Source organism: Gilliamella sp. B2911, assembly GCF_026536965.1.
GTDB classification, from domain to species: Bacteria; Pseudomonadota; Gammaproteobacteria; order Enterobacterales; family Orbaceae; genus Gilliamella; species Gilliamella apicola_E.
Genome location: NZ_JAFNNA010000001.1, coordinates 230,686 through 288,356, shown reverse-complemented (window position 1 = coordinate 288,356; position 57,671 = coordinate 230,686). Strand labels below are relative to the sequence as shown.

The 57,671-nt window shown below is 35.8% G+C and carries 45 protein-coding genes (1 of these 45 running past the window's edge); 22 read left to right on the top strand and 23 right to left on the bottom strand.

Annotated features, from left to right (window positions below):
- Positions 1-88: 88 nt before the first annotated feature.
- Complete coding sequence (locus J3U27_RS01225) at positions 89-916, top strand: SDR family NAD(P)-dependent oxidoreductase (RefSeq protein WP_267376621.1); 828 nt, start codon at positions 89-91, stop codon at positions 914-916.
- A gap of 190 nt (positions 917-1,106) precedes the next feature.
- Here J3U27_RS01225 and J3U27_RS01220 read toward each other — a convergent pair whose 3' ends face one another.
- From J3U27_RS01220 to metG, 4 genes are all read right to left on the bottom strand, one after another.
- Positions 1,107-2,504, bottom strand: a complete 1,398-nt coding sequence (locus tag J3U27_RS01220; protein WP_267376618.1) for a hypothetical protein — start codon at positions 2,502-2,504, stop codon at positions 1,107-1,109.
- A 685-nt stretch (positions 2,505-3,189) separates the two neighbouring features.
- Positions 3,190-4,512: a hypothetical protein gene (locus tag J3U27_RS01215; RefSeq protein ID WP_267376615.1), complete on the bottom strand. Its 1,323-nt coding sequence runs from the start codon at positions 4,510-4,512 to the stop codon at positions 3,190-3,192.
- Positions 4,513-5,312: 800 nt separating this feature from the next.
- Positions 5,313-6,680 carry a hypothetical protein gene (locus tag J3U27_RS01210; protein WP_267376612.1) on the bottom strand — a complete coding sequence of 456 codons (1,368 nt, stop codon included), beginning with the start codon at positions 6,678-6,680 and terminating at the stop codon, positions 5,313-5,315.
- A gap of 935 nt (positions 6,681-7,615) precedes the next feature.
- Positions 7,616-9,637, bottom strand: coding sequence for a methionine--tRNA ligase (gene metG, locus J3U27_RS01205; protein WP_267342410.1), 2,022 nt, complete (start codon positions 9,635-9,637; stop codon positions 7,616-7,618).
- Positions 9,638-9,881: 244 nt separating this feature from the next.
- On the opposite strand from metG, the gene apbC reads away from it, so the two are divergent.
- Positions 9,882-10,949 (top strand): iron-sulfur cluster carrier protein ApbC, encoded by a 1,068-nt coding sequence (apbC, locus tag J3U27_RS01200; RefSeq protein WP_220225078.1) that lies wholly within the window; start codon positions 9,882-9,884, stop codon positions 10,947-10,949.
- 63 nt (positions 10,950-11,012) lie between these two features.
- Here apbC and J3U27_RS01195 read toward each other — a convergent pair whose 3' ends face one another.
- A complete protein-coding gene (locus J3U27_RS01195) occupies positions 11,013-11,366 on the bottom strand; it encodes a DMT family protein (protein WP_065734248.1) in 354 nt (117 codons plus the stop codon).
- Positions 11,367-11,536: 170 nt separating this feature from the next.
- Here J3U27_RS01195 and J3U27_RS01190 point away from each other — a divergent pair, with 170 nt between their 5' ends.
- On the top strand, positions 11,537-12,700 hold the full coding sequence (locus tag J3U27_RS01190; RefSeq protein WP_267336748.1) for a sugar transporter: 1,164 nt from the start codon (positions 11,537-11,539) through the stop codon (positions 12,698-12,700).
- Between the two features lie 21 nt (positions 12,701-12,721).
- Here J3U27_RS01190 and J3U27_RS01185 read toward each other — a convergent pair whose 3' ends face one another.
- The gene (locus J3U27_RS01185; RefSeq protein WP_065734246.1) at positions 12,722-14,620 is read right to left on the bottom strand and encodes an ABC transporter ATP-binding protein; all 1,899 of its coding nucleotides are present in this window, start codon (positions 14,618-14,620) and stop codon (positions 12,722-12,724) included.
- A 183-nt stretch (positions 14,621-14,803) separates the two neighbouring features.
- Here J3U27_RS01185 and J3U27_RS01180 point away from each other — a divergent pair, with 183 nt between their 5' ends.
- Complete coding sequence (locus tag J3U27_RS01180; RefSeq protein ID WP_267338228.1) at positions 14,804-16,960, top strand: hypothetical protein; 2,157 nt, start codon at positions 14,804-14,806, stop codon at positions 16,958-16,960.
- Positions 16,961-17,001: 41 nt separating this feature from the next.
- Here J3U27_RS01180 and glyA read toward each other — a convergent pair whose 3' ends face one another.
- The gene (glyA, locus tag J3U27_RS01175; protein WP_065562266.1) at positions 17,002-18,258 is read right to left on the bottom strand and encodes a serine hydroxymethyltransferase; all 1,257 of its coding nucleotides are present in this window, start codon (positions 18,256-18,258) and stop codon (positions 17,002-17,004) included.
- Positions 18,259-18,549: 291 nt separating this feature from the next.
- Between glyA and J3U27_RS01170 the strand changes: the two genes are divergently transcribed.
- Positions 18,550-18,957: a DUF1218 domain-containing protein gene (locus J3U27_RS01170; protein ID WP_065734244.1), complete on the top strand. Its 408-nt coding sequence runs from the start codon at positions 18,550-18,552 to the stop codon at positions 18,955-18,957.
- 232 nt (positions 18,958-19,189) lie between these two features.
- Complete coding sequence (locus J3U27_RS01165; RefSeq protein ID WP_065562268.1) at positions 19,190-20,116, top strand: TIGR01212 family radical SAM protein; 927 nt, start codon at positions 19,190-19,192, stop codon at positions 20,114-20,116.
- A gap of 192 nt (positions 20,117-20,308) precedes the next feature.
- Here J3U27_RS01165 and J3U27_RS01160 read toward each other — a convergent pair whose 3' ends face one another.
- The gene (locus tag J3U27_RS01160; RefSeq protein WP_416380525.1) at positions 20,309-21,238 is read right to left on the bottom strand and encodes a DMT family transporter; all 930 of its coding nucleotides are present in this window, start codon (positions 21,236-21,238) and stop codon (positions 20,309-20,311) included.
- A 392-nt stretch (positions 21,239-21,630) separates the two neighbouring features.
- Here J3U27_RS01160 and J3U27_RS01155 point away from each other — a divergent pair, with 392 nt between their 5' ends.
- Genes J3U27_RS01155 through J3U27_RS01145 form a run of 3 tightly spaced genes read left to right on the top strand, consistent with a single transcriptional unit; the run spans position 21,631 to position 25,189 of the window.
- On the top strand, positions 21,631-22,752 hold the full coding sequence (locus tag J3U27_RS01155; protein WP_267342415.1) for a glycosyltransferase family 4 protein: 1,122 nt from the start codon (positions 21,631-21,633) through the stop codon (positions 22,750-22,752).
- Complete coding sequence (gene rfaP / locus J3U27_RS01150; RefSeq protein WP_065734242.1) at positions 22,745-23,548, top strand: lipopolysaccharide core heptose(I) kinase RfaP; 804 nt, start codon at positions 22,745-22,747, stop codon at positions 23,546-23,548. Before J3U27_RS01155 ends, rfaP begins: the two co-directional genes overlap by 8 nt.
- A gap of 15 nt (positions 23,549-23,563) precedes the next feature.
- Entirely contained in the window at positions 23,564-25,189 is a 1,626-nt protein-coding gene (locus J3U27_RS01145; RefSeq protein ID WP_267336743.1) for a DUF2813 domain-containing protein, read from the top strand.
- Between the two features lie 61 nt (positions 25,190-25,250).
- On the opposite strand, the gene ettA is transcribed toward J3U27_RS01145, so the two are convergent.
- Positions 25,251-26,918, bottom strand: coding sequence for an energy-dependent translational throttle protein EttA (ettA, locus tag J3U27_RS01140; RefSeq protein WP_065734240.1), 1,668 nt, complete (start codon positions 26,916-26,918; stop codon positions 25,251-25,253).
- 225 nt (positions 26,919-27,143) lie between these two features.
- On the opposite strand from ettA, the gene J3U27_RS01135 reads away from it, so the two are divergent.
- Positions 27,144-27,995, top strand: a complete 852-nt coding sequence (locus J3U27_RS01135) for a YcxB family protein (protein ID WP_065734239.1) — start codon at positions 27,144-27,146, stop codon at positions 27,993-27,995.
- A gap of 53 nt (positions 27,996-28,048) precedes the next feature.
- Here the strand turns inward: J3U27_RS01135 and nfsB are convergent, their stop codons facing one another.
- Positions 28,049-28,693 (bottom strand): oxygen-insensitive NAD(P)H nitroreductase, encoded by a 645-nt coding sequence (gene nfsB, locus J3U27_RS01130; RefSeq protein ID WP_267376606.1) that lies wholly within the window; start codon positions 28,691-28,693, stop codon positions 28,049-28,051.
- A 456-nt stretch (positions 28,694-29,149) separates the two neighbouring features.
- On the opposite strand from nfsB, the gene J3U27_RS01125 reads away from it, so the two are divergent.
- The 7 genes from J3U27_RS01125 (at position 29,150) to leuD (ending at position 37,565) form a co-directional block, all read left to right on the top strand.
- Positions 29,150-30,232, top strand: a complete 1,083-nt coding sequence (locus J3U27_RS01125) for a Gfo/Idh/MocA family protein (protein WP_065734238.1) — start codon at positions 29,150-29,152, stop codon at positions 30,230-30,232.
- Positions 30,233-30,242: 10 nt separating this feature from the next.
- Positions 30,243-31,130 carry a sugar phosphate isomerase/epimerase family protein gene (locus J3U27_RS01120; RefSeq protein WP_065734237.1) on the top strand — a complete coding sequence of 296 codons (888 nt, stop codon included), beginning with the start codon at positions 30,243-30,245 and terminating at the stop codon, positions 31,128-31,130.
- 16 nt (positions 31,131-31,146) lie between these two features.
- A complete protein-coding gene (locus tag J3U27_RS01115; RefSeq protein WP_065734236.1) occupies positions 31,147-32,454 on the top strand; it encodes an MFS transporter in 1,308 nt (435 codons plus the stop codon).
- Positions 32,455-32,788: 334 nt separating this feature from the next.
- A complete protein-coding gene (leuA, locus tag J3U27_RS01110) occupies positions 32,789-34,336 on the top strand; it encodes a 2-isopropylmalate synthase (RefSeq protein ID WP_065734235.1) in 1,548 nt (515 codons plus the stop codon).
- 61 nt (positions 34,337-34,397) lie between these two features.
- Positions 34,398-35,477, top strand: a complete 1,080-nt coding sequence (gene leuB / locus J3U27_RS01105; RefSeq protein ID WP_267342423.1) for a 3-isopropylmalate dehydrogenase — start codon at positions 34,398-34,400, stop codon at positions 35,475-35,477.
- 64 nt (positions 35,478-35,541) lie between these two features.
- Positions 35,542-36,951 carry a 3-isopropylmalate dehydratase large subunit gene (leuC, locus tag J3U27_RS01100; protein WP_267376603.1) on the top strand — a complete coding sequence of 470 codons (1,410 nt, stop codon included), beginning with the start codon at positions 35,542-35,544 and terminating at the stop codon, positions 36,949-36,951.
- A gap of 11 nt (positions 36,952-36,962) precedes the next feature.
- On the top strand, positions 36,963-37,565 hold the full coding sequence (leuD, locus tag J3U27_RS01095; RefSeq protein WP_267376600.1) for a 3-isopropylmalate dehydratase small subunit: 603 nt from the start codon (positions 36,963-36,965) through the stop codon (positions 37,563-37,565).
- A gap of 215 nt (positions 37,566-37,780) precedes the next feature.
- On the opposite strand, the gene J3U27_RS01090 is transcribed toward leuD, so the two are convergent.
- The 10 genes from J3U27_RS01090 to manD all read right to left on the bottom strand — a co-directional run bounded on the left by J3U27_RS01090 (position 37,781) and on the right by manD (position 47,486).
- Positions 37,781-39,196 (bottom strand): RNA polymerase factor sigma-54, encoded by a 1,416-nt coding sequence (locus tag J3U27_RS01090; RefSeq protein ID WP_416380524.1) that lies wholly within the window; start codon positions 39,194-39,196, stop codon positions 37,781-37,783.
- A gap of 6 nt (positions 39,197-39,202) precedes the next feature.
- Positions 39,203-39,928 (bottom strand): LPS export ABC transporter ATP-binding protein, encoded by a 726-nt coding sequence (gene lptB, locus J3U27_RS01085; protein WP_065562280.1) that lies wholly within the window; start codon positions 39,926-39,928, stop codon positions 39,203-39,205.
- A gap of 1 nt (position 39,929) precedes the next feature.
- A complete protein-coding gene (lptA, locus tag J3U27_RS01080) occupies positions 39,930-40,484 on the bottom strand; it encodes a lipopolysaccharide transport periplasmic protein LptA (protein WP_267330076.1) in 555 nt (184 codons plus the stop codon).
- Between the two features lie 3 nt (positions 40,485-40,487).
- Positions 40,488-41,054, bottom strand: a complete 567-nt coding sequence (gene lptC, locus J3U27_RS01075; RefSeq protein WP_065562282.1) for an LPS export ABC transporter periplasmic protein LptC — start codon at positions 41,052-41,054, stop codon at positions 40,488-40,490.
- A gap of 101 nt (positions 41,055-41,155) precedes the next feature.
- Positions 41,156-41,434 (bottom strand): acylphosphatase, encoded by a 279-nt coding sequence (gene yccX, locus J3U27_RS01070; protein WP_267338221.1) that lies wholly within the window; start codon positions 41,432-41,434, stop codon positions 41,156-41,158.
- A gap of 79 nt (positions 41,435-41,513) precedes the next feature.
- Positions 41,514-42,197, bottom strand: coding sequence for a GntR family transcriptional regulator (locus tag J3U27_RS01065; RefSeq protein ID WP_065734229.1), 684 nt, complete (start codon positions 42,195-42,197; stop codon positions 41,514-41,516).
- Between the two features lie 138 nt (positions 42,198-42,335).
- On the bottom strand, positions 42,336-43,817 hold the full coding sequence (locus J3U27_RS01060; RefSeq protein WP_267376597.1) for a mannitol dehydrogenase family protein: 1,482 nt from the start codon (positions 43,815-43,817) through the stop codon (positions 42,336-42,338).
- A gap of 12 nt (positions 43,818-43,829) precedes the next feature.
- Positions 43,830-45,182, bottom strand: coding sequence for an MFS transporter (locus J3U27_RS01055; protein WP_065734227.1), 1,353 nt, complete (start codon positions 45,180-45,182; stop codon positions 43,830-43,832).
- Positions 45,183-45,239: 57 nt separating this feature from the next.
- Positions 45,240-46,256, bottom strand: a complete 1,017-nt coding sequence (locus J3U27_RS01050; protein WP_267338218.1) for a Zn-dependent oxidoreductase — start codon at positions 46,254-46,256, stop codon at positions 45,240-45,242.
- Positions 46,257-46,271: 15 nt separating this feature from the next.
- Complete coding sequence (manD, locus tag J3U27_RS01045; RefSeq protein WP_065734225.1) at positions 46,272-47,486, bottom strand: D-mannonate dehydratase ManD; 1,215 nt, start codon at positions 47,484-47,486, stop codon at positions 46,272-46,274.
- Between the two features lie 434 nt (positions 47,487-47,920).
- Here manD and J3U27_RS01040 point away from each other — a divergent pair, with 434 nt between their 5' ends.
- Both J3U27_RS01040 and pabB read left to right on the top strand, forming a co-directional pair.
- Complete coding sequence (locus tag J3U27_RS01040; protein ID WP_267338217.1) at positions 47,921-48,487, top strand: anthranilate synthase component II; 567 nt, start codon at positions 47,921-47,923, stop codon at positions 48,485-48,487.
- Between the two features lie 2 nt (positions 48,488-48,489).
- Complete coding sequence (pabB, locus tag J3U27_RS01035) at positions 48,490-50,223, top strand: aminodeoxychorismate synthase component I (protein WP_267376594.1); 1,734 nt, start codon at positions 48,490-48,492, stop codon at positions 50,221-50,223.
- Between the two features lie 61 nt (positions 50,224-50,284).
- Here pabB and J3U27_RS01030 read toward each other — a convergent pair whose 3' ends face one another.
- From J3U27_RS01030 to J3U27_RS01020, 3 genes are read right to left on the bottom strand one after another with little or no spacing between them, the layout of a single operon-like run.
- Positions 50,285-50,863, bottom strand: a complete 579-nt coding sequence (locus J3U27_RS01030) for a PqiC family protein (protein WP_220225102.1) — start codon at positions 50,861-50,863, stop codon at positions 50,285-50,287.
- On the bottom strand, positions 50,863-52,500 hold the full coding sequence (gene pqiB / locus J3U27_RS01025; RefSeq protein WP_065734221.1) for an intermembrane transport protein PqiB: 1,638 nt from the start codon (positions 52,498-52,500) through the stop codon (positions 50,863-50,865). Before pqiB ends, J3U27_RS01030 begins: the two co-directional genes overlap by 1 nt.
- 15 nt (positions 52,501-52,515) lie before the next feature.
- Positions 52,516-53,754, bottom strand: coding sequence for a PqiA/YebS family transporter subunit (locus tag J3U27_RS01020; RefSeq protein ID WP_065734220.1), 1,239 nt, complete (start codon positions 53,752-53,754; stop codon positions 52,516-52,518).
- A gap of 419 nt (positions 53,755-54,173) precedes the next feature.
- On the opposite strand from J3U27_RS01020, the gene recA reads away from it, so the two are divergent.
- The 3 genes from recA to alaS form a co-directional block, all read left to right on the top strand.
- On the top strand, positions 54,174-55,220 hold the full coding sequence (recA, locus tag J3U27_RS01015) for a recombinase RecA (protein ID WP_065562294.1): 1,047 nt from the start codon (positions 54,174-54,176) through the stop codon (positions 55,218-55,220).
- Entirely contained in the window at positions 55,220-55,720 is a 501-nt protein-coding gene (locus J3U27_RS01010) for a regulatory protein RecX (RefSeq protein ID WP_267330067.1), read from the top strand. The genes recA and J3U27_RS01010 overlap by 1 nt, the downstream gene beginning before the upstream one ends.
- A gap of 196 nt (positions 55,721-55,916) precedes the next feature.
- Positions 55,917-57,671 carry the 5' portion of an alanine--tRNA ligase gene (alaS, locus tag J3U27_RS01005; protein WP_220225106.1) on the top strand. It continues 879 nt past the right edge of the window, so only the first 1,755 of its 2,634 coding nucleotides appear in the window; its start codon is at positions 55,917-55,919; its stop codon lies beyond the right edge, outside the window.

The window sequence follows — 57,671 nt, the reverse complement described above, 5'->3', positions numbered from 1 at the left end:
CGAACTTTAATGTTCGCTAAACAATTTTAATGCGAGCGACTAAAATTGATTAATTGGAACATAGATACGGATATAAAAAGGATACGAAATGGAAATTGAAATAGAAATGGATATCGAAACAGAAACAGAAACTATTAACGCTGAAAAAAGATATACAGTCATCACCGGAGCTAGCTCAGGCATAGGTTACGCAACAGCAATCGCTTTTGCAAAAAGAAACAAAGACCTTATTATAATAGCAAGAAGAATAGAAAATTTAGAATCATTAAAAAACCAAATAGAAACAATCAACCCCGACATAGAAGTCATTATTAAAGTTTGTGATCTCACCGATATACAATCCATCTACACATTATTTAATGAACTAAGAAATTACTTTATCGAAACGTGGATCAACAATGCTGGTTTTGGACATTATGGTAGTGTAAGTACACAAGAGTTAACTAAAATTGAGTCAATGCTCCACCTAAACATAGAAGCATTAACCATCCTATCAACCCTTTATGTACGTAAATACCATAATCACACCAACACACAACTGATTAACATCTCATCACGAGGTGGTTATACCATTGTACCTAACGCGGTAACCTATTGTGCCACCAAATTTTACGTCAGCTCCTTTACAGAAGGGCTTGCTCAAGAACTAATACAGACTAACGCAAAACTAAGAGCCAAAGTACTCGCCCCAGCAGCAACGCAAACTGAATTTGGCAAAAAAGCCAACAATGTCAGTGAATATAATTATGACAAAAGTTTTGCCAAATATCATTCTGCCGACCAAATGGCTGAATTCTTACTAGCGCTCTATGACAGTGATAAAACCGTTGGGGAAGTTGATACTAAAGATTTCTCATTCCAACTAAAAGACAGCCATTTTCCATATTCAGGCAACCCAGCAGAAAATCAAAAATAAAAAGTTGAATATGGAAGGAACAATAAAAGGATTTTGGGGTTCAAAAACCCCGTTCCTCAACTTTTTTTACCGTATCATTTTAATAAATCCGCCCCAATTGAGGCGGATAGCTTAAACTTCGACACCACAAAATCGCTTTTTAATTGCCTGTACATCAACGATTCCCTAACCGAAGAAAAACAACTAAAAGCTAATCTGTCACACACATGCCAAATGGTGGAAGATTAGGATCATTCCAAAATATATTGCCATAATGCGAATTCACTACAAACTGACCACTAGCATGGCGATCACTAGTCCAATACCAAGCACCTCTAAAGCTACCTCCAGAGTGTTGGTACAAATAGCCCCACTCAGTAAAAAAACCGGCACCAATACTACGCTGATAAAAATTACTCGGTGACGCAGGTGTTGCACCAACTGAACCTTGACAGTGAGAACCGGAATTAGTCCCTCGACAAGAAGCATTAGTTAAATCTTTAACCGCAGGCAGACGATAACCTATATCATCACACCAAGCTATTTGATTACTTAGAATCTTATTCACGTGCCCACGGTTAACGAACCATTGCTTTAACACAAAACCATACTTAACAACATCATTACCTTCACTATCCCGCCCGACTAACTCAAAAGTCTGAGGTAAAGCTGGTCTAGGCACACTTCCCGGATTATCTGAACTCCATTGAGACGATGTTGCAACGGGACCAGATAATGTAACACGGACACTTGTAGGTGATGAATCTGTCATCGTAGCAGTGATACCGCTATGAGAAACAGGAGCCCAAAACAATGCTTGATTACTACCACCAATATCTAAATCAAAATACAAACCATCAGCCCCGGTTGTCGGAAAATTCAAATTATAAGATGATGGTGTAGCTGATTGAGTAAGAAACCCTTTATCAGGGTCCCAAATCAAAGCTGAACCACGGAAGTCGTGAGATTTACCATCTTCATTAAGATTACCAACGTGCAAGTTAGGCTTAGCAAAACAAATAACCGGCGATGCCTTAGGATTGACAAAGTAAGTCACATCACTTGCATTAAAATGACTACTGCGAGGAAGACCATAACGTGTCATTAATGTACCTTCAGTACTGGTTAATTTAATCTGATAAGGCGCATTACACATCGTTAACACAGTTTCACGTGATACCGATTGATTGTCCCTATCAACGATAGACAAACTTAAACTACCAGTCGCAGAAATATCACCATCGCCATCATCATCCCCCCAAAAATTATAAGGTGAACCGATAAGTGTACTCAGCGAGGCTGAATTAGTATCAACTGGCAGCATCATACCAATATCAGTAAAACTTTGACCAACTGCGGGTAACTCGATTGGCGTAATTGATGAAATGTTCGTTGAAGGCGTGTATTGAATACCATTAGATAACGTGATCCCAAGCAAACCATCAGTATTAACTGCACGGGTTTGCCCCCCGTCGAACGTCAAATACGGAACACTACCATAAATAACATTACTAGTTTTCGATGTTAATGCATGACTAAAAAAAGGGATAGACAGTAAAAGAACCAGAAAGATCTGCCGAAATAAATTGGATCGATAAAAAGATCCCACGAAGATCCGTAAAAGTCTAATGAACCTCGTGAAATAATGAATTTTAGAGAAAAATAAAAGTTGGAAGCTTAACTTTGACGAATTTAAATTATAGGTTGGCCAAGTTGCCTGTTGCCTGTTGCCTGTTGAAAATTATAATACATAGCCGACAATCCTGTCAAGTAAATTTATGATTTATTTAAGATTTTACGTTTTTTTAACGGAATTTCATTCATTTGTATAAAATGACACAAGAAGTATAATGACTAGAAAAATATGATGCAATCTTGTTTTAAATTTTAATTGCTAACTTTCGTAAAGACGATCACTAAAAGATCTAAAATGAATTGACTGACTATTGTTTTCATTAAAATTCTCATCTTTACAAAGCCTAAAAAAATCACAATTATTAACCTTAAAAAAATTCAATATTAGAATTTAAAAATTAGCGTTTTTAATAATTTTACAGAACAAGACGTTACCCTCAAAAACCCCGCTCCTCAACTTTTTTTGAGATAAAAACCGCAAAAATAAACCCGCCGAGGCGGGTAATTCAAACGTCGCTAAGCCGCAAAATCGCTTTTTATGGCTAAACGACGTTGACTCCTTGAGTCAGCTTACTTTTAATCACTTAATACTTTTTTTTATCACTCCCACCCCCGCTCTAAGGATTAAGGATTAAGGATTAAGGACGAAGGAATAAGAACTAAGGATAGGCGCAAAGCCCATAGCGGTAGGTGTAGTCGTAGTGCCAATTCACGTAACCGTTGATTGTGGTCACGATAAACTGGTAACTACCAGTCGGGTCACTAGTCCAGTACCAATAGTTGTAGAAGCCAACGCCTGAATAATCAGCCATTTTGCCCCACTCCGTGAAAAAACCTGAACCTATATGACGCATAAAATGATTACCCGGCGAGGAAGGGGTGGCGCTAGGTACGACTACATCTGTACGAACAGCGTTAGTTAAATCCCTTATGCGAGGCATCCGATAACCAATACTATTACACCAAGATAAGACAGGAGAATAATTGTTATCAGACACATTACCACGGTTGACGAACCACTGCTTCAAAGTAAAACCATATTTGACGACAGTATTACCTTGACTGTCACGACCGACCAACTCGAAGGTCTGAGGCAAAGATGGAGTGGAAATACGACCAGGAGTGGATGAACTATGCTGGGATGTGGTAGCGTAAGGACCAGTTAAAGTAACCCGTACGCTTGTAGCAGTAGAATTAGACATTGTGACTGTGATACCACCCTGAGAAACAGAAGACCAAGACAATGGCTGACTTACACCACTAATGAGTAAATCAAAGTACAATCCATTAGCACCAGTAGTAGGAAAGTTTTGACCGTAAGATGATAGGCCAGTTGACTGAGGGATAAAACCATTAGCAGGGTCCCACATTGAAGCTGGGCCAGCATAATTACCTGTACCGTAAGTCAAATTAGGCCTTGCAAAACAAACCACAGGCCCAGCCTTAGGATTGACGTAATAAGTCTCACTACGGGCACTGAAAGTACTACGATTAGGAACGCCATAACGAGTCGATAATGTACCGTCAGTACTGGATAACTTAACCTTATAAGGTGCAGAATCAGTACATGTCGTTAACACTGTATAACGTGATACAGGTCGATTGTTTTTATCGACGATAGATAAACTTAAAGAACCTGTAGCTGTAACGCCAGAATCACCATCATCATCCCCCCAATAATTATTAGGAGGACCGATAAGAGAACTCAAAGCGACTGAATTAGTATCAGTAGGAACGAACATACGAATATCAGCAAAACTCTGACCCACAACCGGCAAAGAGATTGGTGCTGAAGAAGATGAAGTATTGGTTGAAGGCGTGTACCTAGTTCCGTCAGATAAAGTAATCCCAAGCAGACCGTTAACATCAACCGCACGTGTACGACCACCGTCGAAAGTCAAATACGGTACACTACCCTGTATCGCATTCCTAGTTGTCTGTGATGTCAATGCATGACTGGAAAAAGGAAGGAAAAGAACCACGGAAAAAACAATCTGCCGGGATAATTTGGAAAAGCCGAAGGATCGAAAACAGGATCTGAAAGAGGATCCGAAAAACGATCGGAAAAAAGATCGAGAAGAGGAGCGCGGAAGCGATCGCGCGAAAACTCGCAGAATTTCACTTAATTGCGTGGAAAAATAAGTTTTATTGAAAAATTTAAACTGGGTGCTGGACTTAGATGAATTTAAAAGATAGGTTGGCCAGGTTGCCTGTTGCCTGTTGCCTGTTGAAAATTATAATGCATATGTGACAATCCTGTCAAGTAATTTTTTGATTAATTTACAATTTTATACTTTTCTGTTAAATTTTAGCCTATTAGCTAAAACCGTGTAAAAAGTATAGTGATTGGAAAAACACGATGCAACACTTTTTTTCACTCACTTTCATTAACTTTTGTAAATTGGATCTAAAAAGGATCTAAATTGTAATTGATTAACCATTGTTTTAACTAAAGATGTCACCATTACAAATCTTTAAAAATATAATTAAAGATCCTCGAAAATTTTATTTTAGTACTTTGAATTAGAAATTTAGTAAGTTGATCATTTAAAACTTTTTAAGTGAAATTTAAAACCCCAAAAACCCCACTCCTCAACTTTTTTTGCGATAAAATCGCCTCAAAAATAAACCCGCCTAAGCGGGTAATTCAAACGTCCCTTAGCCACAAAATCGCGTTTTATGGCTAAACGACATTGACTCGAAGCTTACTTTTAATGACTTAATACTATTTTTCCTCATCCCCAACCCTCGGCACTAAAGATTAAGGACGAAGAAATAAAAACTAAGGATAGGCGCAAAGTGTGTAGGCTTCGAAGAAGTTGAGTGAGTGCCAACTTATATTACCGTAGTCTGAGTGCACGATAAAATGAGAAAAAGTAGAAAACACGTCACTAGTAAAGTACCAAAAGTTGCTGAAGCCACCGCCTGAGTAATGGGCCATGATGCCCCACTCACTGAAAAAACCAGCATCAATAATACGCTGGTAATAATTACCAGATGAGTGAGGGTAGGCCCCCTCTGGATAACGCCAACAGTTAGTAGTATCGGTGGAAGGACAATATGCATTGGTTAAATCCTTTACGCGAGGCACTCGATAACCAATACTATTACACCAAGATGAGTAATAAGGAGAATAGCCCTTCTTAAAACTACGGCTCACGAACCACTGCTTCAAAGTAAAACCATATTTAACAACTGGAGTACCATTATTATCACGACCGACCAACTCGAAAGTCTGAGGTAAAGATGGAGTGGAAACACGACCAGGACTGGATGAATTAATCTGGGATTCGGTAGCGTAAGGACCCGTTAAAGTAACGCGTACGCTTGTAGCATTAGAACGAGACATTGTGACGGTGATACCACCTTGAGAAACAGAAGACCAAGACAATGGCTGACTACTACCACTAATATCTAAATCAAAGTACAATCCATTAGCACCAGTTGTAGGAAAGTTTCTACCGTAAGAGGATGGGTCTGTTGACCGAGTGAGAAAACCCTTAGCAGGGTCCCATGTCCAAGAGGAGCCAGCAAAATCCCAAGATGGGTGAGAACTATCATGACCACGCTTACCATACCTTAAGTTAGGCCTAGCAAAACAAACCACCGGCGAAGCCTTAGGATTGACGTAATAAGTCTCACTACTGGTACCGAAAGTACTACGATTAGGAAATCCGTAACGAGTAGATAATGCACCGTCAGTACTAGATAACTTAATCCTATAAGGTGCCTTACAAATTGTTAGCACGGAATTACGTGATACTGACTGATTGTTTTTATCGACGATAGATAAACTTAAACGACCAGTAGCAGTAACGCCAAAATCACCATCATCATCTCCCCAATAATTATTAGGAGGACCGATAAGAGAACTCAAAGCGACTGAATTAGTATCAGTAGGAACGAACATACCAATATCAGCAAAACTCTGACCCGCAACCGGCAAGACGATTGGTCTTGAAGAAGATGAAGGATTGGTAGAAGGCGTGTAATTAGTTCCGTCAGATAAAGTAATCCCAAGCAAACCGTTAGCATCAACCGCACGTGTACGACCACCGTCGAAAGTCAGATAAGGTGCACTACCCTGTATCGCATTCCTAGTTGTCTGTGATGTCAATGCAAGACTCGAAAAAGGAAGGAAAAAGGCCACGAAAAAAACAATCAGCCGGGATAATTGGGAAAAGGATCGGAAAGAGGAGCGCGGAAGCGATCGCGCGAAAATTCGCAGAATTTCACTTAATTGCGTGGAAAAATAAGTTTTATTGAAAAATTTAAACTGGGTGTTGGACTTAGATGAATTTAAAAGATAGGTTGGCCAGGTTGCCTGTTGCCTGTTGCCTGTTGAAAATTATAATGCATTTTAGACTACCCTGTCAAGTAATTTTTTGATTTATTTACAATTTTATACTTTTCTATCAAATTTTAGCCTTGTAGCTAAAACCGTATAAAAAGTATAGTGATTGGAAAAACACGATGCAACACTTTTTTTCGCTCACTTAGGTTAACTTTTGTAAATAGAATCTAAAAAGGATCTAAATTATAATTGATTAACTGTTGTTTTAATTGTATATATTATCATTACAAATCTTTAAATAAATGATTGAAGATCCCCGAAATTTTATTTTAGGGCTTTGAATTAGAAATTTAGTAAGTTTGATCATTTAAAACTTTTTAAGTGAAATTTAAAACTTCAAAAACCCCGTTCCTCAACTTTTTTTTGATGCAAAAAACGGCTACTAAAAAACGACATAGTTTGAAGCGGAATTATTTATTTAAGACAACATGGCAAAGCAGAATTTAAAACCTCAAAAACCCCGCTCCTCAACTTTTTTTGATGGAAAAAACGGCTACTAAAAAACGCCACAGTTTGAAGCGGAATTATTTATTTGAGACAAAATGGCAAAGCAAAATTTTGAACCCCAAAAACCCCGCTCCTCAACTTTTTTTGATATAAAACACGACAAAAGCCCTTTCACGTTGTGAGTTGGGTTGTTTATGGCTAGGAGCCAATTTTATAATGCAAATATTATCCTAAATACATCTTAACAAGTATTTAACTTGTTAAGATGCCAATAATTTAGAGGATTACGAAATTCGCATACCCGGTTTTGCCCCGCTATCTGGTGATAATAGGTAAACACCTTCACTATCATCTTTACCGCTTGCACAAAGTACCATGCCTTCTGAGATACCAAAGCGCATTTTACGCGGCGCTAAGTTAGCGATCATTATGGTTAGTTTACCAACTAAAACCGCAGGATCAGGATAGAACTGTTTGATACCGGAAAATACGTTGCGAGTTTCATCACCAATATCCAGTGTTAACTGCAATAATTTATCCGACCCTTCAACCACCGTGGCATTTTTAATTAACGCAACACGCATATCAACTTTGGCAAAGTCATCAAAATTGATAGTATCAGCAATAGGTTCTGCCACTTTTTCTTTGGCAGGTGTTGCTAAAGCAGTTTTGGTTTCTTCAATCATAGCAGTAATTTTATCCATATCTATACGGTTAAACAGGGCTTTAAATTGGTTGATCGTGTGCCCAGTTAATGGTTTATCAATCGTGTCCCAGGTTAATTGGCTGTTTAAAAACGCCTCACTACGCTCCGCTAATGACGGCACGACTGGTTTTAAATAGGTCATTAAAATGCGGAATAGATGAATACCCATAGAACAAATATCTTGTAATGCTTGATCTTGTCCTTCTTGTTTAGCCACCACCCATGGCGCTTTTTCATCGATATAACGATTTGCTTCATCAGCCAATGCCATAATTTCACGAATCGCTTTACCGGATTCACGTTGTTCAAAATAATCAGCGATGACTTTTGATTTTTCAACAAATAAAGCATAAAGTTCCGGCTCTGCAAGATTGTCGGATAATTTACCGCCAAAGCGTTTACTGATAAAACCAGCCGAACGGGAAGCAATATTCACCACTTTGTTAACTAAATCACTATTCACCCGTTGCACAAAATCTTCTAAATTTAAATCGATATCATCGATATGTGGCGAGAGTTTGGCTGCATAATAGTAACGCAAACAGTCAGGATCTAAATGTTTTAAATAGGTACTTGCTTGAATAAAGGTACCACGTGATTTTGACATCTTCGCCCCGTCGACAGTGACATAGCCATGCACAAAAATATTAGAAGGTTTTCGATGCTCGCTACCGTCTAACATTGCCGGCCAAAACAGGCTATGGAAGTAGACAATATCTTTACCGATAAAATGGTAAAGTTCAGTGGTTGAGTCTTTATTCCAAAACTGATCAAAGATCGGTTTATTGTGTTTATTACAGTAATTGAGGAATGACCCCATATAACCGATTGGCGCATCTAACCAAACATAAAAATATTTGCCCGGTGCATCGGGAATTTCAAAACCAAAATATGGCGCATCACGACTGATATCCCATGGTTGTAGGCCTGCTTCAAACCACTCTTGCATTTTGTTAGCCACCTGATCTTGCAATGTTCCTGATCGGATCCACGCTTGTAACATATCGGAAAACGCTGGCAAGTCAAAAAAGAAGTGCTCTGAATCTTTCATGATCGGCGTTGCACCCGATACCACTGATTGCGGATTAATTAAATCAATCGGATTATAAGTTGCACCACAAACTTCACAGTTATCGCCATATTGGTCTGGTGATTTACAGCGAGGGCAAGTCCCTTTAACAAAACGATCCGGTAAAAACATCTTTTTTTCGGGATCGAATAGTTGTGATATTACTTTGGTTTTAATATAGCCATTAGCCTTTAATCGTTTGTAGATCTTTTCCGATATTTCCCGATTTTCAGGGCTATGGGTTGAGTGGTAATTATCGTAACTAATATTGAAACCGGCAAAATCACGTTGATGCTCAATTTTAACTTCATCTATCATTTGTTCTGGGGTGATGCCTAATTGCTGTGCTTTAAGCATAATTGGCGTACCATGAGCATCATCAGCGCAAATAAAATAGATCTCATTGCCACGCATACGTTGATAGCGTACCCATACATCTGCTTGAATATGTTCGAGCATATGACCTAAGTGAATTGCACCATTTGCATAGGGAAGCGCACAAGTTACCAATATTTTGCGTTGAGTTGTCATATTGAATTAATACCTTTTATTACATAATGGCGGAAATAGTACATCAATCGTGGGATTATCGCCAGATTTATGCCATAATTTGATAAAAATTCTTTATATACTTTGAGCGATATTGTGCAGGGAATGGTTATCATTCTATCAGAAAGAGTGATCACTCTTATCAAGTTAAAACAATATCGATAATCATATCTATTTGAAGCAATATGAGTATAAAACTTGTTGATAACAGTTAAGGCTAATAACCATGGAAGCAAAAAAAATTCTAGAGAATTTTACTCATCCCACTTTATCCAAAAATTTGATTGAGCTTGGCGCAATTACTCAATGTGAACAGGCTAACCAAGAACTGCTAATTAGCTTAGTGATGCCTTTTGCTTGGCAAACTGGCTTTGAAGACCTGAAAACAACCGTGACACCTCAGTTACTTAAGTTGGATGGGGTTGAAAAGGTTAATTGGAAGATTAACTATAATATTGCGACGTTAAAGCGGGCGAATAATAATCATCCTATCAATAATGTTAAAAATATTATTGCGGTAAGTTCGGGCAAAGGTGGAGTTGGTAAATCATCAACCGCGGTTAATTTAGCTTTAGCATTACAAAAGCAAGGGGCTAAAGTGGGGATTTTAGATGCGGATATTTATGGTCCTTCTATTCCTACCATGCTCGGCACCGAAAAAGAGCAACCAGTAACACCGGATAATAAACATATGTCACCAATTATGGCCTATGGTCTTGCGAGTAATTCTATTGGTTATTTGGTTGAGCCTGATAATGCTATGGTGTGGCGTGGACCAATGGCAAGTAAAGCATTGTGTCAGATTTTGGAAGATACGCTTTGGCCTGAACTTGATTATTTAATTATGGATATGCCACCTGGGACAGGAGATATTCAATTAACTCTAGCCCAAAATATCCCGGTTACTGCTGCTGTGATTGTGACGACGCCACAAGATATTGCTTTAATTGATGCCCAAAAAGGGATTGTGATGTTTAATAAGGTTAACATCCCTACCCTTGGTATTATCGAAAATATGAGTTATCACATCTGTGAAAATTGTGGGCATCACGAAGCGATTTTTGGTGAGGAGGGGGCTAAGCATTTGGCTGAAAAATATCATACGAAATTACTGGGTCAGATTCCTCTTCACCGTTTATTACGTCAAGATTTAGATTCCGGCAAGCCGACGGTTATTAGTCATCCTGATAGTGAGTTTACCCAGCTATATTGTCATATTGCCGCACAAGTTGCTAGTCAACTTTATTGGCAAGGTGAAACCATTTTACCGGATATTTCATTTAAGGCGTTATAGTCGAAATGATATTGGTTGTTAGGCGTTAACAACCAATATCATCATGCGTGCTGTAGATTGGTTTTATGCTAAAATTTTATCTTTAAACATAAAAAAAACTGCACCAAGTAGACATAGCCCCGCCCAGATGTAATCAGTTTTGAATGGTTCTTTTAATATGTAAATTGAAAACGGAATAAATACAGATAGGCTAATCACTTCTTGAATAATTTTCAATTGCCCCGCACTGGCGACTTGAAAGCCGATACGGTTTGCAGGTACTTGTAGCAAATACTCAAATAATGCTATCCCCCAACTAACCAATACAGCCACAATCCAAGCTTGATTATGCAAAAAGCGTAAATGCCCATACCAAGCAAAAGTCATAAAAATATTACTACAGGTTAATAGACAAACTGTGATAAGAATTTGATTCATGATAGTTAATCGAAGAATGATTTAGGTGGTAATATTATAATTCATTAAAGCAGTACTGTGGTTAAATGATTTAATTTGATCTTATTATTTATTTGCTTTCTCTGTTTAATCGTAAAACATATTCAGCTATAATCACACTATTAAATATCAATCCCTTCTTAAAACTAATCATGAGAAAAGTTAACCACCGGTCTCGAATCTGGTCATCGATCTTTTGCCTTGCTTTTGCTGCATTTATATTTAATACAACAGAATTTGTACCGGTTGGGTTGCTACCCAATATTGCCGAAAGTTTTTCGATGGATGTTGCTCATGCTGGGTTGTTATTAACGATTTATGCTTGGGCTGTATCGTTGTTGTCTTTGCCGTTAACGGTTTTAACGTCTAGGATGGATCGCCGAAAACTTTTGATTTTTCTGTTTTGTTTGTTTATTGGTAGCCATATCCTTGCTGGCTTTGCTTGGAGTTTTTACAGTTTAATGGTTGCGAGGATTGGTATTGCCTGCGCTCATGCTGTGTTTTGGGCTATTACGACGCCTTTAGCGGTTCGGTTAGCGCCAAATGGTAAAAAAGCTAAAGCCATGGGCTTTATTGTGGTTGGTACTTCAATGGCAACTGTTTTAGGTATTCCAATTGGAACCATGATTGGGCAACTGGTTGGCTGGCGTGTAACTTTTTTATGCATCGGTTTTATTGCTTTTTGTGTCATGTTATCGCTGCTCTACTTGTTACCTTCTGTACCAAGTTTGAACAAGATTTTAGTCAAAGATATTCCTAAAGTTCTTAAACGCCCTGTATTGCTAAATATTTATTTGTTAACGGCAATTATGATTACTGGTCATTTTACGGCTTATACTTATATTACGCCGTTTATGATTAATGTTGGCGGTTTTGATGAGCACGTGATAGTTAACTTGTTATTAGCCGTTGGTTTTTCAGGGATGATTGGTAGCGTTATTTTTGCTAGGTATGCTGATGCTCACCCTGTTGCGATATTTGTTGTTCCTGCACTACTATTAATAATCTGTCTATTATCGCTTTATGTTTGTTCGTTCAGCCTTATTACCGCAATATTACAAGGGATGGTCTGGGGGCTTTCGATTACCGTTATTAGTATGGTGATGCAAAGTAAAGTGATTGATGCAGCACCTGATGCTGCCGATATTGCAACTTCGGTTTATTCCGGTATTTATAATATCGGTATTGGTGGAGGCGCTTTTGTGGGTAGCCAAGTATTAGTTTATTTGTCTACCCATTACATTGGCTTTGTCGGTGCTATTTTTGTGATTTTGACACTTATACTTTTCTGCTTTATTTCAAGAAAGACTTGGTAAATTAGCGCTCATAGTGAGCGCTTATTGTGTTAATGCTTCTAATTGTTCCCAACGTTCGAACACGGCTTCAAGTTCCGCTTCTTTATCGGCTAAAGATTGTAATATTGGGCTGGTGACTTCATGCGGTTGATTGAAAAAGTCACTATGGCCAATTTGTGCTTGTAAATCAGCAATCGCTGTTTCAAGTTCTTCAATTTTATTGGGTAACTGTGCCAATTCTCGTTGTTCGTTATAGCTTAATTTTACCTTCTTTTTTTCCGTTTTTGCTGGGTCATTTTTAACCGATTCATGACTTTTGCTATTAGTAACTTGTGCACTCATTGATTGTGCTTGCTGTTGTAATGCGTCAGTGTAACCACCAGCATATATTCCAATTCGCCCTTGATCTTCAAAAAACCAACATTGAGTCACCACGTTATCAACAAATTGTCTGTCGTGGCTAACGAGTAAAACCGTTCCTTGATAATCATTAACCAGTTCTTCTAATAACTCTAACGTTTCAATATCGAGATCATTGGTTGGTTCGTCAAGTACTAATAAGTTACTTGGTTTCAAAAAGAGTTTTGCGAGTAATAGACGGTTGCGCTCTCCACCAGATAGTGCTCGTACTGGGGTTCTAGCGCGTTTTGGCGGAAAGAGGAAATCTTGTAAATAGCCAAGCACATGTCTTAAACGACCATTTACCATCACTTCTTGCTTACCTTCTGCAAGGTTATCCATCACAGTTTTTTCGGGATCAAGTTCTAGTCGATACTGGTCAAAGTAAGCAACTTCGAGTTTGGTTCCACAGTGCACACTTCCTGATGTTGGTGCTAGGCTGCCTAACATTAGTTTTAATAATGTCGTTTTACCAATACCGTTCGGTCCAATTAAAGCGATCTTATCGCCTCGTAATACTTGCACGGAAAAGTCATTAACCAGTCGTTTATCTTCAATTTGATAAGTGACATTTTCCAGCTCGAATACAATTTTTCCTGAACGTAATGCTTCTTCGATTTGCATTTTAGCGCTACCCATAACTTGGCGACGCTGTGAGTATTCTTGCCTCATGGCTTTTAGTGCTCGAACGCGTCCTTCATTACGTGTTCGACGGGCCTTGATTCCTTGGCGGATCCAGACTTCTTCTTGTGCTAATTTTTTATCAAATTCCGCATTTTGCAGCTCTTCGACGCGTAATGCCTCTTCTTTACCAAGCAAATAACTATCATAATTGCCACCCCAAGAGGCGACTTTACCGCGATCCAAATCGATAATCCGAGTCGCCATCTGCCGAATAAAAGATCGGTCATGCGATATAAACACAATGCTACCATTAAAGCTTTTTAAGAACTCTTCGAGCCATTTAATGGTTTCGATATCTAAATGGTTGGTTGGCTCGTCTAGTAATAGAACTGAAGGTTGGCAAACGAGTGCTTTTGCCAACGCCGCTTTACGTAGCCAACCACCTGATAATGATGATAATAAGGCGTCGCCATCTAACGATAGTGAAGAAATAACATTACGAATACGATTATCCAGTTGCCAACCGTTCTGGTGATCAAGCTGTTCTTGCATTTTAGCTAACTTAGATAGATTACTTTCACTTGGATCCGTTTCAACCAAATGTGATAATGCATAATAATCTTTCAATAATTGAGCTTGCTCTTTTAATCCTTCAGCTACAAAGTCAAAAACATTACCTTGAATATCTCGAGGCGGATCTTGTTGTAATCGAGAGACAACAACGTTACTTTCATAAACGATCTGCCCCTCATCCAATGGGATTTCTTTGTTAAGTACTTTTAGCAGTGTTGATTTACCTGCACCGTTACGACCAACAAGACAGACTCGTTCATTGATTTCAATCGACATATCAATATGGTCAAGTAGTGGTGCATCACTAAATGACAGATAAGCATTGGTAAGATTTATTAATGACATATTTTTTATTTGGATATTAAATAATAAGGCGTTATTCTATCATAAAGTTGCAATTGGCAATCAATTATCAAAGATATATTACAGCTCTTAAATATGAGCATTCCTTTTCTCTTCTAAAAATAAATACTGCTATACTTATTAATAAATTGAATAAATTAATAATATTTCAGTATGGAGGTGATTATGAGTCATACTTGGACATTTCAGCGTGTTGGTGGTTTAGATCAAGTCGTTTTAAAAAATGCCAATGACATTATCAATTTGCCCAATTTAGATCCAAAATTATGGGTTGCACTAAGTTGCCCGACTACCGGTTTAGATTTTGATCAAAGAACATTAGAGTTATTAGATTCTGATAAAGATGGACGCATCCGTATTCCTGATATTTTAGATGCGATTAGTTGGGTAAAAGATAAAATCGTCTCTTTCGATACTATTATTCAATCATCCGAAACTTTGTCGTTATCACAAATTGATGATTCAACCGAGCAAGGTAAAAAATTATTAGTTACAGCGCATAGTATTTTGGCCAATTTAAATAAAAGCCAAGCCGATTATTTGACTCAAGATGATGTCCAACAATCACTAAAAATTAATGCCAGCAAGCTCTACAATGGTGATTTGATTTTTCCACCTTCTGCTGAGTTATCGCCTGAAATGCAAAGCTTTATCCAAACAGCCATTAAGACTACTGGCGGGCAAAAAGATATGAGTGGGCAAGATGGGATAAATCTGGAAATAGCCCAAACCTTTGTTAAAAATCTAAAAAGTTGGCAAGCGTGGCAAACTAATATCAGCAATACCCAAACACCTTTTGGGGAAAATCGCTCAGAAATATGGAAATTAGTTCAAGAGCTCAAACCCAAAATTGATGATTATTTTCTTCGTGTTGAATTAGCTCAATATGCGCCTCAAGCACAAACGGCATTAAATGTTGATGAGAAATATATTGTCCCTTCTCAAAATGGATTACTTTCAGATGAAGCACTTTCTGAACTGCCTTTATCAAAGATTGATACTAATAATTCATTGGATCTCGTTAATGGGCTTAATCCACTTTGGAAAAGTAAAATCACTCGATTTAGGGCTTTAGTGGCTTCTCACTTATCCGATCCAAATCATTTAACACAACAAGAGTGGCAAAATATTCAAACTAGTCTTGATGCCTACGCGACATTAATTAGTTCTAAACCCGATATAGAGCAGTTAAGTGTTGCAACTAAACCAACGGCGAGTATTGAGGATATTCCTGCCGATCAGATCACTCATTTTATCAATGATAATTTATTAGATGAATTTGAGAAAATGGTCGAACAAGATAATAAAACGCCTATTTCAGCTTCGGATGTTTTTGTGTTAGAAAAGTTAGTACTTTTTCAAAAACATCTTTATCGTTTATTGATTAACTTTGCTTCATTTGCCGAGTTCTTCTCACTTGACCATTATGCCGCTTTTCAATTAGGCAAGCTTTATATTGATGGTCGCTGTGCTACGCTTTGTGTTGCCGTTGAAAACATCGCTAAACATTCAACAATGGCAAATTATTCAGAGCTATGTTTGCTGTATTGTGAATGTACAAGGCTAGGTCAAAAACAGACGATTGTCGCTGCCATAACCGCCGGACAAGGTGATTTATTAATGGAAGGCCGTAATGGGGTGTTTATTGATAATGCTGGTAATGATTGGGATGCTAATGTGGTCAAAATGATTAGTAAGCCAATTAGTATTCAACAAGCAATTTGGGCACCTTATCAACGTATTGGTCGATTAATCACGGAACAGATTAATAAATGGGCAAGCAATAAAGACGCAGATATTGAAAAGACCAGTACCCAAGCTGTGCAAAATCCAGAAAATAAATTTGATATTGGTAAGAGTGTTGGCATATTTGCTGCGATTGGCTTAGCAATAGGCGCGATTGGTACTGCACTTGCTACTATTTTTCAGGCTATTTTTTCTCTTTCCTGGTGGCAATTTCCATTGGTGATTTTAGGTTTATTCTTAATTATATCTGGGCCATCAGTCATTTTAGCTTGGTTAAAATTAAGAAGAAGAACACTAGGTCCATTGCTCGAAGCTTCAGGTTGGGCAATCAATGGGCAAGTAAAAATCAATTTACTCCTTGGTGGGCTACTGACCAGTAAGGCCGAATTACCAGCCAATGCTAAACGAAACTTAAGTGATCCTTTAAGAAAACGTAATAAAAAAGCACGGATAATATTTTGGTCAGCTATCTTAGTTGGTGTATTACTTGTTGGCAGTGCAGTATGGTTTAAAGATGATATTGCCAATTATGTTAAGCAGCAACAACAAATGACTCAAAAAACAACTCAAAACTAATATTTTATAATAATTTCGCCGACATAACGTCGGCGAGAATATTAATGTTGATAAACAGGTAATCGATGACAAATTGCCAAAACTTTTTGTTTAACTGCTTGAATCGCTTGTTCATCATCAATGTTATCTAATACATCACAAATCCAGTTGGCTAATTCACGAGATTCTTCTTCTTTAAAACCTCGACGAGTTATGGCTGGTGTACCAATTCGAACGCCAGATGTCACAAATGGACTTTGTGGATCATTAGGTACGCTATTTTTATTGACGGTGATATTAGCACTACCTAAAGCGGCATCAGCCTCTTTACCGGTTATCTTTTTATCAACCAAATCAATTAAGAATAAATGATTTTTTGTTTCGCCAGACACGACTTTGTAGCCACGTTTGATAATTACATCAACCATCGCCTGAGCATTTTTAACAACTTGTTTTTGATATTCTTGATATGCTGGTTCCATCGCCTCTTTTAATGCAACTGCTTTGGCAGCAATGACATGCATTAATGGACCACCCTGTGCGCCAGGGAATACAGCTGAATTTAATTTTTTATAAAGTTCTTCACTGCCACCTTTGGCCAAAATAAGTCCACCACGAGGTCCGCCAAGCGTTTTGTGCGTTGTGGTTGTCACTACATGCGCAAATGGGACAGGATTTGGATAAACCCCTGCTGCGACTAAGCCGGCCACGTGTGCCATATCCACAAATAAGAAAGCGCCTACACTATCAGCAATCTCACGCATACGCTTCCAATCAACCACGCCTGAGTAAGCTGAAAAACCACCGATGATCATTTTTGGTTTTGACTCTAAGGCCGTTTTCGCCAATTGGTCATAATCAATATGTCCAGTTTCGTCAACGCCATAAGCAACCACATTATAGAGTTTACCGGAAAAACTAACTGGTGAACCATGAGTTAAATGACCACCTTGCGACAAATTCATACCTAACACAGTATCGCCCGGTTTTAACAATGCCATATAAACAGCAAAATTCGCTTGTGATCCTGAATGTGGTTGTACATTGGCATAATCTGCACCAAATAACGCTTTGGCTCGTTCAATCGCTAATTGCTCAACAATATCAACATATTCACAACCGCCATAATAACGCTTACCTGGGTAGCCTTCAGCATATTTGTTAGTTAATTGAGTACCCTGTGCCTGCATCACTCTTGGACTGGTATAGTTTTCGGAGGCAATTAATTCGAGATGATCTTCTTGACGTTGCTCTTCACCCTTAATGGCGTCCCATAATTCCTTATCATAATCGGCAATAGTCATTTCTTTACTAAACATATTGACTCCTTGTTTTTGGATTACATTGACTTTTTGACTTAATTATTGTTTTCAAGTATGGAAAACAGCATAACGAATATCCTTACTTAATCAGCCAACGATTTCAATCCTTTTTTTGAATTATAAAAAATATTTATAGTAAAGCAGAAGATCGCAATTATTGTTTTTTAGCCAGTTAATAAAAAATCAAACGACTTGTAAAAGTATCAGGACTAGACAAAAAAACGCTTTTTTTTTAATTAAATTTTTTGAATAATATTGGAAATTTGTCTTACTGAGTCTATTAACGCTATGAAAACGATTTGCCGCATAATAAGTTTTATTATTTGTATTTTATTCAGTCAGATAGCTACTGCCTCTTTCCAAAATCTCTGTTTGCTAACCGGGACATTATTAGAAGATCCACAACACGGTATTTTTTCTATTGGCGAAGGCGAACAGGAACATGAAAAAAGTGTATTTGATATCAAGGTGTTAATTACAAAATCGGAAAAGAGGGGGCGCGCAGATCATGGTTGTTTTTTACCCAATGATAAACCTTACGAGTTAGAAGTAGGATTAGAAAAAGCCTTTCAATTACGCAATTATAAAAAAGGTGATCAGGTCGAATTAATACAATATGAAAGAGATATCCAAGATTGGAAAGATGATAGTAAGGTAGAAACTGAAACATCTTATTTTCTAGGTACAGAAAAATAAAAAGATTAGATTACTCGTATAATTTTCTCAGTATTAAGCTTTGAAAATATTGAGATTCTAAAAATCATCAATAAACCTTTTACGGCATAATATGTTACACCACAGTGTTCGTTTCAAAGCATCTTAAAGAAAAGCCGACTAAAGTTACGTCAATTGTATATAAAAATTTATCATCGGTTGAATTTAACTCATTCGCTTCGTAAAATAGGCAAAATTTTATTTTTGGCTGATTATGCAACTTCATTTAGTGGTCAATACGTTTGGTGCTGACCTGCAACGCCGTTATGGCGAAAAAATCTATAAACTCACCTTACATGGCGGTTTTAGCTGTCCTAATCGGGACGGAACTATCGGTGTAGGCGGTTGCACCTTTTGTAATGTCGCATCGATTATCGATGAGTCGATTCAAGTCAAAACCATTTCACAGCAACTTGCCCAACAGGCGCATCAGATGAAAAAATCTAAGCGCTATCTTGCTTATTTTCAGGCTTATACCAGTACTTATGCCGAAGTCGAAATACTCAAAAATATGTATGAAGAAGCACTTAATAATGCCGATATTGTTGGACTTTGTGTTGGTACTCGCCCTGATTGTGTGCCGGATGAAGCGCTCGATTTACTTGCCAGTTATCATGCTAAAGGCTTTGAAGTTTGGCTGGAGCTTGGCTTACAAACCGCTCATGATAAAACCTTACACAGTATTAATCGTGGACATACGTTCGATGTTTATCATCAAACCGTTCAAAAGGCGCGTAGACTTGGTATAAAAGTTTGTACTCACTTAATTATTGGTCTACCTAAAGAAACTAAGCAAGATAATTTAATTACGCTAGATTGTGTTTTAAATAGCGGTGTTGATGGTTTAAAACTACATCCACTACATATTGTAGAAGGTAGTATTATGGCTAAAGCATGGCGTGCAGGTCGGCTTGATGTATTGTCCTTAGAGCAGTATGTCGATATTGCTGGTGATATTATTCGGCAAACGCCGGCCAATATTTTATACCACCGTATCTCCGCCAATGCCCGCAAACCCACCCTACTTGCCCCTGATTGGTGCGAAAACCATTGGCAATCGATGAATGCGGTTGATAATAATTTACGCCAATTTGGTGCGCAAGGTAGTGCAATTAATGACACTTATCGCTTTGAGTTATAATATTGCTATAGCTTAACTTTGCTATCAATCATTTAGTTGCAACTTGCTATAATTTTAATTATCTAAAAAGTGTAGATAAAACAGGATTCAATCATAGTTGATAAGGATTGACTTTGATAAGTGTTAAAACCATTCAAAGTCAATCGATGTCTGAATCAAAAAATCAAGTTAACCTTTTGTTGAAGTAACGATTTATTGATTGTCTCTATTTTTGTCGCTCTTTATCCACTTTTTAAAAACATTGACAGGTAATTTTGTTATAGCAAACCCACACAACATAATGATTGTACAAATGATGAAGTTAGTTGAAATGATTTTATGCTCATAAATCGATGAAATAAAAATAGCAACGACCGGGAAAATAATAAAAATAAATGACAATACTACCGGGCTCATTCGTTTTAATAAAAAGAAATAAGCAATAAAGCCAAATACGGATGCAAAAATACCGAGATAAATTAATGCTAACCAGCTATTTAACGAGATAGTTTGAAAATTATTTTCTTCAAAAGTAAAACTTAACAAACAAAGTGCGATGCCCGCAACGCCTATCGGTAGGGTATTGAAGGTAAATACATTTATACCTTCGCCAGCTTTTTTGGAGTAAACATATAAAAAACCATGCATCAATGCCGCTAATAGTATGGATATTACGCCCCAAAAATCGCTATAGGAAAGAATAAAACCTTCAGAGATTAAAATGTACATCAAACATAAAAATCCCACTGTAATACCTATTACCTGATTTATATATATTTTATCTTTTAAGATTATCTTAGCGAAAATAATTGAAAAAATCGGCATGGTGCTAAATAACAATGAGGTTAAACCTGACGATACATATTGTTCACCAAAACTAATTAAATAATAAGGAATGGTAAAATAAAATAACGTTAATAGTAGAAAAAAATGGAATGATTTTCGAGGAAACAATATTGGTGATTTAGCAATAATTGTAATTAATACTAAAAAAGGAAATGCGATAACAAAGCGCAGACCAGCAGCTAACAGTGGGTTAACAGTTTCAACAGCAATTTTTATTCCAATCCATGTCGTTCCCCATGTGAAGCACACAACGAGAAAGAGAAATAAAATATTTGTTATTAAAAAAAATGTCCTTATTCATACTGATCTTCTCTTATCCATTAATAAAAACTAAGTTTGCTAATATAATATAAAATATAGGTTTTTGTAAGCTTATAAAAAATATTGTTAGATTCTCTTCAGAAAAATAGTTTTAGCTATGAATTTACTTTGATATAAAGTGCTTTGAACATGTCTAAAACAATCATTTATTTTTTAGTTCTTTTAATATTGTTAATAAGAAATGAAAAGATAATTATTTGCGATTCTAACCGTTAAAATCGCTTTTAGATTCTATTTAGTTTTTACTATTTCACTCTTAAATACTGGAATTTATAAATAGTCTTAACAATCCTTGTAGGCAAAATCAAGCTTTGCGCATCAATCAAGAGTGAGTATATAATATTCCTTTCTGACTTGAGGCAATCTAGATGCAACTAGCTTTTTGTATTTATAAATATTTCCCTTTTGGCGGGTTACAACGTGATTTCTTGCAAATTGCTACCGCTTGCCAAGCTCGTGGACATCAGATCCGTGTTTATGTATTGGACTGGCAAGGTGATAAACCAGCTGGGATTGATATTATTATCGTGCCCCAAAAAGGATTCTCTAACCATAGCCGCAATCAAGCCTATTACCATTGGGTGAAAGCTCACTTACAAGCTAACCCGGTAAACTGTGTGGTGGGTTTTAATAAAATGCCTGATTTGGATGTCTATTTTGCTGGAGATACTTGTTTTGCTGAAAAAGCCGCTCATAAAGGCTTTCTTTATAGATTATCGAAACGTTGCAAGCACTATTTAGCATTTGAAAAATCGGTATTTTCACCTAGTTCACAAACTAAAATCATGGTGCTAACTAAGCAACAAATTCAAGATTTTAAGAATCACTATCATACCCAAGATGAGCGATTTTTTTTATTACCGCCAGGGATTGCTTTAGATCGAAAATATTGTGCTGATAGCCCCAAAAAACGTGAACAATTTCGACAAGCTAATCAAATTAGCTTAGATGATTTTGTAATTGTGCAAATTGGGTCAGATTTTAAACGTAAGGGAGTTGACCGTTCTTTGAGAGCTATTGCAGCTTTACCCGATGCGCTTAGGCAGAAAGTTAGCTATCTGGTCGTAGGACAGGATAATCCTGAACCTTATCAGAAGTTAGCCGATGACTTAGGCATTAGTAAACAAGTGCGTTTTTTCTCCGGTCGTAATGATATTCCTGATTTTCTATTTTCAGCCGATCTCTTGTTGCATCCGGCAAGGCAAGAAGCCGCAGGCATGGTATTGATTGAAGCTTTAGCGGCTGGGGTACCGGTGATTGTGTCGGGTATTTCTGGGTATGCTTATCATATCAGCCAAGCTAATGCCGGCATTGTGCTGCCAGAACCTTATGATCAAAGCACATTGAATCAAGCGTTAGAACGGTCTATTAGTGATAAGGAGCAATGGGGTAATTGGCATAATCATGCGATTGCTTATGGTGATAGTGAAGATTTATATCATCTAGCACAACGCGCAGCAGACATTATTTTAGGATGTCGTTATGAATGAAATCAAACTAAAATCACCCTTTAAAGAGTTATGGTTAGGTAAAGATCCATTCACTGAAGTTGAATTAATTTCAGGTAAAGTTTATCGTGCGGTTAAACAAAGAAAAACCCTTAATTTTGAGTTGGATGGTGAATCTTATTTTATTAAAATTCATCGTGGCAGCACGGTTAAAGAGATTGTAAAAAACCTTATTTCTTTACGTTTGCCAGTTCTAGATGCTAAACAAGAGTGGGATGCAATTCATCGTTTAGAGCAAGTTGGTGTTAATACGATGGATGGGCGCGCTTTTGGGCGCAAGGGATTAAATCCGCTTACTCGGCATTCGTTTATTATTACTAAAGATCTTAATCCAACCATTAGTTTAGAGGATTTTACTCGACCATGGTTAGACAATCCACCTAGCTATCATTTAAAACGTTCGTTAACTATTTATTTAGCTAATATGACCGCTAAAATGCACGGCGCGGGTGTGAATCACCGTGATTGTTATTTGTGTCATTTTTTGTTGGATTTACCGTTATATGAAAATAGTGAAGAAATAAAACTTTCTGTAATTGATCTTCATCGAGCACAAACACGTGATAAAGTCCCGACGCGTTGGCGTGATAAAGATTTAATTGGACTTTACTTTTCATCAATTAATATTGGGCTAACTCAGCGAGATATTTGGCGTTTTTTAAGAAGCTATTTTAATAAACCCATTAAAGCCATTGTACGTGATGAGCATAAGTTAATTGATAGTGCTAAGCGTAAAGCTGAGCGCATTGCGAAACGAACTGAAAAGTACCAACTTTAACCATAAGGATATGTCATGTTTATTGAACAAATTGATATCAAAGGGTTTAGAGGAATTAAGCAACTTTCGTTAAAACTTAACGCTAAATCCAGCGTTTTAATTGGTGAAAATCAATGGGGGAAATCAAGTTTACTTAGTGCGTTAAAGTTGCTAACTCTAGATAATAAGTTTTATCAGTTTGTCGATTCAGATTTCTATTATGATAATGATAATGATGGTAATCATATCTCAATAAATGTTGTCTATTGTGAATCCTATCCAAATCAATTAAATGAACAAGCTTATCAACCTTTGCAAGCCGTTAGCTATAGCTCGCAGTTAGATAATTTATATCGAATTACTTACCAAATGAGTGCTCAAAAAAGTGGTGATAGTATTATCACTGAGCATCATTTGTTAAATGAGCACGGACAGTTGTTAAAATTAGATGATTCTAAGTTATTAATTGCTATTTTAATTAATTTGAATCCAGTGATGCCGCTTAAAAATTCGATTAATGCTAAAGATTTACCTGTTACTAATCAACCTTTATCACAACACTTTATTGACCAGCTTTCCGAACAGTTAAAAGCCCACTCAGAGCAATTGAGCCAAGCTGAACTTAATCGAGGATTACAAGCTGCTCGTTCATTATTAGAATACTATTTTGTTGATTATCAACAACGTTCTAATTATAAAAAAATGGCGCAAAAAAATAGTCCAAAAATAGAAGATTGGAATTCTCTTGAGCGCATCAATAATATTTTGGATGATTTGGATAATGATTATTTACGTACTGCCCTTTTAGGTATATTTGGTTCTATTGTTAATGCTAAGGGTGATAATCCACTATCACACAGTTCAGTGCCTATTTTAATTTTGGAAGAGCCAGAAAGTCAGCTACACCCAATTATTTTATCGGTTGGCTTTCGATTATTAAAAAATTTACCCGCTCAAAAAATTATTACCTCCAATTCAAGTGATTTGGTGTCGTTATTTCCTTTGGAGAGTATTTATCGATTAATCCGACTTCCAGATCAAATTGTCACTAAGTACATTTCACCTCATTCATTGAGTGTTGCCGATAGTCGACGCATTTTGTTCCATGTCCTTTATCGACGCCCTACAGCCCTATTTGCCCGTTGTTGGTTACTGGTTGAGGGTGAAACTGAAGTGTGGTTATTAAGAGAGCTCGCAGAACAAAGTGGTTATCACTTAAGTTCGGAAGGAATTCAATTGTTAGAATTTGCGCAATGTGGTTTAAAACCATTAATCCATTACGCAAATAAAATGGGCATTCGTTGGTACGTGATTACTGATGGCGATATGGCTGGAAAAAAATATGCCGAAACCGTGCAATCACAATGTGCTCCAGGTGAAAATCTAAACGATTATATTACTGTATTACCCGCGCGTGATATTGAAAACTTTTTATTCAAACATGGCTTTAGTCATGTTTATAAATTAGCTGCTTATAATACGGTTGCTCATATTGATATGTCGGTACCCAAGATTATTCAAAAAGCGATCCACAAAAGTTCAAAACCAGACTTGGCTATTGCGGTGTGTGATGATGCTAAAGCTCGAGGCATTACAGCAATTCCAAGATTGTTAACCGATACTTTTGCTAAGTTGGTTAAGACATCTAAATCCTTGCTTTAAATTTTTATTGATTAGAGATTGATAAATCCGCCGATAACTTTCGGCGGAATAATTTATGAAGTTATTTTGTAATTCGTTTATATTTGGCTCGTTTAGGTTCAAGTGCCTCCGCGCCTAAAGTCCGTTTTTTCCACTCTTCATATTCGGTAAAGTTACCTTCAAAGAACTCAACATGCCCTTCGTCTTGGTAATCGAGAATATGAGTTGCAATGCGGTCTAAGAACCAACGGTCATGCGAAATGACTAATGCACAGCCCGGAAACTCTAATAACGCATTTTCAAGCGCTCGCAGTGTTTCAACATCAAGGTCATTGGTTGGCTCATCGAGTAATAGTACATTACCACCAACTTGAAGTAATTTAGCTAAATGCACCCGACCACGTTCACCACCAGACAATTCACCAACTCGTTTTTGTTGATCCACACCTTTAAAATTAAAGCGACCAACATAAGCACGGCTTGGGATTTCGAAGTTACCAATACGCATGATATCTTGCCCATTTGAAATTTCATCCCAAACAGTCTTATTATCATCCATACTGTCACGGAATTGATCGACAGAGGCAAGTTGTACGGTATCACCTAATGTGATAGTTCCTGAATCTGGTTGTTCTTTACCTGATAGCATTCTAAATAGCGTCGATTTACCCGCTCCATTTGGACCAATGATCCCAACTATCGCCCCTTTAGGAATACTAAAAGAAAGATTATCGATTAATACTCGATCGCCATATGATTTAGTTAAATTAGCGACTTCAATGACTTTATCACCTAAACGTTGCCCAGGCGGAATAAAGAGTTCGTTAGTTTCATTACGTTTTTGGTAATCATTGTTATTTAATTCTTCAAAACGCGCTAAACGAGCCTTGCTTTTTGCTTGGCGACCTTTTGGATTTTGACGCACCCATTCAAGCTCTTTTTCAATCGATTTACGGCGAGCTGATTCGGTTGCCGCTTCTTGCGCTAATCGCTGATCTTTCTGTTCAAGCCAAGATGAATAATTACCTTCCCATGGAATACCTTCACCACGGTCTAGCTCTAAAATCCAACCAGCAACATTGTCTAAGAAATAACGGTCATGGGTTACGGCGACCACCGTGCCTTCATAGTCATGTAAAAAGCGTTCTAACCATGCGACAGATTCAGCATCTAAATGGTTAGTCGGTTCGTCAATTAATAACATGTCTGGTTTTTCCAGCAATAACTGACAAATCGCCACTCGACGGCGTTCACCACCTGATAAATTTTCGATTTTTGCATCCCAATCAGGCAAGCGTAGCGCATCGGCAGCTCGTTCTAATTGATTATCCAGATTATGCGCATCTTGCGATTGTATAATGGCTTCAAGTTCGGCTTGTTCTTTGGCTAATTTGTCAAAATCAGCATCTGGATCAGCATAAGCCGCATAAACTTCATCTAAACGAGCCAATGCTTTTTTGGCATCACCAACGGCTTGTTCAATTGCTTCACGTACAGTTTGTTTAGGATCAAGTTTAGGTTCTTGCGGTAAATAACCTATTTTTATGTCCGGCTGTGGACGAGCTTCACCTTCAATTTCGGTATCCACTCCAGCCATAATTCGTAGTAATGTCGATTTACCTGCCCCATTTAAGCCAAGAACACCAATTTTGGCACCGGGGAAAAAACTTAATGAGATATCTTTTAAAATATAACGTTTAGGAGGAACAATCTTCCCAACACGATTCATGGTATAAACATATTGCGCCATAAAACATCATCCGTTTGTTAAATTAATCATAGCCAAGTTAATTTTACTTGCTATAAAAGTCATGCCGTATATTGTAACGATTCTGTCAATGGGGTCTAGGGTTATTTGTCGAATTGATTAGATTTATTCACTGTCGGTTTTGTTTTTTAAATACAATTTACTCAGTTTTATATATAATCAATTAAATTGACAGTATTAGTGATAAAGACCATTTTAGGAGCAAGGATGAGTAATATCACCGTTAATTGCCACATTGATCGACAATATTTAGTCGATACTTATTACGCACTGCTAGATTGTTTAGATAATGATTTTGCAGAACAATTAGATGATTCGATTGCTGATAATATGCGTAATTTTACCTTCACCTTCGATAATGAAAAAATAGTACAGCTAAATAGAGATAAAAACGAAGTCAGTACTTTCTATTACTCTGATTTGTATCAAATAAAAGAAACCACAACTGGATTATTTTTTTTTAGTAATAAGATTATTTTTGAATTTGTTCGTTATGATCTTTTTCAACCGGATGAGTTACTGCTGCTAAAAGATTATCTGGCTCCTTATTTAAACAAAAACCAACAACCCGAAATAGCAACGGTAAATTATCAATTTGACTATCAAAAAGTATATGCTTTTATTTGTTATCAATTTCGAAATTCAAGAAAAAGGATGTTTATTTTATCTACTATCCTTTTATTTTTGAGTTTGTTGCTATTTCCAAAAAATCCTACTTTATCAGTACTAATTTTCATACTGCCTATTTTATTACTTACCTTATTTTTGGCTAATTTTAAAAAACAATCAAAAAAGCAGGTTTTAACATTGAATGAACGCTTTGGCAGTATGACCTGTATTTTTTATGATGATCATCTAACATTCAATTACAAAAAAACAGTTGGATCTTTTAATATTAACTATGCTGAATTTCATAAAATAGATAAAACTTCAAAAGGTTATGTGTTTTTCATACAAGAGAGTTCGGGGTATTACTTTTTTTATAACGAGTTTAGTTTAGAACAACAACAAGCGCTGGAAGAGAAACTGAAACACTATAAAAATTATTCAGTGAAATAAAAACATACCTTTTTTACTCATCCCACCTAATACGAGGTGGGATGTTAATCAGATTATAAAAAGGTGAAGATTTGATCTTTCGGCAAACGTGATTTTGGACGATGCGCATTACCATCATCTTGAGCACGATAACCTAACGTTGCAACCACAACGCTTTTCAATCCTTTGCTTTTAAGATCTAAAATTTCATCCATTTTAGCAGAATCGTAACCCTCTATTGCGGTAGAATCAACACCAATTGCCGCAGCAGCAAAAAGCAATTGCCCTAATGCAATATAGGCTTGTTTACCTTCCCAGCACTGTTGTGATTCAGGTGTTTTGCTATTTAAATTTACAAAATAACGTCGTCCCTGATCTTGAGACGCCTTTAATTCCGCCGAAGGCAAACGGCCGTCTTTCTCTTCTTGATTAAGGAGATTAACTAAATGGGCTTCATCCAACGGAGTTTTAATACAAAAAACAATAGTATGTGATGAGCCGGTGACACGTGGTTGATTAAAATCAGCTATTGCCGGCAAAATTTTATTTTTGGCCGCTTCATTATCAATAACATAAAAATGCCACGGTTGAGAGTTGACCGATGACGGACTGTTTCTTAAAACAGTTAATAACTGCTCAATCTTATCTTGGGGAATCTTTTTCGTTTTGTCATAATGTTTGGTGGTATAACGTTTTTGTGAAATTTCGACAATATTCATAATGGCTCCAATAATTGATAATTAATTCTGAAATAGCGTTACTTGTGTAAAACTATTTTTTAGAGCAAAAAATGATACATAAATAATGAACATTCTTATTTTTGAAATGATTATTTTGAATCTATTGAAAAGTACTTATCAGGCACCTTATCGCTTATGCCCTTAAACTCCTACCATTTTGCATACTATTAAACTATTTTTCAATTTATTTCTTGGCGTTCATGTTTGATGAACCATTAATAATCAGTGATGGATATAGAAATTGATTTACTTTCAAAAAAATATAATCCTTTGGTTATGCCGAGTTAATCCTTAATTTGATAAATAGAAAATAATTTTTCCAAAAATGTGACCGGTATCAAATAATTTATTATTCGATTAATCTTATAATTGAAAAAAATTGATTCATTTTTTTTGAATCAATAAGTTACCAGTAACATTGGAGGATTTTGTTGAATGGAAAATTTAAAAACAGCTATTGTTGGTTGTGGAAAAGTAGGACATTTTCACGCAAAAGCATTAATGAATTTAAAACAATCTAATTTTATTGCTGTTTGTGATCAGAACTTATCACGAGCTCAAGAATTTGCTAAACAGTATGGTGTTAAAGCCTATGATAATGTTGAGCAAATGATTTTAAATGAAGGGATTGAGATGTTGAGTATTTGTACTCCTCACCCTATCCATGCATCGGTCGCCATAACTGCAACAAGTTTAGGATGCCATATTCTTGTCGAAAAACCTTTAGCATCAAATTTGGCCGATTCTCATGCAATATTATCTGCTGCCAAAAACGGAAAAGCTAAAGTCGGAACCGTATGTCAACGTCGTTTTTATAGACCATGTTTAAGAATAAAAAAAGCAATTGATGAAGGAAAAATCGGAAAACCAATCATCGGAACAGTAACAATGTTAGGTTGGCGTGATAAAGCTTACTACGAAAGTGATCCTTGGAGAGGAACATGGAAAGGTGAAGGTGGAGGCGTTTTAGTCAATCAAGCTCCTCATCAACTGGATTTACTTTTATGGTACATGGGTGAAGTAGAAGAAGTTTATGGATTATGGAGTAACTTAAATCATCCTTATATCGAAGTCGAAGATACAGCCGTTGCAATTATTAAATTCAAAAATGGTGGTATAGGTAATGTGTTAGTAAGTAATTCTCAAAATCCTGCGCTATATGGAAAAGTACATATCCATGGTGAAAATGGAGCTTCTATTGGCGTACAAACTGATGGAGGTGCAATGTTTATTGCTGGTGTATCTTCAATTACTGAGCCCCCATATAATGATTTATGGACAATTCAAGGTGAGGAAGATCTGTTACAAACATGGAAAAAAGAAGATTGTGATTTTTTTAATAGTGTTGATTCCATGTACTATTATCATCAACTTCAAATTGAAGATTTTCTCAATTCAATAATAAACGATACACCTCCTTTAATTGATGGGCTTGCTGGTTTAAAAACTGTTGAGTTGATTGAAGCAATTTATCGAAGTACACAAAGCAATAAAGTTGTGAAGTTTCCTTTAGATTAGGAGTGCTATCGTGAAAATTGGATACAATCAATCAAATGCAATGAAGTGCTCTAGTGTAGATAAAGATTTAGTCTTGTGTGAAAAAAATGGCTTTGATTTTATCGAACTAAGGTTAGATATGCTTCATGAATATCTAAAAGATCATGATATAAATGAATTAAAGCAATTTTTTGAAAAAAATAACTTAAAACCTCATGCATTAAATGCACTTTATACATTTTCAACATTATTTGATGGTTCTCAAAGCCAACAGGAGCAAGATTTAGTAGCAGAATTTATCTGGGGATGCGAAATAGCGCAAATAATTGGATCTGAATATTTTATTATTGTTCCCCCTTTACAAAGAAATCCCGATGGCGGGCCATTTATTGGTTCATGGGAAGATAATTATAAAAATTCAGTACGAATCCTATCCCACTTATCAAATTTAGCTAAGCCCTATGGCATTAAACTTTGCTTTGAATTGGTTGGTTTTAATCGCAGCTCTGTTAGAACTGTTGAACAAGCCTGGCAAATAGTAAAAGCAGTAGATAAAGATAATGTTGGGTTAGTTATTGATTCTTTTAATCTTTATCTATACAACCGTTTGAACGACTTTTCAATAATAAAACAAATTCCTGTTAATAAAATTTTTGCTGTGCATATAAATAATGGTGACGACGCACCTGAAGAACAGTTATCTCAAGCATTACGTCGTTTTTGCGATAAAGGAGTACTCGATTTAAATAATTTTCTAATCACATTAAAAGATATGGGATACACAGGAATGGTTTCGATTGAAACATTTCGGCCTGAATATTGGGAAAAGACGCCTGAATGGATAATCTCCCAAGCATATCAAACAACTCATAAAATCATGAGTGATTGTAACTGTTTAACTAATGGACGTTATGTATAACTAACAAGGAAATAACATGAAAGCAACAAAATCTCGATATTTTGTATTGGTGTTACTTTTTATTGTAACAGCAATCAATTATATGGATAGAGCAAATTTATCTGTAGCCGGCACAAGTATTCAAGCTGATTTTTCATTAACTCCAACACAACTTGGTCTTCTTTTTTCAATGTTTACTTGGGCATATGTTTTAAGTCAAATACCAGTTGGCTATATACTTGATCGCATTGGAGTACGAAAATTATACGGATGTGCAATTGTTTTATGGAGTATATTCACTCTACTTATGGGAATTGCTTCAAATCATTTATTTACCACAGCAACAGCATCATTCATTTTTTTACTGTTATGCAGAGCGTTAATAGGTGTAGCTGAAGCACCATCTTTTCCAGCTAATACTAAAATAATATCAACTTGGTTTCCTACCCAAGAAAGAGCTAGTGCTACTGCACTTTATGCTTGTGCGCAATACATTGGCCTTGCGGGATTGACACCAATTTTAGCTTTCGTTGTGGCTAATTATGGTTGGGAAATGTCATTTTACGTTTGTGGTATTGTAGGTATCATCTTCGGTATTTATTGGTTAATCCGTTATCGTGATCCTCTAGATAGTAAAAATACTAATCAACTTGAAATTGATTATATAAAACAAGGAGGTGGTCTAGGACAAGCCCAAAAACGCCAAGAAAAAGTTGAATGGAAAGAAATTAGTTATGTGTTAAAGCAACGTAATTTTTTAGGCTTATGTATCGCTCAATTTGCCTTAAATTCAACCCTTTATTTCTTTCTTACTTGGTTTATTGTTTACCTAGAAAAAGGGTTACATTTATCTATATCTAAAGCTGGTATTGGGGCAATGTTCCCTTATATTATGGCGATGGTTGGATTATTATGCAGTGGATTTGTAAGTGATGCATTAATGAAAAAAGGCAAAAGTAGAACTTTTTCACGAAAATTACCATCAATTTTAGGGTTAGGTTTTGCTGGGGTTATGTGTTTAGCTAACTTTTTTGAAGATTATCCAGCTATTGCCATTGGTTTATTATCATTTGCTTTTTTTGCAAATGCTTTTGCAAATATCGGTTGGGTTTTACTAAGTGATATTGTACCAGCAAAAGTAATGGGTACAGTTGGAGGATTTTTCAATATTGCTGGTAACTGTGCGGGTATAATTACTCCAATTATCATGGGGTTAATTCTCGAATACACTAATAGTTTTGCTTATGCAATGTGTTATATCTCTGCTGTTTCTTTAATTGGGGCTCTTGCACACATTTTCATTATTAAAAAATTAGAAACAATAGAAATTCCTGAAGGAATCTAACGATAATTTAATTTTATTATGGTGATATTTGTTGCTGATATTTATTGTAATGAGTAATTAATATTCAAATAATCATTGACACAACAATGATCATTTGATAAAAATATCACCAATATTTTATAAATAATATAACAATTGAGAAGTTAATGATTAAATTTACTAGCCTCCTACTCAGCCTCCTCCTCGCATCAGTTTGCGCGGATAGCTTGTGTGTGGAGTAAAAGTGATTTAATACTTAACTCGATAGATTAACAAGAACCCGCGCTAAAGTGCGGGTTTTTTGTTTTCTTAACTTGAAATACCGAGATAGCACCAAAATATAAAGGAAATAACAATGAGCGATCAGATTATTATTTTTGACACAACATTACGTGATGGTGAGCAAGCGTTACAAGCAAGTTTAAGTGTTAAAGAAAAATTACAAATAGCTTTAGCATTAGAAAGAATGCGGGTTGATGTGATGGAAGTTGGTTTTCCTATCTCATCGCCTGGTGATTTTGAATCAGTACAAACTATCGCTAAAACCATTAAGAATAGTCGTGTATGTGCGTTGTCTCGTTGTATTGACAAAGATATTGATGTTGCAGCTGAAGCGCTAAAAGTAGCCGATCAATTTCGTATTCATACCTTTATGGCGACATCAACCTTACATGTTAAAGATAAATTAAAAATGACATTTGAAGATGTCGTTGAACGAGCGGTGCACTGTGTTAAACGTGCACGTAATTATACAGATGATGTGGAGTTTTCTTGTGAAGATGCAGGCCGTACCCCAATTGATAACTTATGTCGGATTGTTGAAGCAGCAATTCAAGCAGGGGCAACAACGATCAATATTCCGGATACTGTCGGTTATACTGTCCCTTATCAATTTGGTGGCATTATTCGTACCTTATTTGAACGTGTCCCGAACATTGATAAAGCGATTATCTCTGTTCATTGTCATGATGACTTGGGCATGTCGGTGGCTAACTCGATTAGCGCGATTCAGGAAGGTGCTCGGCAGATTGAAGGCGCGATGAATGGTTTAGGTGAACGAGCCGGTAATACTGCTTTAGAAGAAGTGATTATGGCGATCAAAGTTCGTCAAAATATCTTAAACGTTCACACTAATATCAATCATCAAGAAATCTACCGTACCAGCCAAATTGTAAGCCAAATTACTAATACACCAATACCGTCTAACAAGGCGGTTATTGGTAGCAATGCTTTTGCCCACTCTTCAGGAATACATCAAGATGGTGTATTAAAAAACCGCGAAACTTATGAAATCATGACACCAGAGTCGATCGGTTTAAATCAAATCCAATTAAATTTAACTTCACGCTCTGGTCGAGCAGCTGTTAAACATCGCCTAGAAGAATTGGGTTACCACGATAACGATTATAATTTAGATCAAGTTTATGAAGCTTTTTTAGAGCTTGCTGATAAAAAAGGCCAAGTTTTTGATTATGATTTAGAAGCTTTGATATTTATTAATCAACTTAAAGATGATCAAGAGCATTATGTTTTAGATTATTTTAATGTTCAATCAGGCTCTACTGTCGTTTCAACTGCGTCAGTAAGTTTGATTATTGGCGATCAAAAATATTCAGATGCGGCAACAGGTAATGGTCCAGTTGATGCAGTTTATCAAGCAATAAATCGTATTACCGGTGAACCAATTACCATTGTAAAATATCAATTAGCTTCTAAAGGTCAAGGTGAAAATGCCTTAGGTCAAGTTGATATCGTTGCCGAATATAAAGGACGCAAATTCCACGGTGTTGGGCTTGCGACTGATATTGTTCATTCATCCGCATTAGCATTAATTAATGTTTTAAATAATGTTTATAGAGCTAATCAAGTTGCTGAGCAAAAACAAAAATTGCACCACGATTAAATAATAGATGCGATTTCGTTATTTATTGACGAAATGCTTAAATTAATTATAAGGAATAGATATGTCTCAAAATTACCATATTGCAGTATTACCTGGCGACGGTATTGGTCCAGAAGTGATGAAACAGGCTTATAAAGTGCTTGAAGTCATTCGTCAAAAATATAACCTTGCAATTACGACTAGTGAATATGATGTCGGTGGTGCAGCAATTGATATTCATGGTTGTCCATTACCTAAAGAAACACTAGAAGGTTGTGAAAAAGCCGATGCTATTTTGTTTGGCTCAGTTGGTGGTCCAAAATGGACAAACTTACCGCCAGATCAACAACCTGAACGCGGAGCTTTATTACCATTACGAAAACATTTTAAATTATTTGCGAATATGCGCCCTGCTAGTTTATATCAAGGTTTAGAAGAATTATGTCCTTTACGCGAAGATATTGCTAAGCGTGGTTTTGATATTTTATGTATGCGTGAGCTAACTGGTGGTATCTATTTTGGTTTACCTAAAGGTCGTGAAGGTTCTGGCCCTCAAGAACGTGCTTTTGATACTGAAGTTTATCACCGCTTTGAAATTGAGCGTATAGCTAAAATGGCATTTGAAGCTGCAATAATTCGTCGTAAAAAAGTCACTTCTGTTGATAAAGCTAATGTATTACAAACATCAATATTGTGGCGTGAAGTTGTAAACGAAGTTGCTAAACAATATCCAGATGTCGCACTTGAACATATGTATATCGATAATGCAACCATGCAACTTGTTAAAGATCCTTCTCAATTTGATGTATTATTATGTTCTAATTTATTTGGTGATATTCTATCTGATGAGTGCGCTATGATTACCGGTTCAATGGGAATGCTACCGTCTGCTAGCTTGAATGAAGATGGATTTGGATTATATGAACCAGCTGGCGGTAGTGCACCAGATATTGCTGGTAAAAATATTGCTAATCCAGCGGCACAAATTTTATCTTTAGCATTATTAGTGCGTTATAGTTTAAAACGTGATGATATCGCCAAAGCTATTGAAAATGCAGTTAATAAAGCTTTAGAACAAGGGACCCGCACTATCGATCTTGCTCGTGGTGGTAGTTATGTTTCAACCGATGAAATGGGTGATACCATTTGTCGTTTAATTTAATTTTTAGACTAAGGGTTAAGCTATCATATTAACCCTTTTAAAGAATATTAAAGGAATATAAGCAATGTCTACAAAACCAAAAACATTGTATCAAAAATTATATGATGCACATGTTGTCTATGAAGCACCGAATGAGACCCCTATTTTGTATATCGATCGCCATTTGGTTCATGAAGTAACCTCTCCTCAAGCCTTTGATGGCTTACGAGCGATGAATCGTAAAGTCCGCCAACCACATAAAACATTTGCTACGATGGATCACAATACTTCAACGAAAAGCAATGAGTTAAGTGCTTGTAGCGAGATGGCTAGAATCCAATTAACTGAATTAGCTAAGAATGCTGAAGAATTTGGCGTATCTTTATATGGTTTACAAAGTCCATTACGAGGTATCGTTCATGTTGTTGGACCTGAACAAGGCATGACATTGCCTGGTATGACCATTGTGTGTGGTGACTCACATACTGCAACGCATGGTGCTTTTGGTGCATTAGCTTTTGGTATTGGGACATCAGAAGTTGAACATGTTTTAGCTACCCAAACCTTAAAACAAGGTCGGGCTAAAACCATGAAAATTGAAGTAAAAGGCAAAGTAGCCAGTGGCATAACTGCTAAAGATATTATTTTAGCCATCATTGGCAAAACAACGAGCGCTGGTGGTACTGGCCATGTAGTTGAATTTTGCGGGGAAGCAATTACATCTTTGTCAATGGAAGGTCGAATGACATTATGTAACATGGCGATTGAAATGGGTGCCAAAGCTGGACTAGTTGCACCGGATGAAATCACATTTGAATATTTGAAAGGTCGACAATTTTCGCCTAAAGGGGCAGATTTTGAGCAAGCAGTCGCTTATTGGAAAACCTTAAAAACAGATGAAGGTGCACATTTCGATACGATTGTAACTTTGGAAGCTAAAGATATTGCTCCACAAGTAACTTGGGGAACTAACCCTGGTCAAGTCACTGCTATTGATAAGCAAGTTCCAAATCCACAAGATTTTTCTGATCCGATTGAAAAACAGTCTGCTGAACGTGCGTTAGCTTATATGGGTTTAACTGCCGGTACTAAGATGTCTGATATTAAGATCAATAAAGTGTTTATTGGCTCTTGCACGAATTCTCGTATCGAAGATCTTCGTGCTGCGGCAGAAGTCGCCAAAGGACGTAAAGTAGCTGATGGCGTTCAAGCTTTGGTTGTTCCAGGTTCTGGGCCTGTACGTGAACAAGCGGAAGCTGAAGGATTAGACAAAATTTTCATCGATGCAGGTTTTGAATGGCGTTTACCAGGATGTTCAATGTGTTTAGCGATGAATGATGATAAGTTAGCTCCTGGCGATCGCTGTGCATCAACCAGTAATCGTAATTTCGAAGGACGACAAGGACGTGATGCCAGAACACATTTAGTTAGCCCTGCAATGGCTGCTGCTGCTGCCATTACTGGTCATTTTACTGATATTCGCAAACCATTTTAAGGAGACTTGTCATGGCGAAATTTACAAAACATACTGGATTAGTCGTTCCTTTAGATGCTGCAAATGTGGATACTGATGCCATTATTCCTAAACAATTCTTACAGAAAGTTACTCGTACAGGATTTGGACAACATGCATTTCATGAATGGCGATTTTTAGATGATGCCGGTAAACAACCAAACCCTGAATTTGTGTTAAATAAACCTCGTTATAAGGGTGCGAGTATTTTATTAGCTCGTGAAAACTTTGGCTGTGGATCTTCTCGTGAACACGCTCCATGGGCATTAACAGATTATGGTTTTAAAACTATTATAGGATCGAGTTTTGCCGATATTTTTTATAATAACTCGTTCAATAATCAACTATTGTTAGTGAATCTACCTGAAGAAGATGTTGATGAGCTTTTCAAGATTGTAGAAGCCAACGAAGGAATTGAGTTTACTATTGATTTGGTTGACGAAGTTGTCATTGCTGGAGATAAACAATATCCTTTTAAAATTGATGCTTTTAAACGCCATTGTTTGTTAAATGGACTAGATAATATCGGTTTAACACTTCAACATGAAGATGCAATCAGTGCCTTTGAACATAAGATTCCAACATTTTTAGCTTAAAATCTTTATGAAAATATCATCGCTTATTGTTGTTTAAGCGATGATATCTCACTACTTCTTAAATGAACTTTCAACTACACTTCATATAAATAACTAACCAAAGCTATACTTGTAATCACTGAGTTTTATATTAATCAATTCAATTAGATAAATGGTTTATTGCTTATCGGTTAAGTTATCACTTAAGGTGTGATGACTAAATATTAAGAATTAAGTTAAAGTTGTTTTCGATGGCTTGATGGAGGTATTGATAACGCTTCACGATATTTGGCCACTGTGCGGCGAGCAATTATGATACCTTGATTTTCAAGGAGTGAGACTAATTTACTATCACTCAGAGGTTTTTTAGAATCTTCATCTGAAATATATTTTTTAATTAATGCCCGAATTGCTGTGGAAGAAGCTTCCCCACCGGATTGAGTGTTAACATGACTTGAGAAAAAGAATTTTAACTCAAAAATACCGGTTGGGCATTGTAAATATTTTTGCGTTGTCACTCGTGAAATAGTCGATTCATGCATATCTATAGCTTCAGCAACATCAGATAAAATCATTGGCTTCATATATTCAGCGCCATTTTCAAAAAAGTCTTGTTGATGCTCAACAATAAATTGACTAACTTTTAATAACGTCTCGTTACGATTCTCGACACTTTTTATAAACCAATTAGCGTCTTGTAAATGTGAGCGAATATATTGGCTGTCATGTTCATTGCTGACTTTTTCCATCGCAGCATAGTGTTGATTAATACGTAGCGTTGGAACAGTATCATTATTTAATTCTGCTATCCATTTACCATCAATTTTTTTCACGACAACGTCCGGAATAACATAATCAGGTGGCGTGGTATTAACAGAATCCCCCGGATAAGGCTGTAAATGTTGAATAAAGTTAATAGCTTCTTTTAGTTGCTCATCAGAAGCATTTAATCGTTTTTTCAGTGTCCGGTAATCATGACTTGCTAATAAATCTAAATAGTCATTGATGATCTCTTTTACTAACGCCGGTGGTGTTACATGTTGGATTTGAATAGATAAACATTCTTGTAATGTTCTTGCTCCAACCCCGATGGGATCAAAATGCCAAATTCGCTTTAATACAGCTTCAACCTCGTCGAGTTCAATTTCATTATTACCTTGTTCCTCTAAAATTTCTTCAGTTGAAACAGTCAGGTAACCTCTTTCGTCTATTGCTTCAATAATGGATAGCGCAATTGCACGATCTACCTCACTAAAAGGCGTTAAATCTAATTGCCAATTTAAATAATCATGCAAGGTTTCGTGTGTTTCACCTTGATAGATAGGTAACTCATCATTACGATAATCTGAATAGGTTCCTGATGGTGTGCCTGCAGTATAGATATCATCTAAAGTTGCATCTAAAGGAATATCCTCTGGGATTTCTTGACTATCGAGTGCTTCACGAGTATCAATATTTTCGCTAGGCTCATGCTCTTCAACATTGATCTCATCGTATTGATCAGCAACCTCTAATAGTGGATTGTTTTCAAGTGCGGTTTGAATTTCTTGTCGTAATTCTAATGTAGACAATTGCAACATTCGAATCGCCAGTTGCAATTGTGGCGTCATTGACAACTGTTGCGATACCTTCAGTTGTAACCCTTGTTTCATCATAATCTATAATCTGAATTCATGTCCTAAGTAAACACGTTTTACATATTCATTATTTAATATGCTATCTGGCGTACCTTCAGCAATTAAATGTCCCTTATTTACTATATAGGCACGTTCACAAACATCAAGCGTTTCACGGACATTATGATCTGTAATTAATACTCCTAACCCACGATCTCGTAGATGTTTAATGATATTTTTGATATCAATAACAGAAATCGGATCAACCCCAGCGAATGGTTCATCAAGTAAAATAAATTTTGGATTAGCAGCTAAAGCTCGAGCAATTTCAACTCTTCGTCTTTCACCGCCTGACAAAGATTGGCCTATATTGTCTCGAATATGTGTGATATGAAATTCTTCAAGTAACTCTTCTGCTCGATTTAATTTTTCATTTTTGTCAATATCTTGGCGTGTTTCTAAAATAGCCATAATATTGTCTATAACAGATAATTTTCTAAATATTGAGGCTTCTTGAGGTAGATAACCAATACCTTTTTGAGCACGCTCATGTAATGGTAAAATACTGATATCATGATCATCAAGATAGATTCTTCCTGCATTTAAAGTCACAATGCCAACTACCATATAAAAAGTAGTAGTTTTACCCGCACCGTTAGGACCAAGTAAACCAACAATTTCACCAGAATTGACGGTGAGACTTACATCTTCAACAACACGTCGTTTTTTATAAACTTTTGCGAGGTTTTCAGCTTTTAAAATTGACATTTTATTTATTCATCTCTTTAACTTGACTTGGGATGATAGTAGATTTCACCCGTCCTGAATTACCCGGCTGCGCAAGTATTCGTTGTTTTTTGACATCATAAGTAATGATCGGACTTTTTATACGGTTATCTTGCTGAATAAGCTCCGCATCACCTTGTAGTACAATATTACTTTCTTTCACATCATAAATAACTTGTGATGAATGACCTGTTACAACTTTATTATTTTTAGGCATAATTTGCTTATATCTTACAGGGTTACCATATCCAGTAATTTTTTGTTTGGTAGAGTCTTGCATATCGGTTATAACAACCTTATCAGCCCAAATGGTAAGACCTTCCTGAACAATCTGTACATTACCACTAAAGGTAATAATATTTTTTTCAATATCGATTTGTTGGTTATCTGCATCAATTGTAATAGGTTTATCATTAACAACCATCTTTTGATCTTTTTGAGGGGAAGACGCTTCAAAATTAGGCTCATTTGCAAAACAAGCAAATGATACATATAACATAAAAAATAATGGATAAATTGCTTGTTTTCTCAATCTCATTTTTTATTGTGCCTCAGTATTATAATAGGTTTTTATATTCTCAAGTATATTTGCCGTCTTTTCTCTTAAATCGCCGACTAACCCTGTCCCCGTCGATAAAAAGCCAATCCCTTTTATTTTTACAGGATCATTTGATGTGACAAGTTGTGTTTTTAAATCGACCACTGCGTTATCTGTCAATACTTGCTGTAATTGTGAATCAGGTGATAAATTTGTTAATTGTACATCTTGATAAAGGTAGATTAATTTATCATTAGTCAATGTTGCACGTTTTGCTTGAATATGCCAAGTCGCGGCATGTTCCTGATCGTAAAGCGTGACATTAGGTAAATCAAAATCTGTATTTTCATTGCTATCAAAATGTTTTACTTTGCTTGATGCAATTTTATATACCATAGTGCCTGATAAATCATAGACATTGGTTATCATCTCATCACTTTGATAAATGGGTGTATCAGGCGAATTTGCGTTTGATGGTGCGACCGAAACACTATCTTCTGTTTGGTAAACAGAATAAATACCAATTATCAGAATAAGGAGTAGGATACAGATTAAATTTTTTTTATTCATAGTTTACGTTAATTATGTAAATAAAGTTAATCACTAATAAAAGTAGACCTTTATTACAAATCACCCAAAAATTGCCTTATTTTACTTTATTTTTTAGTAAATTAATATCTAACATTAAAAGAAGTTAAATCATTTTGGGGGGGCTGTTCTGAAACATCAATACCAGTTATTCGTGCGGATGTAGGACCACCTCTTTCAATCCACTGTATTAACTTAGATATTATTAAATCATCCCCTTTAGCAACTAACTCAACGTCACCATTATCTAAATTTCTAACATAACCCGCTAATCCTAACTTAACTGCTTGTTGATAGGTAAAAAAACGGAACCCTACCCCTTGAACACGACCAGATACTCTAATTTTAACTTGTTTTATCATACTAAAAAGTCTCACTCGATAAACTAAGCTTAATTTAAAAATTGAAATCGCGAATTAGTTTGTTTATTTAATAAAATGATCAATCAACAAACCATTCATTATGCTGTTGTGATACTATTTTTATCGTTTTTAATATAGTTGATAAATGCTCATGAAGTGCAAGTGCAGCCATTTCAGGATCATGATTTTTTAGCGCAATAACGATTTTTCCATGCTGTTTAACTAGGTCTTCTGGTGGGGATATATCTTCTAAAGTAAGGTATCTTACCCTGTCCATCATTGCTTTGATATTTTCGACGGTTTCCCATGCCATGGGACAATCAATAACATTCATTATAATCTGATGAAATTCATCATCTTTTTCAAGAAAATAACCAATATCTTTATGTTTGTTAGCATCAATTTGTTCTTTTAAATTTTTTTCGAGTAATAAAAGATCTGAATCATTAATTTCTTGTGCTGCACGTTTAATAATTGCACACTCAACCGCATCACGAATAAATTGACCATCAATTACTTTTTTAACTGATATTTTCGTTACAAAAGTTCCACGTTGTGGAAGAATTTGGACCAATCCAGCTTCTGCTAGTTTAATAAAAGCTTCACGAACGGGTTGGCGTGAAACATTAAATTGACCAGAAATGTCTTTTTCAGACAATAAAACACCTGGTAATACTCGGCAAGTGATAATGGCCTTTCTTAATTGGCGATATATTTGTTGATTAACAGGTTCTGAGGTAGTTAACGCTTCCGATTTGAACATATATTACTTTCAAAAAACAAATTACAATAAAAGAGAATATAGGGGATTTTTGAATATAAGAAAAGTTTTTTATTTAATAATAAAAGTGCAATCATCTAAAGATGATTGCACTTGGCTTATTAATTATTGTTAGTGGAATTAAAAATTTTGAGTTATTTGTTTAACGGTCTCTTTTGCTCCTATGTCTCTTAAAGAAAGATAAGCTTTAGTTACCTGTTCAATAAACAATGGATTTTGGGGTAGATCCTCTCCAAAAACATGTTTTAAAGATAACAGTGCATTAACTCGATCTTGATTATCTGAACTATTTAAAACCAACTCTTTTAATTTCTCGGCTGCTGGATCGCAAACTTCAATAACGTTACCACTATCATCCACACCACTAACATAACGCATCCAAGCTGCAACACCTAAAGCTAAACAATCAAATGGTGTACCATTAGCTAAATGATATCTAACAGAATCAAGCATACGTTGTGGAAGCTTTAATGTTCCGTCCATTGCGATTTGCCATGTACGATGTTTTAAACCGGTGTTGCGATAACGATCGAGTAATGAATCAGCATAAGCTGACAAATCAACATTTTTTACCCGTAATGTAGTTGCTTGCTCATTTAACATTAAATGCCTAGCTGCTTTAACATAATTAGGATCTTGCATACATTCATCAATATGCATATAACCAGCTAAATAACCTAAATAAGCGAAAAATGAATGACTACCATTTAACATGCGTAATTTCATCTCTTCATAAGGCAATACATCATTAACTAATTCTGCCCCTGCTTTTTGCCACTCTGGACGACCAGCCACAAAATTATCTTCAATCACCCATTGTCTAAATGGTTCACCAGCGATACCTGCCGGATCATCAATACCACCAAGTTGTTTTTTTATTTTAGCCATCGTTTCCGGCGTTGCTGCGGGTACAATCCGATCAACCATTGTTGATGGGAAAGTAACATTTTCCTCAATCCATTGCGCTAAACTTTCATCGCGTTGTTTAGCCAAGGCTAACACAACATTACGAGTAACATGTCCATTTTCTGGCATATTGTCACAAGACATAACTGTAAAAGGTCTTAATCCTTGCTCTTTACGTAAACGTAAAGCTTCCACAATGACACCTGGAACAGATTTAGGTGTATGTGGATTAGATACATCATGAATAATTAATGGATTATTAGTATCAATTGATGATGTTGATGGTAGATAGCAATAACCTTTTTCGGTTACAGTGATTGACACAATTGCAATTTCTGGACGAGTCATCACATCTAAGACTTTCTGAATTCCATCAACATCTGCATGTAATGCTTCTTTTGCAATACCTACAACACGAGTATTCCAATTATCATAAGACATTTCACACACACTAAATAAGCAATCTTGTTGTTTTAAATCTTGAATTTGTGCTTCACCACCAATCAAGTTAACTTCACAGTATCCCCAATCGCTATCATATTGCGCAGCCAATATATCTGCATAAATAGCTTGATGAGCACGATGAAATGCTCCAAAACCAAGATGAACAATTTTGGTTTTAATTTTGCTTCTATCATAAGTTGGAACAACTACCTCTTTAGGTAGTTGTGATAAAGTTTGATTCGATAATCTCATTATTTCTTCCGTCTAATTTTTACTATCTGCCGCATCATGTAAGTCAGCTAAATCACGATCTTTTACCTCCGGCATAAGAATAGCCGAGATAAGACCAATACATGAGTAAACAATAATCATAGCCACAATTGGCCACCAATCATTTACCATTTTACAGAAAATTCCAGCCAGAATTGGGCCAAATCCTACGGCAATTAAACCACCTGCTTCTTTAGATATTGCCATTTGGGTGAATCGATTGCGAGCACCGAACATTTCGGCCATGGTGATGTTTTCTAGGGCAAATAAGCCTAAAACTGCAATATTATGAATGAGAATCAAACATAATGTAATAGTATTTACAGAATGATTTATATCTACAATGATAGATAACATTGGATATGCTAGTATAATTGCAGACAATGTTAGTATTATATAAGGAATTTTTCGACCAATCTTATCTGATAACCAACCTAAGAAAGGAATAGTCAAGAAGCCGACAATTGAACTAAACATAATTGCATCAGTTGGAATACTTTTATTAAATAATAATGCTTGCACTAAATATCCCGCTAAGAAAGTTTGGATTAGACCAGAATTTCCTGCTTGACCAAAACGTAATCCTGTAGCTAACCAGAATGATTTACTTTTAAACATTCCAAGTAATGAGATATGTTTTGTAACATCACTATCATTTTTTAGCGTATTAGTATCATTAACCTCATCAAATACAGGGCTTTCTTTTAAATTCATTCTTAGCCAAATTGCAAAAATCATAACAACAACACTTGCTATAAATGGAATGCGCCAACCCCATGCAACTAATTGATCTTTATCTAATAAAAAAAACATAAATGCCCATATTGCTGTTGCACTTAATGTCCCACAGTTAGTTCCCATTGCAACTAATGAAGAAATTATTCCTCTTTTCCCTTTTGGTGCATATTCAGCGAGCATTGTTCCAGCGCCAGAAATTTCAGCACCTGCGCCTAATCCTTGAATTATACGTAAAACAACCAACATCAATGGCGCAAAAATACCTACTTGAGCATAAGTTGGTAGTACACCAATTAACGTAGTACATACCCCCATCATTGTGATAGTAATGAATAAAACTTTTTTACGGCCGATAGCATCACCCATGCGACCAAAAACGAAGGCACCAATGATTCGTGCAACATAACCAGCACCATAAGTGCCCATTGCTAAAATCAGCGCCATAATAGCAGATTGTTCCGGAAAGAAAATTTCATGGAAAACTAAAGCAGCACCTAAAGAATATAATTGAAAATCCATAAATTCTAGAGCTGTTCCTAACCAGCCTGATACTGCGGCTTTAACTAAATCCGAAGTATCCCTTTCACACTTATTTCCTATATTATTCATACTGTTCTCTCTTTTAATATTTTATCTAAAAACGTTCTTCATAAGGCTTTTTGAGTGTTAATTAAAGGTCAATAAAACTTTGCAGCAATGTTTCTGATCTTTCTCAAAAGTTTCAATAGCTTGAATTACTTGCGTATAATCAAATTGATGAGTGATTAACTTCTGAGGGTCTATTAATTTTTTCTTTAACCAATCGATAACAACTGGAAACTTATTCGCATTTAATCGAGAAGAAAAAATAGATAGCTCTTTGCTGGTTATCCCTTGTTGAGTAATTACACAAGGATCACTTGAAAAGCCCATGATTAGGATCCTTGCAGCGGGAGAGGCAATAGTAATTGCTTCTTGTAAAATCGAAGGATGACACGCAGCATCAATTATAATCGTCGGTTTAATATTGAGTTTTTCTAGTTCATTCTTTAGTAATATATCTGTATTGTTTATTACTATATCTGCACCACTTGTTTGTGCCATAGCCAAACGTTCATCAATTCGATCGACAACGATAACTTGTTTAACTTTATAAACACCTTTTAGCGCCTGTACTGATGTTAGTCCCATTGGACCTGCACCATAAATTAAAGCAACATCATTTTCAGCTGGTTTCAAATGACTAGTAGCATTCGCTGCAATAGTAAACGGTTCAATCATTACAGCAAATTCATTACTAATATCATCTGGAATCGGGTAGGCATTTTTGCTTGGCACTGTTGTATATTGACTAAATCCACCATCACGATGAACGCCTAAAACTGTCAAAGATGTACAAACATTGGGACGCCCAACTGAACAAGGGTAACAACAACCACAGCTAATGACGGGATCGACAGAAACACGTTCACCAATTCTTGATCGATCTACTCCTTCACCTACCTCATCAATGACGCCAAAAAATTCATGTCCGATGACTCTTGGATATTTTGCAAATGGATTGTGTCCTCGATAAATATGACTATCTGAACCACAGATGCCAGCTAGTTTAACTTTGACTCTAACTTCACCTTTAGCTGGTTGAGGAACTTCACGTTCCTCGATTTCTAGTTCATTAGGTTTTTTTACAACGATACTTTTCATATAAGCTCCCTCAACTTACCAATTCCACAACGTGCCATCTTCTAAACGAGCAATTGGCAAATAAGCGGGGTTGTATGGATATTTTGCTGCTAGTTTTTCATCAAAATCGATACCTAAACCTGGTTTGTCACTTGGGTGCATATAACCATCAGTAAAGGTCCAGTTTGGTGAGAAGACTTCTAGCATTTGCTCTGAGTAACCCATAAATTCTTGAACACCAAAGTTAGGTACCCACATATCAAAATGAAGTGCAGCTGCATGACAGATTGGTGATAAATCTGATGGTCCATGAGAGCCTGTTCTAACTTGATAAAGCGACGCAAAATCAGCTATTCGACGCATATGAGTTATACCGCCTGCATGGGTTATTGTGGTTCGGATATAGTCAATAAGCTGTTCTTCAATTAACTGTTTACAGTCCCAAATACTGTTAAATACTTCACCTACGGCAATTGGTGTTACGGTGTGTTGGCGAATTAAACGGAAACATTCTTGATTTTCCGCTGGTGTTGGGTCTTCCATCCAAAATAGGCGATAGTCTTCAACACTTTTACCAAATCGAGCAGCTTCAATCGGTGTTAAACGATGGTGCATGTCATGCAATAAATGTTCGTTAAAACCAAATTTATTTCTCACTGCCTCAAATAATTTTGGTGTGAAATCAAGATATTTATCGGTAGCCCAAAACTGTTCTTCAGGATAGTTACCTCGTGTTGCTGGTTCGTAAGCTAAGTTTTTACCTTTACTTTGACCGTAGGTGGTTTTCATTCCTGGTATGCCACACTGCACTCGAATAGCCTTAAAGCCCATTTCTTTATGTTTAGCATAATCATCTAACGCTTCTTCAATATCTTTACCTGTGGTATGGCAATACACCATTACACCGGTGCGAGAAGCTCCACCTAATAATTGATAAAGTGGCATATTGGCAACTTTACCTTTGATATCCCATAACGCCATATCTATGGCTGATATTGCTGACATCGTCACAGGTCCACGACGCCAATAGGCACCTTTATAGAAATATTGAAAAATATCTTCTATTTGACTGGCATCTCGCCCTATTAATTGTGGGCAAAGATGATCTTTAAGATATGATGCGACGGAAAGCTCACGTCCATTGAGCGTCGCATCACCTACTCCATATACGCCGCTATCTGTCGTTATTTTTAATGTGACAAAATTCCTTCCTGGACTACAAACAAAAACTTCTGCTTTTACAATTTTCATTAAATACCTCGAAAATAAATTGTGTAACTACAAATTAATCGATTAAATACTACCATACAAGTAGATTAGTATATTTTTGTGAGAGAGATCACATTACGAAGAAATATCTCAAAGAAAAAAGGAGCTTTTATAACTCGCTTCACAGAAGTTTAAATAAAAGATGGCATATGTAATGCATTGAAAGTTATTGAAAGAGGAACATCATTTATTTTATATATCATGCAATTTTATACATGATTTTGATCCCCTAAGTTAAATTTTTTTCTTAAATTACATTCAAAAACCCCGTTCCTCAAAATTTAAAAAAAAGTTGAGGAACGGGGTTTTTGAAAGCTTATATATAAACTGCTTTATGTGATATCCCTTTTTATAATAGAATCATCTGTCACATTTCAAACCTTCATTTTTTAAAGTAATAAGTATTGGATATAATTTTGATTCTTCTGATTGATAACTATGATTCATTTACATTTAATATATATGATTACCTGTGCCGTGCTGGCGCGAAGGTTATGGTCATCAAAAATGATGAAAAATCTATTGATGAATTAAAACAATTGTCGTTTTCTAAAATGGTAATTTCCCCAGGGCCAGGTACGCCAGATAATGCTGGGATATCGTTGTCAGCAATTCAGGCTTTTGAGAATAAATGTCCAATACTTGGTATCTGTTTAGGCCATCAAGCGATTGCTCAATATTTTGGATTCTCGATTATTAAAGCACCTGTACCCATGCATGGAAAAATTGATGAGATCATTCATGATGAAAAGGGATTATTTTCTGGAATTAAAAATCCTCTGTCTGTTGTAAGATATCATTCGTTAATTGTACAAAATTCGTCAAATGAGTCACCTTTAACAATCACTGCTACCAATAAACAAGGGTTGATTATGGGGTTACGACATAAAACATTACCTATCGAATCTGTACAATTCCACCCTGAAGCGATCAAGACTGAATTTGGTTTAAAAATGATAAGCAATTTTGTTAGTGAGCAATAAGCATGAAAATTTATATCGATTTTGAGGGGCAACGTAAATATTTTTGTGATCCAATAAAAATCATAAAGTCATCGGATTATCACTCAATAAAAAAACATATTGATGAGATAGAAGAGTTTATACAACAAGGTTATTTTGCTTGCGGTTATCTTGCTTATGAAAGCGCTATGGGCTTTAATGAGTCAAATAAGACCAAAATAGTCACAAAATCAGACCAGGATTTACCTTTACTTTTTTTTGGTATTTTTGAGAGCTATACAACAATAGCTCATACTGAGTGTGCTTCACCCGAGTATTTTGAATTGTCTTGTGACACAAATATTGACGAATATCAGCAGAAAATTAGTTATATTCGATCACAAATTGAATTAGGTAATACTTATCAAACCAACTATACCATTCAATTTAACGCTTCATTCAATGGTGATCCTTTAGATCATTATCATTTTCTACAAAAAAATAATCAGGCAAATTATTGTGCCTATATTGAATTTGAAAATTATCATATTTTATCTATCTCCCCTGAGCTATTTTTTAAATTAGAAGATAGAACCATTACAACTAAACCGATGAAAGGAACAGCAGCACGAGGTTTAAATTCTGACCAAGATAAACAACAAGTGGCGCTGTTGAAGTCAGAAAAAAATCTTGCTGAAAATATGATGATTGTTGATTTACTTCGTAATGATTTAAGCAAAATATCAGTGCCAGGTTCAGTAACCGTTCCACATTTATTTACAGCAGAAAAGTATCCGACTGTCTGGCAACTCACTTCAACTATTCAAGCAACCGTAAAACAAAATATAAGTTTGTATCAGCTATTTCAAGCGCTGTTCCCGTGTGGTTCAATTACTGGTGCGCCCAAATCAAGTACCATGCAAATCATTAGTAATATTGAAAACTCGGCCCGCGGAGTTTACTGTGGCACAATTGGTTATGTAGAACCTTTAATGAAAAAGGCAGTATTTAATATTCCAATACGAACTTTAACTATACATAATCAACAGTTAAATTATGGTGTTGGTGGTGGCATTACATGGGATTCAACTGCTGATGATGAATATCATGAGATTTTAGCTAAAACAGCTATCTTAAATCGAACGCTGACTATTCCTGAATATATTATTGAAACATTATTGCTTAAAGATGGCGAGTTGGTTTTGCTTGATATGCACTTAGATAGGTTGATAAATTCAACGAGTTATTTTGATTTTGAATGTGATATTCAAACAATCAAAAAAACATTGACTAATTTAGCTAAAACTCATTCATCAGAAAGATATAAAATTAGGCTTCTGCAACCTAAATATGGCCAAGCAAAAATAAGTCTCGATAAACTTACTCACTCAATGGTGATTGATAAGCTTGATTTTGCACCCAAATGTGTCGATAAGGAAAACGCTTTTCTCTATCATAAAACGACTAATCGACAACACTTTCCTGAATTAGCAGCTGGGCAAGAATATATCAATTATAATCAATATGATGAACTCACTGAGTTTGTTAATGGTAATATTGCGTTGTTGATTAATGAAAAGTGGGTAACACCAACTATTACTTCGGGTTTACTTGCTGGTACTATGCGACAGTATTATTTGGATAATCATCAATTAACCGAGCAAAAGATTGTCAAACAAGATATTTTGCAAGCCGAGAAAATAGCATTTATTAATAGTGTGCGAGGATGGGTTGAAATTAAAGACCAGATATTAGATAAATTAAAAGCACAGTTTTGATGATCTGAAATTAAGAGCAGAGAACATTCCGTCATCATATTGACGGAATGTTTAGTAAGTATTAATGTTTAATTGAATTTGCAAAGTCTAATTCTTCATTTTGCCAGCCTTCGGATAAGGCTTTTACCAAAGCATCATAACCATTTGTTGCAAGTGGAACATGACGTTCAATAGCTTTAGTTACGATTTTACCTTTCTTATCTGTCACTACCCAGCGTCCTTTTATGATTGCATCGCCATTATAACCGCCATGGAAACCATCAATAAAAAGTTTAACTGTAAAAGTTGGCGTGGTAATTGATTTAGTTGACACCAAATAATTAGGCAAAATTTGAGTTAAGTCTTGTGACAATCGATCGGCAAGTTGTTGAGACAGCGTTGATGCCCATAAATGATTAGTTGCTGTGACATATTTTATGTCCTGTGTTTGCAGGACAATACCGGGTTTGTTTAAGAAACTAGCTACCTCAATGGACTCAATCCAAATAAAATGATCTGTAGTTTGTGTCATTCTTGAGCCAGTCAAATTACTAGTTAATTGAAAATAACTTTTACTCGGTGCATTTGATGAACAACCAATTATAGTTCCTAATAATGTCACCAATATCGTAACTTTTAGCGTTCGAATTAATTTAACCATTATTTCTTACCTCTGGCTTTGGGTTCTTGGTCTTTTTTATTTGGCGCTGAGAAAATCAATGCATTACTTTTATTATTTAATGTGTTAAGTAAAGGAGTCAGCTCATCCATCATTAGTTGAATTTTCTGTAAACTTTCGATCATTTGCGTGTTAAGTTCAGATCCCGGTTGCAACCCTTTCATGGTCTCGTGTAATGAACGAATTGCCTTTTGTAAATCCTTCGGCATAGCTTGCATCTCTTTACTCGCCATAATTTGATTTAATGAATTCATTAGTTTTTCACTTGATTCTAATGATTTATTAAATTGTGTCATCGTGTTATTCAACGGTAAACTGTTAAAGTTGTCGAGTAATTGCAATATTTTTGCTTGAATTTGAGCAAATCCTGTTGATGTTGTTTCGATAGTATCGTAACCATATTGGTTAGCTAATTTTATATTGTATTTATTTTTTAAATCAGGATAAAAATCTAGATCAATATAAAGCGCACCAGTAAACATATTGGACGTTTTTAATGACGCTCTTAGTCCATTTTTTTGTTCATCTTTTATCAAAGCTGCTATATCGATCTTATCATCAACTAATTCTGATAGACGATCAGGCTCTATTCTGATTAATACTGGTACTTTTTGGTTGAGAATTGATCTTTCTTTTAACATTTCTGTGGTATAAAACGGTACTTTACTCACTGTACCCAATCTTATACCATGATATTCCACTGGCGCACCTTCAGTTAATCCCGATATGGAATCAGTAATCATAATTAGAAATTCTTTATATTCAGTGTACTGTGAATCTTGAATCGATTTTCTATCTTCATATAATTTATAGACATCATGTTGCTTCGCCGGTTCACCTAATTTTGCGCCATCTGGTAAATCAAAGCTGATTCCACCAGACATTAGAACATCTAACGAAGGAACTTCAAGACTTGCTCCACGTGATGATAAAGATAAATTGATACCACCCTCTTTCCAAAAGCGTACATTTTCGGTAACTAATGCATCATAAGGTTTGGTTATAAAAACTTGATATTTCATTTTACGAGCATCGACATCAAATAAGGACGTTTCAACATTACCGACTTGATAACCACGGAACATCACTTTTGCACCACGAGGTACTACACCACTTTGGTCACTTTCTAAATTTAAGCGAATTCCTTTTATACTTGGATCAGATAACGGTGGTGTATCAGATAGAATAAATGGGTTATTTTTGAAACTATGCGTATCGTTGCCTGAGACCAGTTCAATATATACACCAGATAAAATAGTGCCAAGCCCTGTCACACCATCACGGCCAATTTCAGGTTTAACTACCCAAAAAATTGAGTCATTTTTTAACAATGGCTCCATATCATTATAAATTCGACCTTTTACGACGACTTTCTTGTAGTCATCAGATAATGTCACTTCATCAACTATACCAACGTCAACGCTACGATTTTTGATTACAGTCTTACCTGCAACAATGCCATTTGCATCATTGGCTAATAAGGTAAAAGATGTGCCTCTATCAGCAAAGTGGGCATAGATAATCCATAATCCAACAACGGCGGTTACTATGGGAATAATCCATATTGCAGAAATTGCTCGGATTTTAATTATTTTTGCTAATTTTCTTGAGGTTGCCATATTATTCCTATTATTCTATTTTCGATTTCGATCCCAAAGTAAGCGTGGATCAAATTTTTGGGATGCAATCATAGTAATGATGACGACGGTTGCGAAAAAAGTAACACCAATATCAGGATAAACTCCCATCATTTGTTGGTTTCTAACTAAAGAACAAACTACAGAAACAACAAAGATATCTATCATTGACCATTTACCAATAAATTCTACAGCATTATATAATTTCTTCATTTTTAAGCAATTATGTTTATTTTTATCTTTCACGGCTAAAGCAAAATAACATAACCAGCTGAGTGAAATAATCTTTAAAATTGGAATAACCACGCTTGCGGAAAAGATAACTAATGCCACTGGTACATCCCCTGACTGCCACATATAGATAACACCATCCATAATAGTTGAGGTCGACGCTGAACCAAATACAACTGTGATCATAATTCCGAATAAATTAGCGGGAATATAAATTATTAATGAAGTTACCAATAATGCAATTGTCCATTGTATTTTATCTCGCCCTCTTACTTGGCTTTTTTGTTTACATCTTGGGCATTTGGCATACTCAACAGGGACGATTGCATGGCAACATTGACACAATTTTATATTTTGAGAAATTCCCGTTTCACCAACTTCTAATGCTTTTATTGAAAAATCACTTCGATGAATTTCATTCCAGATTTTACCCGGAGTGAAGATAACTAAAGCTTTAATATAAAAGAATACGAATAAACAAAATGCCCAAAATGTGCTAGTTACACCAATATTGCCATAACTCATTAATTTAACGAAACTAACTAATATGCCAGTTAAAAATATTTCAGGCATACACCAATGTTGGAATTTTTCATAAACAATAAGTAAATCTCTTTTCCGATATTTGGTTAAATTAATATTTGAACAAAGTAAGGCAATAATTGATAAATTGAGTAATGGAAAGACTAATACGAAAAAAATAAATAATGCTGAAATATAACTATATTTATCAATAAAAAGTATTCTTGGAATGTCCAGCACACTTACGCCATTGACATTACCAACTAAATTGATATCAATAAAAACAAAACCACAAGCAACAATGAGCATAATTAGAGAGCAAATTGCATACATTGCCGCTCTAAACTTCATATTGACATTGTTTTTAAATAATATTGTATTACATCGTGGACAAACAGCTTTGTGGCCAACTGCAACATCAGCTAATTCGATGACCAAATCACAATGAGAACACAATACATAGTCTTGACTATCAGTGGTCATTTTTTTCCTTTATTTATATTTTAAGCTATAAAGATGTTTTTGATTAGCATAACATTTAGGTATAAAAATCTTCAATGATTATAATATGTTGAGGCAATTAATTTAATACATCAATAACGACTAAAATTTATTTCTATCATCATACCAAATGGTTTTTTTTTATGAAAGTATTACCTAATTAAATTACCTTAATTTGATTATTCTCATTTTTTAAAAGATCTATTTTTTAGTCACCTTTTTAAATAATTCAATATCTTTTTCAGCACTAGATCATAAACAAATTCTGCAAAAAATTAATAAATTTTGTGACCAATTTCACAGAGTTAACTAATTTATGAATGTTTATAAAAAAAACTTGATACTGTATAACAATACAGTATAATGTACCCCAATATCCTTACTTATTGGAATTTTATTATATGAATGAAAACAAACAACGTGCACTTTCTGCAGCATTAAGCCAAATCGAAAAACAATTTGGTAAAGGTTCAATAATGCGTTTAGGTGATACTCAGACACTAGACGTAGATGCGGTTTCAACAGGTTCTTTAGGGTTAGATATTGCATTAGGTATCGGCGGCTTGCCAATGGGAAGAATTGTTGAAATTTTTGGGCCGGAGTCATCAGGGAAAACAACATTAACATTATCTGTTATTGCTCAAGCACAAAAAGAAGGTAAAACCTGTGCATTTATCGATGCTGAACATGCTTTAGATCCTATCTATGCAGCTAAGTTAGGTGTTCAAGTCGATGATTTATTAGTTTCTCAACCTGATACAGGAGAGCAAGCTCTTGAAATTTGTGATGCATTAGTTCGTTCTGGTGCAGTTGATGTGATTATTGTGGACTCGGTTGCAGCATTAACACCAAAAGCAGAAATTGAAGGTGAAATGGGCGATTCTCACATGGGGTTACAAGCACGCTTAATGTCTCAAGCATTACGTAAATTAACCGCTAATATCAAAAATGCAAATTGTCTTGTCGTTTTCATTAACCAAATTCGTATGAAAATTGGTGTAATGTTTGGAAATCCAGAAACCACTACCGGTGGTAATGCCTTAAAATTCTATGCATCTGTTCGTTTAGATATCCGTCGTACTGGTGCGGTAAAAGAAGGCGAAGATGTTATTGGTAGTGATACGCGTGTAAAAGTAGTTAAAAATAAAGTAGCTGCGCCGTTTAGACAAGCTGAATTCCAAATCCTTTATGGATGTGGTATCTCTAAAGAAGGTGAATTGATTGATTTAGGTGTTAAACATAAATTAGTCGATAAGGCTGGAGCTTGGTATAGCTACAACGGTGAGAAAGTAGGTCAAGGTAAAGCAAATTCAATTAAGTTTTTACAAGAACATCCTGAAATTGCCAAAGAACTTGAAACGAAATTACGCGATTTATTGTTAAACAGTCCTGCTGTTTTCTCTGCTGATGATGAAGACGTTTCGGCAGATGATGAAAGCTTTGAGTAATGGAAAAAAAACTCAATAAATTAATCTTAAATAAAGCTGTGCAATTACTTGCACAGCGTGATCACTCATCATGCGAACTTAGCCGAAAATTAACATTATTTTTTAGCAAAAAAATTACTTGCTCAAAAGATGATTATCCAGAACAACTAAATAAGTTAAAAACAGAAATAGAACATGTAATTGCACACTGTACTAATCAACATTGGATGGATGATAAGCAGTATATTGAAAAGTATATCTTTATGCGTGCTCATAAAGGTTATGGAAAATATAAAATAAGCTTGGAATTAAAACAGCGAGGTTTGCCATCAGATCTTAGTAGAGAGCTATTACTTTTAGCTGATATTGATTGGTCAAAAATTGCATGTCATCAATTATTAAAAAAGTTCAAACTTATCGAACCAAAAAATAATCAACAAAAACAAAAAGTAATACAATTTTTAAAGGCCCGAGGATTTACACAACTTGATATAAAAACTGCGTATAGTTTGTTGACTTAAATTATTATAGTCCCTACAATATTACTTAGATAATACCCATTACGTAAAAAGCTCTCAAGATCTTTTAATTTTATTCCTTATTACTTATTAATAGTAACTAGATCAATCGTTGTACTAAGAATATTTACTTTTCAACTTAAGTTGTAACGGGTATATTACTATGTCTAAAAATTTATCGTTTAATATGGAAGCATAAATGAAAAGCACTGCAGAAATTCGTCAAAGTTTTCTTGACTTTTTCCATAGCAAAGGACACGAAATCGTTGCAAGTAGTTCCCTTGTTCCACACAATGACCCAACACTTTTATTTACAAATGCGGGAATGAATCAGTTTAAAGATGTTTTTCTTGGTATTGATAAACGACCTTATACCAGAGCAACAACATCTCAACGTTGTGTACGAGCAGGCGGAAAACATAATGACCTTGACAACGTAGGTTATACTGCTAGGCATCATACTTTTTTTGAAATGCTTGGGAATTTCAGTTTTGGCGATTATTTTAAACGTGATGCGATTCATTTTGCTTGGGAACTACTAACCAGTGAAAAATGGTTTAATCTTCCAAAAGACAGATTGACTGTTACTGTTTATGCAACTGATGATGAAGCATTTGCTATTTGGGAAAATGAAATCGGTATTCCTAAAGAGCGTATCATCCGCATAGGCGATAATAAAGGTGCACCATATGCATCCGATAACTTTTGGCAAATGGGTGATACAGGACCTTGTGGGCCTTGTACAGAAATTTTTTATGATCATGGTGATCATATATGGGGTGGACCACCTGGAAGTGCAGAAGAAGATGGTGACAGATTTATTGAAATTTGGAATCTCGTCTTTATGCAATTTAACCGCCTTGCTGACGGTACTATGGAACCTTTGCCTAAACCATCAGTTGATACTGGTATGGGGCTTGAACGAATAGCAGCTGTGTTACAACATGTCAATTCAAATTATGATATTGATCTGTTTAAAACATTAATAAAAGCTGCTGCTGAAATCATTCAAGTTAAAGATTTAGAAAGTAAATCATTAAGAGTAATTGCAGATCATATACGTTCTTGCGCCTTTTTAGTTTCTGATGGAGTCCTACCTTCAAATGAAGGGCGTGGTTATGTATTACGTCGAATTATTCGCCGAGCAGTACGCCATGGACATATGTTAGGTGCTAAAGATATTTTCTTCTATAAGCTAGTTAAACCATTAATTGACGTAATGGGAAGTGCTGCTAATGAATTAGCAAATAATCAAAAGATAGTTGAAAATACACTTAAAACTGAAGAAGAGCAGTTCTTAAAAACATTAGAACGGGGTTTATTCTTACTAGACCAAGAGTTAGGTAAGATTACTAACAATGTATTACCTGGCGATATTGCTTTTAAACTCTATGATACTTATGGTTTTCCATTAGATTTAACCGCTGACGTTTGTCGCGAGAAGAATATCACTATTGATGAAAATGGCTTTAATCAATGCATGGAAGAACAACGTAAACGAGCTCGTGAATCTAGTTCATTCAGCGTTGATTATAGCAATATGATTAAGCTTGATGATAAGACAGAGTTTTTAGGTTATCAATCTAGCGAAGCTTCAGGAAAAGTGATTGCAATCTTCCAAAATGGAAACAAAGTTGAAACAATAAATGCCGGTGATCAAGCTGTTGTCATATTAGATAAAACACCATTTTATGGTGAATCTGGTGGTCAAGTTGGCGATAAAGGTGTATTAACCGCTGCCGATTTAGTATTTAACGTTTCAGACAGCCAGAAATATGGTAAAAGCATTGGTCATATAGGTAAGGTCACCAAAGGATCATTGAAAGTTGGTGATATAGTAACAGCTGCAATCGATGTAGAGATACGTGAACGCATTCGTCGTAATCATTCTGCAACACATTTGTTACAAGCCGCGTTACAACGTATTTTAGGAAGTCATGTACATCAAAAAGGA

Coding starts and splice junctions, on each gene's coding strand:
- J3U27_RS01225 (WP_267376621.1), top strand. CDS start 89: ATGGAAATTGAAATAGAAATGGATATCGAAACAGAAACAGAAACTATT.
- metG (WP_267342410.1), bottom strand. CDS start 9,637: ATGACAACTCAACGCAAAATATTGGTAACTTGTGCGCTTCCCTATGCA.
- apbC (WP_220225078.1), top strand. CDS start 9,882: ATGGAAGCAAAAAAAATTCTAGAGAATTTTACTCATCCCACTTTATCC.
- J3U27_RS01195 (WP_065734248.1), bottom strand. CDS start 11,366: ATGAATCAAATTCTTATCACAGTTTGTCTATTAACCTGTAGTAATATT.
- J3U27_RS01190 (WP_267336748.1), top strand. CDS start 11,537: ATGAGAAAAGTTAACCACCGGTCTCGAATCTGGTCATCGATCTTTTGC.
- J3U27_RS01185 (WP_065734246.1), bottom strand. CDS start 14,620: ATGTCATTAATAAATCTTACCAATGCTTATCTGTCATTTAGTGATGCA.
- J3U27_RS01180 (WP_267338228.1), top strand. CDS start 14,804: ATGAGTCATACTTGGACATTTCAGCGTGTTGGTGGTTTAGATCAAGTC.
- glyA (WP_065562266.1), bottom strand. CDS start 18,258: ATGTTTAGTAAAGAAATGACTATTGCCGATTATGATAAGGAATTATGG.
- J3U27_RS01170 (WP_065734244.1), top strand. CDS start 18,550: ATGAAAACGATTTGCCGCATAATAAGTTTTATTATTTGTATTTTATTC.
- J3U27_RS01165 (WP_065562268.1), top strand. CDS start 19,190: ATGCAACTTCATTTAGTGGTCAATACGTTTGGTGCTGACCTGCAACGC.
- J3U27_RS01155 (WP_267342415.1), top strand. CDS start 21,631: ATGCAACTAGCTTTTTGTATTTATAAATATTTCCCTTTTGGCGGGTTA.
- rfaP (WP_065734242.1), top strand. CDS start 22,745: ATGAATGAAATCAAACTAAAATCACCCTTTAAAGAGTTATGGTTAGGT.
- J3U27_RS01145 (WP_267336743.1), top strand. CDS start 23,564: ATGTTTATTGAACAAATTGATATCAAAGGGTTTAGAGGAATTAAGCAA.
- ettA (WP_065734240.1), bottom strand. CDS start 26,918: ATGGCGCAATATGTTTATACCATGAATCGTGTTGGGAAGATTGTTCCT.
- J3U27_RS01135 (WP_065734239.1), top strand. CDS start 27,144: ATGAGTAATATCACCGTTAATTGCCACATTGATCGACAATATTTAGTC.
- nfsB (WP_267376606.1), bottom strand. CDS start 28,693: ATGAATATTGTCGAAATTTCACAAAAACGTTATACCACCAAACATTAT.
- J3U27_RS01125 (WP_065734238.1), top strand. CDS start 29,150: ATGGAAAATTTAAAAACAGCTATTGTTGGTTGTGGAAAAGTAGGACAT.
- J3U27_RS01115 (WP_065734236.1), top strand. CDS start 31,147: ATGAAAGCAACAAAATCTCGATATTTTGTATTGGTGTTACTTTTTATT.
- leuA (WP_065734235.1), top strand. CDS start 32,789: ATGAGCGATCAGATTATTATTTTTGACACAACATTACGTGATGGTGAG.
- leuB (WP_267342423.1), top strand. CDS start 34,398: ATGTCTCAAAATTACCATATTGCAGTATTACCTGGCGACGGTATTGGT.
- leuC (WP_267376603.1), top strand. CDS start 35,542: ATGTCTACAAAACCAAAAACATTGTATCAAAAATTATATGATGCACAT.
- leuD (WP_267376600.1), top strand. CDS start 36,963: ATGGCGAAATTTACAAAACATACTGGATTAGTCGTTCCTTTAGATGCT.
- J3U27_RS01090 (WP_416380524.1), bottom strand. CDS start 39,196: ATGAAACAAGGGTTACAACTGAAGGTATCGCAACAGTTGTCAATGACG.
- lptB (WP_065562280.1), bottom strand. CDS start 39,928: ATGTCAATTTTAAAAGCTGAAAACCTCGCAAAAGTTTATAAAAAACGA.
- lptA (WP_267330076.1), bottom strand. CDS start 40,484: ATGAGATTGAGAAAACAAGCAATTTATCCATTATTTTTTATGTTATAT.
- lptC (WP_065562282.1), bottom strand. CDS start 41,054: ATGAATAAAAAAAATTTAATCTGTATCCTACTCCTTATTCTGATAATT.
- yccX (WP_267338221.1), bottom strand. CDS start 41,434: ATGATAAAACAAGTTAAAATTAGAGTATCTGGTCGTGTTCAAGGGGTA.
- J3U27_RS01065 (WP_065734229.1), bottom strand. CDS start 42,197: ATGTTCAAATCGGAAGCGTTAACTACCTCAGAACCTGTTAATCAACAA.
- J3U27_RS01060 (WP_267376597.1), bottom strand. CDS start 43,817: ATGAGATTATCGAATCAAACTTTATCACAACTACCTAAAGAGGTAGTT.
- J3U27_RS01055 (WP_065734227.1), bottom strand. CDS start 45,182: ATGAATAATATAGGAAATAAGTGTGAAAGGGATACTTCGGATTTAGTT.
- J3U27_RS01050 (WP_267338218.1), bottom strand. CDS start 46,256: ATGAAAAGTATCGTTGTAAAAAAACCTAATGAACTAGAAATCGAGGAA.
- manD (WP_065734225.1), bottom strand. CDS start 47,486: ATGAAAATTGTAAAAGCAGAAGTTTTTGTTTGTAGTCCAGGAAGGAAT.
- pabB (WP_267376594.1), top strand. CDS start 48,490: ATGAAAATTTATATCGATTTTGAGGGGCAACGTAAATATTTTTGTGAT.
- J3U27_RS01030 (WP_220225102.1), bottom strand. CDS start 50,863: ATGGTTAAATTAATTCGAACGCTAAAAGTTACGATATTGGTGACATTA.
- pqiB (WP_065734221.1), bottom strand. CDS start 52,500: ATGGCAACCTCAAGAAAATTAGCAAAAATAATTAAAATCCGAGCAATT.
- J3U27_RS01020 (WP_065734220.1), bottom strand. CDS start 53,754: ATGACCACTGATAGTCAAGACTATGTATTGTGTTCTCATTGTGATTTG.
- recA (WP_065562294.1), top strand. CDS start 54,174: ATGAATGAAAACAAACAACGTGCACTTTCTGCAGCATTAAGCCAAATC.
- J3U27_RS01010 (WP_267330067.1), top strand. CDS start 55,220: ATGGAAAAAAAACTCAATAAATTAATCTTAAATAAAGCTGTGCAATTA.